General features: G+C 35.4%; 57 protein-coding genes and 4 pseudogenes (1 of these 61 running past the window's edge). 54 read left to right on the forward strand and 7 right to left on the reverse strand.

The window, feature by feature from the left end; all coding sequences use genetic code 11:
• Nucleotides 1–50: 50 nt before the first annotated feature.
• Nucleotides 51–815 (reverse strand): IS110 family RNA-guided transposase, encoded by a 765-nt coding sequence (locus EDD71_RS00005; protein ID WP_207669234.1) that lies wholly within the window; start codon nucleotides 813–815, stop codon nucleotides 51–53.
• A 354-nt stretch (nucleotides 816–1,169) separates the two neighbouring features.
• On the opposite strand from EDD71_RS00005, the pseudogene EDD71_RS00010 reads away from it, so the two are divergent.
• From EDD71_RS00010 to EDD71_RS15985, 8 genes and pseudogenes are all read left to right on the forward strand, one after another.
• Nucleotides 1,170–2,112, forward strand: a pseudogene (locus tag EDD71_RS00010) (IS982 family transposase).
• A gap of 319 nt (nucleotides 2,113–2,431) precedes the next feature.
• Nucleotides 2,432–3,778, forward strand: coding sequence for a DNA cytosine methyltransferase (locus tag EDD71_RS00015; RefSeq protein WP_133626712.1), 1,347 nt, complete (start codon nucleotides 2,432–2,434; stop codon nucleotides 3,776–3,778).
• Nucleotides 3,779–3,799: 21 nt separating this feature from the next.
• Nucleotides 3,800–4,213: a very short patch repair endonuclease gene (locus EDD71_RS00020; protein ID WP_133626713.1), complete on the forward strand. Its 414-nt coding sequence runs from the start codon at nucleotides 3,800–3,802 to the stop codon at nucleotides 4,211–4,213.
• A gap of 306 nt (nucleotides 4,214–4,519) precedes the next feature.
• A pseudogene (locus EDD71_RS00025) lies at nucleotides 4,520–4,840 on the forward strand (class I SAM-dependent methyltransferase); the annotation flags it as partial.
• 493 nt (nucleotides 4,841–5,333) lie between these two features.
• Entirely contained in the window at nucleotides 5,334–5,504 is a 171-nt protein-coding gene (locus EDD71_RS15115; RefSeq protein WP_166636269.1) for a transposase family protein, read from the forward strand.
• A 93-nt stretch (nucleotides 5,505–5,597) separates the two neighbouring features.
• Nucleotides 5,598–5,849, forward strand: coding sequence for an integrase core domain-containing protein (locus tag EDD71_RS00030; RefSeq protein WP_279232985.1), 252 nt, complete (start codon nucleotides 5,598–5,600; stop codon nucleotides 5,847–5,849).
• Between the two features lie 194 nt (nucleotides 5,850–6,043).
• A complete protein-coding gene (locus tag EDD71_RS15465) occupies nucleotides 6,044–6,238 on the forward strand; it encodes a hypothetical protein (protein ID WP_207669235.1) in 195 nt (64 codons plus the stop codon).
• A gap of 38 nt (nucleotides 6,239–6,276) precedes the next feature.
• Nucleotides 6,277–6,747: a DUF2726 domain-containing protein gene (locus EDD71_RS15985; RefSeq protein WP_243116338.1), complete on the forward strand. Its 471-nt coding sequence runs from the start codon at nucleotides 6,277–6,279 to the stop codon at nucleotides 6,745–6,747.
• A 345-nt stretch (nucleotides 6,748–7,092) separates the two neighbouring features.
• On the opposite strand, the gene EDD71_RS00040 is transcribed toward EDD71_RS15985, so the two are convergent.
• Both EDD71_RS00040 and EDD71_RS00045 read right to left on the reverse strand, forming a co-directional pair.
• A complete protein-coding gene (locus tag EDD71_RS00040) occupies nucleotides 7,093–8,184 on the reverse strand; it encodes an NADH:flavin oxidoreductase (RefSeq protein WP_133626716.1) in 1,092 nt (363 codons plus the stop codon).
• A gap of 74 nt (nucleotides 8,185–8,258) precedes the next feature.
• Complete coding sequence (locus EDD71_RS00045; protein WP_166636271.1) at nucleotides 8,259–8,429, reverse strand: hypothetical protein; 171 nt, start codon at nucleotides 8,427–8,429, stop codon at nucleotides 8,259–8,261.
• Nucleotides 8,430–9,293: 864 nt separating this feature from the next.
• On the opposite strand from EDD71_RS00045, the gene EDD71_RS15475 reads away from it, so the two are divergent.
• The 7 genes from EDD71_RS15475 to EDD71_RS15595 all read left to right on the forward strand — a co-directional run bounded on the left by EDD71_RS15475 (nucleotide 9,294) and on the right by EDD71_RS15595 (nucleotide 12,366).
• A complete protein-coding gene (locus tag EDD71_RS15475; protein WP_207669236.1) occupies nucleotides 9,294–9,434 on the forward strand; it encodes a hypothetical protein in 141 nt (46 codons plus the stop codon).
• Nucleotides 9,435–9,445: 11 nt separating this feature from the next.
• A complete protein-coding gene (locus tag EDD71_RS00050) occupies nucleotides 9,446–9,787 on the forward strand; it encodes an MATE family efflux transporter (protein WP_207669237.1) in 342 nt (113 codons plus the stop codon).
• A 14-nt stretch (nucleotides 9,788–9,801) separates the two neighbouring features.
• The gene (locus EDD71_RS00055; RefSeq protein ID WP_133626718.1) at nucleotides 9,802–10,686 is read left to right on the forward strand and encodes a polysaccharide deacetylase family protein; all 885 of its coding nucleotides are present in this window, start codon (nucleotides 9,802–9,804) and stop codon (nucleotides 10,684–10,686) included.
• A gap of 440 nt (nucleotides 10,687–11,126) precedes the next feature.
• Complete coding sequence (locus EDD71_RS16190; protein WP_243116339.1) at nucleotides 11,127–11,435, forward strand: hypothetical protein; 309 nt, start codon at nucleotides 11,127–11,129, stop codon at nucleotides 11,433–11,435.
• A gap of 163 nt (nucleotides 11,436–11,598) precedes the next feature.
• The gene (locus EDD71_RS15850) at nucleotides 11,599–11,727 is read left to right on the forward strand and encodes an ATP-binding protein (RefSeq protein WP_279232974.1); all 129 of its coding nucleotides are present in this window, start codon (nucleotides 11,599–11,601) and stop codon (nucleotides 11,725–11,727) included.
• A 103-nt stretch (nucleotides 11,728–11,830) separates the two neighbouring features.
• The gene (locus tag EDD71_RS15855) at nucleotides 11,831–12,088 is read left to right on the forward strand and encodes an AAA family ATPase (RefSeq protein WP_341472012.1); all 258 of its coding nucleotides are present in this window, start codon (nucleotides 11,831–11,833) and stop codon (nucleotides 12,086–12,088) included.
• Nucleotides 12,058–12,366, forward strand: a complete 309-nt coding sequence (locus tag EDD71_RS15595) for a DUF234 domain-containing protein (RefSeq protein WP_243116340.1) — start codon at nucleotides 12,058–12,060, stop codon at nucleotides 12,364–12,366. Before EDD71_RS15855 ends, EDD71_RS15595 begins: the two co-directional genes overlap by 31 nt.
• A 373-nt stretch (nucleotides 12,367–12,739) precedes the next feature.
• Here EDD71_RS15595 and EDD71_RS00075 read toward each other — a convergent pair whose 3' ends face one another.
• From EDD71_RS00075 to queC, 3 genes and pseudogenes are all read right to left on the reverse strand, one after another.
• Nucleotides 12,740–13,486: a 7-carboxy-7-deazaguanine synthase QueE gene (locus tag EDD71_RS00075; protein ID WP_133626719.1), complete on the reverse strand. Its 747-nt coding sequence runs from the start codon at nucleotides 13,484–13,486 to the stop codon at nucleotides 12,740–12,742.
• Between the two features lies 1 nt (nucleotide 13,487).
• Nucleotides 13,488–13,955 (reverse strand): 6-pyruvoyl trahydropterin synthase family protein, encoded by a 468-nt coding sequence (locus EDD71_RS00080; RefSeq protein ID WP_133626720.1) that lies wholly within the window; start codon nucleotides 13,953–13,955, stop codon nucleotides 13,488–13,490.
• Nucleotides 13,948–14,633: pseudogene (gene queC, locus EDD71_RS00085) on the reverse strand (7-cyano-7-deazaguanine synthase QueC). The gene EDD71_RS00080 and the pseudogene queC overlap by 8 nt, the downstream one beginning before the upstream one ends.
• Before the next feature lie 326 nt (nucleotides 14,634–14,959).
• On the opposite strand from queC, the gene EDD71_RS15860 reads away from it, so the two are divergent.
• Nucleotides 14,960–15,082: a hypothetical protein gene (locus EDD71_RS15860; RefSeq protein WP_279232975.1), complete on the forward strand. Its 123-nt coding sequence runs from the start codon at nucleotides 14,960–14,962 to the stop codon at nucleotides 15,080–15,082.
• Nucleotides 15,082–15,246, forward strand: coding sequence for a hypothetical protein (locus EDD71_RS15480; protein ID WP_207669238.1), 165 nt, complete (start codon nucleotides 15,082–15,084; stop codon nucleotides 15,244–15,246). Before EDD71_RS15860 ends, EDD71_RS15480 begins: the two co-directional genes overlap by 1 nt.
• Before the next feature lie 5 nt (nucleotides 15,247–15,251).
• Here the strand turns inward: EDD71_RS15480 and uvsE are convergent, their stop codons facing one another.
• A complete protein-coding gene (gene uvsE, locus EDD71_RS00095; protein WP_133626721.1) occupies nucleotides 15,252–16,211 on the reverse strand; it encodes a UV DNA damage repair endonuclease UvsE in 960 nt (319 codons plus the stop codon).
• A gap of 444 nt (nucleotides 16,212–16,655) precedes the next feature.
• Here uvsE and EDD71_RS00100 point away from each other — a divergent pair, with 444 nt between their 5' ends.
• The 37 genes and pseudogenes from EDD71_RS00100 to EDD71_RS00280 all read left to right on the forward strand — a co-directional run.
• Nucleotides 16,656–17,786 carry a glycoside hydrolase family 113 gene (locus EDD71_RS00100; RefSeq protein WP_133626722.1) on the forward strand — a complete coding sequence of 377 codons (1,131 nt, stop codon included), beginning with the start codon at nucleotides 16,656–16,658 and terminating at the stop codon, nucleotides 17,784–17,786.
• A 155-nt stretch (nucleotides 17,787–17,941) separates the two neighbouring features.
• Entirely contained in the window at nucleotides 17,942–18,349 is a 408-nt protein-coding gene (merR, locus tag EDD71_RS00105; protein WP_133626723.1) for an Hg(II)-responsive transcriptional regulator, read from the forward strand.
• Between the two features lies 1 nt (nucleotide 18,350).
• Nucleotides 18,351–18,626: a thioredoxin domain-containing protein gene (locus tag EDD71_RS00110; protein ID WP_133626724.1), complete on the forward strand. Its 276-nt coding sequence runs from the start codon at nucleotides 18,351–18,353 to the stop codon at nucleotides 18,624–18,626.
• 15 nt (nucleotides 18,627–18,641) lie between these two features.
• On the forward strand, nucleotides 18,642–18,917 hold the full coding sequence (locus EDD71_RS00115) for an MFS transporter (RefSeq protein ID WP_133626725.1): 276 nt from the start codon (nucleotides 18,642–18,644) through the stop codon (nucleotides 18,915–18,917).
• A gap of 122 nt (nucleotides 18,918–19,039) precedes the next feature.
• Nucleotides 19,040–19,210 carry a transposase gene (locus tag EDD71_RS00120; RefSeq protein ID WP_279232976.1) on the forward strand — a complete coding sequence of 57 codons (171 nt, stop codon included), beginning with the start codon at nucleotides 19,040–19,042 and terminating at the stop codon, nucleotides 19,208–19,210.
• 140 nt (nucleotides 19,211–19,350) lie between these two features.
• Nucleotides 19,351–20,832 carry a methyl-accepting chemotaxis protein gene (locus EDD71_RS00125; protein ID WP_133626726.1) on the forward strand — a complete coding sequence of 494 codons (1,482 nt, stop codon included), beginning with the start codon at nucleotides 19,351–19,353 and terminating at the stop codon, nucleotides 20,830–20,832.
• Between the two features lie 71 nt (nucleotides 20,833–20,903).
• Entirely contained in the window at nucleotides 20,904–22,187 is a 1,284-nt protein-coding gene (locus EDD71_RS00130) for an aconitase X (RefSeq protein ID WP_341471781.1), read from the forward strand.
• 13 nt (nucleotides 22,188–22,200) lie between these two features.
• Entirely contained in the window at nucleotides 22,201–22,644 is a 444-nt protein-coding gene (locus tag EDD71_RS00135; RefSeq protein ID WP_133626728.1) for an aconitase X swivel domain-containing protein, read from the forward strand.
• Nucleotides 22,645–22,654: 10 nt separating this feature from the next.
• Nucleotides 22,655–24,823, forward strand: coding sequence for an oxidoreductase (locus EDD71_RS00140; protein ID WP_133626729.1), 2,169 nt, complete (start codon nucleotides 22,655–22,657; stop codon nucleotides 24,821–24,823).
• A gap of 241 nt (nucleotides 24,824–25,064) precedes the next feature.
• Nucleotides 25,065–25,280, forward strand: a complete 216-nt coding sequence (locus EDD71_RS00145; RefSeq protein ID WP_133626730.1) for a hypothetical protein — start codon at nucleotides 25,065–25,067, stop codon at nucleotides 25,278–25,280.
• A 524-nt stretch (nucleotides 25,281–25,804) separates the two neighbouring features.
• Nucleotides 25,805–28,834 (forward strand): sigma 54-interacting transcriptional regulator, encoded by a 3,030-nt coding sequence (locus EDD71_RS00150; protein ID WP_133626731.1) that lies wholly within the window; start codon nucleotides 25,805–25,807, stop codon nucleotides 28,832–28,834.
• Nucleotides 28,835–28,963: 129 nt separating this feature from the next.
• A complete protein-coding gene (locus EDD71_RS00155) occupies nucleotides 28,964–29,422 on the forward strand; it encodes a PTS sugar transporter subunit IIA (RefSeq protein WP_133626732.1) in 459 nt (152 codons plus the stop codon).
• 57 nt (nucleotides 29,423–29,479) lie between these two features.
• Nucleotides 29,480–29,791, forward strand: coding sequence for a PTS sugar transporter subunit IIB (locus EDD71_RS00160; protein WP_133626733.1), 312 nt, complete (start codon nucleotides 29,480–29,482; stop codon nucleotides 29,789–29,791).
• 237 nt (nucleotides 29,792–30,028) lie between these two features.
• The gene (locus tag EDD71_RS00165) at nucleotides 30,029–31,411 is read left to right on the forward strand and encodes a PTS transporter subunit IIC (RefSeq protein ID WP_133626734.1); all 1,383 of its coding nucleotides are present in this window, start codon (nucleotides 30,029–30,031) and stop codon (nucleotides 31,409–31,411) included.
• A gap of 99 nt (nucleotides 31,412–31,510) precedes the next feature.
• A complete protein-coding gene (locus EDD71_RS00170) occupies nucleotides 31,511–32,470 on the forward strand; it encodes a phosphoglycerate dehydrogenase (RefSeq protein ID WP_133626735.1) in 960 nt (319 codons plus the stop codon).
• 27 nt (nucleotides 32,471–32,497) lie between these two features.
• Nucleotides 32,498–32,785 (forward strand): UxaA family hydrolase, encoded by a 288-nt coding sequence (locus EDD71_RS00175; RefSeq protein WP_133626736.1) that lies wholly within the window; start codon nucleotides 32,498–32,500, stop codon nucleotides 32,783–32,785.
• On the forward strand, nucleotides 32,782–33,963 hold the full coding sequence (locus tag EDD71_RS00180; RefSeq protein WP_133626737.1) for a UxaA family hydrolase: 1,182 nt from the start codon (nucleotides 32,782–32,784) through the stop codon (nucleotides 33,961–33,963). The genes EDD71_RS00175 and EDD71_RS00180 overlap by 4 nt, the downstream gene beginning before the upstream one ends.
• Before the next feature lie 109 nt (nucleotides 33,964–34,072).
• Complete coding sequence (gene dgoD, locus EDD71_RS00185) at nucleotides 34,073–35,218, forward strand: galactonate dehydratase (protein ID WP_133626738.1); 1,146 nt, start codon at nucleotides 34,073–34,075, stop codon at nucleotides 35,216–35,218.
• Between the two features lie 31 nt (nucleotides 35,219–35,249).
• Complete coding sequence (locus EDD71_RS00190) at nucleotides 35,250–35,897, forward strand: bifunctional 4-hydroxy-2-oxoglutarate aldolase/2-dehydro-3-deoxy-phosphogluconate aldolase (RefSeq protein WP_133626739.1); 648 nt, start codon at nucleotides 35,250–35,252, stop codon at nucleotides 35,895–35,897.
• Nucleotides 35,898–35,916: 19 nt separating this feature from the next.
• Nucleotides 35,917–36,168, forward strand: a complete 252-nt coding sequence (locus EDD71_RS00195) for an HPr family phosphocarrier protein (protein ID WP_133626740.1) — start codon at nucleotides 35,917–35,919, stop codon at nucleotides 36,166–36,168.
• A 298-nt stretch (nucleotides 36,169–36,466) separates the two neighbouring features.
• The gene (gene mntA / locus EDD71_RS00200; RefSeq protein ID WP_207669239.1) at nucleotides 36,467–36,841 is read left to right on the forward strand and encodes a type VII toxin-antitoxin system MntA family adenylyltransferase antitoxin; all 375 of its coding nucleotides are present in this window, start codon (nucleotides 36,467–36,469) and stop codon (nucleotides 36,839–36,841) included.
• A gap of 427 nt (nucleotides 36,842–37,268) precedes the next feature.
• The gene (locus EDD71_RS00205) at nucleotides 37,269–38,972 is read left to right on the forward strand and encodes a hypothetical protein (RefSeq protein ID WP_133626742.1); all 1,704 of its coding nucleotides are present in this window, start codon (nucleotides 37,269–37,271) and stop codon (nucleotides 38,970–38,972) included.
• Nucleotides 38,973–39,446: 474 nt separating this feature from the next.
• Nucleotides 39,447–40,382 (forward strand): ABC transporter substrate-binding protein, encoded by a 936-nt coding sequence (locus tag EDD71_RS00210; RefSeq protein ID WP_133626743.1) that lies wholly within the window; start codon nucleotides 39,447–39,449, stop codon nucleotides 40,380–40,382.
• A gap of 78 nt (nucleotides 40,383–40,460) precedes the next feature.
• Entirely contained in the window at nucleotides 40,461–41,492 is a 1,032-nt protein-coding gene (locus tag EDD71_RS00215) for a FecCD family ABC transporter permease (RefSeq protein WP_133626744.1), read from the forward strand.
• Nucleotides 41,492–42,508 (forward strand): FecCD family ABC transporter permease, encoded by a 1,017-nt coding sequence (locus EDD71_RS00220; RefSeq protein ID WP_207669248.1) that lies wholly within the window; start codon nucleotides 41,492–41,494, stop codon nucleotides 42,506–42,508. Before EDD71_RS00215 ends, EDD71_RS00220 begins: the two co-directional genes overlap by 1 nt.
• Before the next feature lie 13 nt (nucleotides 42,509–42,521).
• Nucleotides 42,522–43,346 carry an ABC transporter ATP-binding protein gene (locus EDD71_RS00225; RefSeq protein ID WP_133626746.1) on the forward strand — a complete coding sequence of 275 codons (825 nt, stop codon included), beginning with the start codon at nucleotides 42,522–42,524 and terminating at the stop codon, nucleotides 43,344–43,346.
• A 356-nt stretch (nucleotides 43,347–43,702) separates the two neighbouring features.
• A pseudogene (locus EDD71_RS00230) lies at nucleotides 43,703–43,953 on the forward strand (DUF2397 family protein).
• Between the two features lie 865 nt (nucleotides 43,954–44,818).
• Entirely contained in the window at nucleotides 44,819–45,892 is a 1,074-nt protein-coding gene (alr, locus tag EDD71_RS00235; protein WP_166636272.1) for an alanine racemase, read from the forward strand.
• Entirely contained in the window at nucleotides 45,867–47,231 is a 1,365-nt protein-coding gene (locus EDD71_RS00240; protein ID WP_133626748.1) for a peptidoglycan bridge formation glycyltransferase FemA/FemB family protein, read from the forward strand. Before alr ends, EDD71_RS00240 begins: the two co-directional genes overlap by 26 nt.
• A gap of 136 nt (nucleotides 47,232–47,367) precedes the next feature.
• Entirely contained in the window at nucleotides 47,368–48,321 is a 954-nt protein-coding gene (locus EDD71_RS00245; protein ID WP_207669240.1) for a DedA family protein, read from the forward strand.
• Nucleotides 48,322–49,013: 692 nt separating this feature from the next.
• A complete protein-coding gene (locus tag EDD71_RS00250; RefSeq protein WP_133626749.1) occupies nucleotides 49,014–49,574 on the forward strand; it encodes an RNA polymerase sigma factor in 561 nt (186 codons plus the stop codon).
• On the forward strand, nucleotides 49,561–49,842 hold the full coding sequence (locus tag EDD71_RS00255; protein ID WP_133626750.1) for a hypothetical protein: 282 nt from the start codon (nucleotides 49,561–49,563) through the stop codon (nucleotides 49,840–49,842). Before EDD71_RS00250 ends, EDD71_RS00255 begins: the two co-directional genes overlap by 14 nt.
• Nucleotides 49,839–50,762 carry a zinc ribbon domain-containing protein gene (locus EDD71_RS00260; protein ID WP_133626751.1) on the forward strand — a complete coding sequence of 308 codons (924 nt, stop codon included), beginning with the start codon at nucleotides 49,839–49,841 and terminating at the stop codon, nucleotides 50,760–50,762. The genes EDD71_RS00255 and EDD71_RS00260 overlap by 4 nt, the downstream gene beginning before the upstream one ends.
• A 34-nt stretch (nucleotides 50,763–50,796) precedes the next feature.
• The gene (locus EDD71_RS00265) at nucleotides 50,797–51,450 is read left to right on the forward strand and encodes a DedA family protein (RefSeq protein WP_133626752.1); all 654 of its coding nucleotides are present in this window, start codon (nucleotides 50,797–50,799) and stop codon (nucleotides 51,448–51,450) included.
• Between the two features lie 376 nt (nucleotides 51,451–51,826).
• Nucleotides 51,827–52,078 (forward strand): late competence development ComFB family protein, encoded by a 252-nt coding sequence (locus tag EDD71_RS00270; RefSeq protein WP_341471808.1) that lies wholly within the window; start codon nucleotides 51,827–51,829, stop codon nucleotides 52,076–52,078.
• A gap of 281 nt (nucleotides 52,079–52,359) precedes the next feature.
• The gene (locus EDD71_RS00275) at nucleotides 52,360–54,636 is read left to right on the forward strand and encodes a sensor domain-containing protein (RefSeq protein ID WP_133626754.1); all 2,277 of its coding nucleotides are present in this window, start codon (nucleotides 52,360–52,362) and stop codon (nucleotides 54,634–54,636) included.
• A 471-nt stretch (nucleotides 54,637–55,107) separates the two neighbouring features.
• On the forward strand, nucleotides 55,108–57,671 hold the 5' portion of the coding sequence (locus EDD71_RS00280) for a penicillin-binding transpeptidase domain-containing protein (RefSeq protein WP_133626755.1). 13 nt of this gene lie beyond the right edge of the window; 2,564 of the gene's 2,577 nt are visible here — the first part of the coding sequence; it begins with the start codon at nucleotides 55,108–55,110; its stop codon lies off the right edge, out of view.

Genomic DNA, 57,671 nt, shown 5'->3' on the forward strand with positions numbered 1-57,671 from the left:
TGTATGTTTGGATTAGACACCTATATCATACATGATTTTCACTATGGTTGTTATTTTTTTATTCTATCTGTTGCATTTAATTTTACAATGAACCATCTAACATTAACATCATTAGTTATATCTTCTATTTGTTGAGTTAGGAAATCTATATGTTTTAATTGAATTGAAATTAGCTTTCTTTGATGTTCGCCAATAAGCCCCTTTAAAGACTTCTGGAGTAAGTCCGGGCTTGCCTTTAACTTTTTATTAGCAAGTGAAGATAAAGCTTTTGGATCATTAACCCCATTGATTATAGCCTCAATCATAGCTCTACTTGATACACCTAGAATATCAGAAACAACTGAAGAAAGTTTAATATTAGCACTTTCAAGTACCTTTTGAAGCCTATTGATCTCTCTAGAACGCTCTTCAATCAGACTACGTCTATAACGCACAATTTCTCTTAACTCTCGTTGTTCTCTAGAAGGAATATAACTTCCTTTTAAGAGACCATGTTTAAGTAAATTAGCTATCCATTTAGCATCTTTAACATCGGTCTTACGACCAGGTACGTTTTTAATGTGCTGAGCATTAACTACTAGAGTTGGTATTTGCTCTAACTCAAGCAAGTTGTAAATTGGTTTCCAGTATACCCCTGTGCTTTCCATAGCGACAGCTTCACATTGCTTTTGCTTTATCAAATCAACAAGCATAAGAATGTCTTCTGTCATAGTTCCAAATGATTCAATTTCTTTACCATTTGGAGTCAAAACACAGGCAACAATAATTTTTTTATGGACGTCAAGTCCACAACAATTTTTGTACAATACCTCCATATCGATCTACTCCTTAAAGAAATAGTTGGTAAAGCCTTCTGATATTAATAATCTACTCTGCGTGCTTCCAAAAGAGGAGCGACAATAGTTGGTACATAAAGAAGGCTAAAATCAAGCTAGTTTCGGACTAAGCAGTACCAAACACAATCGACTTTGTACCAACTATTTGAATTCTTCCCAACTATCAGAGTAATATTCAAACTGCTTTATGGAGGTAGTTTTCATTCTAGTTGGTGAAATTTATTTCATGTATAGCTAGTTCATAGCACAGGAAATATTTACAAATAGAAAAAATCCAGCATATTATGTTAACTTATCATTGAAGTATGATAAACAATGATAGGAGGTCAACATATGCTGGATCTTAACAAGAAATATTCTACTACAGAAATTGAAAATCTAAAAGACTTTATTACCGTAGCCTACGTGATAATTGATGAAATTTACCACGTAGTAGCTCCCAATACATGTTAAAGAACGTAGAAATATCAAGGCTTCAAAGATGAGCGATAGTGAAATAATTACCATCAGTGTTGTTGGTGAATTGCTCACTATTGACTCGGAAAAAGCCTAGTTTAACTTCTGTAAAAAGAACTTTAAAGACTTATTTCCAAGGTTTTGTGATAGAAGTAGATTTAATAACTCGAAGAGCTCTTTTCAAAATAATAGAGCTGATTCACAAAAAACTATCACAATTATTGGGGTATTACGATTCTACACTTAGAGTTGTAGATAGTATGCCCATCCCAGTATGTCACTTTGGTAGAGCAACGTTCATAAGACATTTAAAGGTTATGTGAGTTATGGAAGATGTCCGTCTAAGAAAGAAACTTATTACGGATTTAAACTTCATCTGCTTATTACACTAGATGGCTATATAACTGATTTCTGTCTTACTTCAGCTGATATTGATGACAGAGCTGAACTATGGGATTTAGTAGAATCCTATCATTCAATAATTATACTTGGAGATAAGGATTATATAGATAACCATCTTGCTTCTGAATTAAAAGCTGAAAAGGGTGTAACCTTGCTTCCACTAAAGAGGAACAACAGTAAGTCTCAGTATCCAAAACAGTTAAGACGAATTATATTTAAGCTTCGTAGAAGGATTGAAACTACTGGTTCCCAGCTATCTTGTCAACTTAACATTCAAAGAGTTCTGGCAAGGCCAGTCTGGGGTCTTATCACTAGGATTAAGACTAAACTTTTAGGCCATGGACTTTGTCACTACGTAAATAAAGTATTTAATAATGAGTCTAAAGTATCTCAAATAAAAGGATTAATTTTTGGTTAAATAAACCTGTTGACAATTCATAACAGTATCTTAGGAATAGTGTAACTATTTTTATTTCCATAATATTCCTAAGTCTAAAATTTTAAATTAGCACAACGAGTTAATTTATAAATTATATATCGTACATGAGACGTAACAGAACAGGAATATTTGCCTGATTGAAAGCAGGCTTGTATTCCTGTTTTTAATAGCAAACATATGTTCTGAAGATTTTGAATGTATTATAATAACAAGGAGTGAAGCATTAGTACGAACCTAGTCAATGAGTATTACAGTTGATATAATAAAAATGTAAGTTTACATAGGAGTAGATGACAGTATGATTGTAGTTGATTTATTTTCTGGTGCAGGAGGTTTAACTGAGGGATTTGTAAGAGAAGGCTTTGAAATAGTTGCACATGTTGAGAAGGAACGATGGGCATGCGAAACCTTGAAAACAAGGATTTGTTTTCACTATTTAAAATCTAGGAATGATCTTGATTTATATTATGAGTACATAAGAAGATCAAATGATTATAAAAATATTGCCCAAGATAGACAAATTATTTTTGATAAGTATCCTGAATTGAAAGAGAAAGTTGAATCTGAAGTTTTAAATAAAACTTTTGGTGATCCTAAAGAAGATCCAGGAGCAACAGCAAAAGAAGAGATAATCAGGCTTATTGAAAAAAATTTAAAAGGCAGAAAAGTAGATGTAATAATAGGTGGGCCACCCTGTCAGGCATATTCCCTGATTGGAAGAGGCAGAATGGGGCGGGCAGCCAGAGAGGATAAAAGAAACTTTCTTTTTTACTATTACAGAGATGTAGTAGAATATTTTAAACCTGAAGTTTTTATTTTTGAAAATGTTCCGGGAATATTAAGTGCACATAATGGAAGGATATTTGAGGTAATTAGAGAGGAATTTGATACTATTGGTTATAATATATTGTCAGGTGTTGATGAAAAAGACCCGAGAAAAAATATAGTTAATGCAAGTGATTTGGGAGTTTATCAAAATAGAAAAAGGGTTATATTATTTGGAACAAGGAATAATCTAAAGTACCCTGACTTTAAAAAATATGCTGTGAAATTGAATGAAGTACAATCAACAAGAAATGCTATAAGCGATTTGCCATTTTTGCAGCCAGGTGAAGGAAATGATTATTTTTGGGGTGAATATGAGAATAATGATATAAAAAATCTTTCAGAATTTCAAAAGTTAATGAGAGAAGATAGTATAGGAATATTGCATCATATGGCTAGAAGGCATCAGGATAGGGACAGACGAATTTATCAAAGAGCAATTGAAAAAGCTAAAATTGGGGAGCAACTTAAGTATAAGGATATCCCTGAGGAAGATAGCACACATAGGAATAAGGAGGATTTTGAAGATAGATATAAAGTCCACTGGTGGGAGGATGTGCCACATACAATTGTTGCACATATAGGTAAGGATGGACATTACAACATACATCCTGACATAAATCAGCTTAGGTCACTAACGGTAAGAGAAGCTGCAAGAATACAGAGTTTTCCGGATAATTATAAATTTGAGGGGCCAAGGACATGGCAGTATGTTCAGGTAGGAAATGCTGTACCACCGCTTATGTCCCAAGCTATAGCAAAAGCAGTTAAGGAAGAGTGTTTTAATAATCCAAAATACAGAATTAGGAGCGAAGATTAAATTGCCATGGAGGTCATATAGGTGGCAGATGTATTTTCAAAAGAAAAACGCAGTGAAGTTATATCAAAAATAAAATCAACGGATACGAAATTTGAAGTGGAGGTTAGAAAATGGCTGTTTGCGAAAGGGCTAAGGTTTCGAAAAAATGTTGGAGATTTACCAGGCAAGCCGGATATAGTTTTGCCTAAATATAGAACCGCAATATTTATACACGGATGTTTTTGGCATAAGCATGAGAACTGTAAATATGCCTATATACCAAAGACAAGAACCGAGTTTTGGGTTACCAAGATAGCAGGAAATGTTGAAAGGGATTCCAGAAATATTCAAAGCTTGAGGGACAGTGGATGGAAAGTCATAGTGTTGTGGGAATGTGAATTGAAGAAAAATTTTGATCTCCAAATGGAACTACTTTATAAGTCAATATTATCTTAAGTCGATGACTTGGGTTGTAGGTGCCAAGCGCTTGAAATATCAAAGTGCCATAAGAATATTGACTAATTGATGTATGAGTTGAGAAACTTATAAATTCTATATATTTAATAATAATGAAAGATTTTTATTCAAGAGAGGAATATATTAGGAAATATAATTTGGTCAGATAATATTCAAAGCGTTTTAACTCTTGACTTAAGTATGGAAATGAGATTTAGGGATGATAGAAAAGAGCTATATTTAAATATTCTTGGTGTTAAACTAGGAATGACTGTAGTTGATATTGGATGCTGACCTGGAACCCTAACTAGAAAACTGGCAAAATGGCTTGGAGAACAATCAAAAATAATTGGGATAGACAGGGACACAAAATTTATTGATTATGCTAAAAGTAAGGCTATTGAGCAAAAACTCTACAATGCCAACTATTATGAGGGAGATGCATTGAATTTGCCTTTAGAGGATAATTCAGTGGATGTGTGCCTGTCACATACAGTAATTGAGCATGTACCGAACAGGGAGTTTCTATTAGAACAAAAAAGAGTATGTAGACCTGGTGGCAGGGTGCGCGTTATGTACTCAAGACCGGATAAATCTATAAAAATTGAACCAGAGTTATTACCATAAGGCAGATTAAATAAACTGCTTCTAGTAAAATTGGCTTAAAATAAAAATTATAGAAACTTAGTACATTTGGGGATCTGCTCCAACTTCTGGGATGTATAGCTTTGATCCTTCCAAGATAAATGAAAAAAGTAGACAACAAATATCCAAATTCAGGGGAAAAATTAATAACCACCTTGTTTAAGGCTAAAATATATTTATATTTATCTATCTTTTTAGCCCCCTAGAGTATTTGGACAATTAGTCTTAATATGACAGATTAAATTGTCAAAGGGGGAAATTGTATATGTCAGTGACAAAAAGAAAATTCACACCAGAGTTTTATGGATACTACAAGATAACCAGGGATCTTAAAAGAAACTTTAACCTAAAAATCAATATGACAAAGGTGTACAGGCTCTGAAAAGAGTTAAATATACTAAGGCCTCAAAGAGAAATAAAACCAAAGCATCCTGGAAAAATTGCTAAAAACAGAACAGTTACAGCATCAAACCAATTGTGGGAGGCAGATATAAAGTATGGTTATATAGAAGGTGAGGACAGGTTTTTCTATATAATGAGCATCATAGATGTTGCCGATAGGGATATTGTTGCTCATTATATAGGACTCAATTGTACAGGGGAGGATGCTGTAAGATTATTAAAAATAGCATTGCATAAAAGGTAGCTTTATGATGCTGAAATTAAGCCGGTTATACGTTCCGACAACGGACCACAGTATATCAGCCATGCTTTTGTTTCTGCTTGTGAGAAGTTAGGTATAGAGCATGAAAGAATACCTTACAAAACGCCAAATATGAATGCACACATAGAAGCATATCATAGGATACTTGAGGATGAATGCCTAAGTATAAATGTATTTGAGAGCTATACTGAGGCATATAAGGAAGTTAATGATTTTGTAAAAAAATACAGCACAAAGCGGATACACTCGGCAACAAAATATATGCCGGCCAAGGAATATTATGAGTATCTACAGAAAACTAATGAAAAAGTCAATATAAGGATGTAAAGTAAGGTCTGGCGAAGCGTACCCTTGACATTGAGGGCATGCATGATAGCCTTGTCTCAAAAGTGGCAGGATCTGAATTTTAGGCTGCTGCCAGAGCCAAGAATCATGCATGCGGAGGCTCAATGTCAAGGGCAGACCGCGATAAAAATAATAAATTTTTGAAATTCTACGTAAGCCAATGAAAATTTAATACAGTGTCCAATAATAGGGGGTCAATCCGTGGAAATGGAGGAATAAAAATATCAACAAATAATCCAGGGTGTCTTGGAGTCATTCTTAAATTACTCGGGGTAAACTTGAAGAAAGGCAATGTTGAGGAAGCTAAACTTCCCTATGGACTAAGGGATGATTTTTTATCACCAGCGGAATTATCTTTTTATAAAGTTTAGTAGAAGCTCTTGAAGGAAGAGCACAGGTTTTCACTAAGGTGTCTTTATCAGATATATTTTTTGTAAGGAGACCCGATCAAAATATTTCCTATAGAAATAAGATTGATAGAAAGCATGTAGACTTTTTAATTTGCAGTAATGATACTCTCAGACCGTTAGCAGGAGCTGAGCTTGATGATACCAGCCATAATAAACCTGATAGAGTTGAAAGGGATAGATTTGTAAATGAGGTATTCAAATCTGCGGAGCTTAAGCTTATTAGATTTGAGAATAAAAGGACATATACTATTCAGGAAGTAAGAGAAAGAATTGATGAAATCTTTGCAGAGCTTTCTAAGGAAGAAGTAAAGACATATGCAGCGGTAAGCAGTGAAAAGGCCAGTGTTCCAACATGTCCAAAGTGTGGAATACCTATGGTTTTAAGGGAAGAGAAAAAGGGAGACAGGGCAGGAGAAAAGTTTTATGGGTGTTCTAATTTTCATAAGTGTAGAGAAGTGGTTAGATATTAACAACTTTACTTGCTTTTGCTGTCACGGCTGGATACCTAGGAGTGGTTAATAAATTATAAAAAAAAGAAGAGTACCAAGCTTGTAACAAACTGGGAGCATCCATAGATTTGTGTAAATCATATCTATAGATGCTCTTTTTATGTATATATAAATGGTAAACATGGAAATAATAACTACAAACATTTTGAAAGAAGTAATCAATTATGCCCGAACTGAACATACCTTATGTTAACCTTAATTCTGAATTTAAAAAATGCAAGAACATGGAGGAATTAACATTATTCAACAATTTTTGGAGGCTGAGATGGAAGAATAAAATAAATTTACACAAATCTGCCGACGTTCTCATAATGTATTAAAAACTGTACAGTAATTTCCTTCAGGAGTTCTACATTTTGAACATCTAACACATATTGCTGGCCTTCTATCTCCATCTTTCCATCTTTTTATTAAATGAGGCTCTGCAAGCAAAGGTCTTGATAGAGCAAAATAATCAATATTTGTTTCATTTAAGATTTTTTCAATGTTATTAATATTTTTAAATCCACCCACTGTAATTATTGGAACATTAATTTCATTACTAATAATTTTTGCATATTCAAGAAAATAACCTTCTTCTTGTATTTCATGGTCATCAAAAACTTCTCCAACCATTGATTTGGCTTTTCCGTGAATATTACCAGAAATTTCGATAGCATCAATACCGATCTCTTCTAATTTTTTGCAAATAAGTCTGGTTTCCTCAAAGGATAATCCGCCTTCAAAGAATTCACTGGCAGTAAGTTTTACCAATATAGGGAAGTCTTCTCCTACCTTTTCTCTCATTTTATAATATATTTCAAGTAAAAATCGCATTCTATTTTCCAAGCTACCGCCATATTCATCAGTTCTTCTGTTGTAATAGGGGCTAAGAAATTGATTTATTAAATAGGTGTGTGCACCATGTATTTCTACTCCGTCAAAACCAGATTCCTTTACTCTTCTACCGGCATCGGCAAAAGCATTTACTATATAGTTTATTTCTTCTTTAGTCATAGCTTTACCAATAACATTTGTGCTTTTTTCAGCAACCTCACTTGGAGCATAGATAACTCTTTCACCAAGGTTAAAGGTGGTTTTTGTTCCACCATAGGCTATCTGCATGATGATTTTTGAGTCATAGCTGTGAACTAAATTGGTTAATTGTTTATACTCATCAATAAATGAATCGTCATAGATTCCCATCATTCCAGGATTAGGCTGTTCCTCTTTTACAACATTTGCGTATCCTGTTATTATTAAGCCAACCTCGCCCTTAGCCAGGTCCTCATATATTTTATAAAGTTTCTCTGTCATATGTCCGTCTTTTGTTGTCATGTTTTCCCAAGTAGCACTTCTGACAAATCGATTTTTTAGAGCAATGTTTCCTAGTTTAGTTTCTTCAAATAAAGTTTTCATATGTTCAATCCTTTCTAATCCATGTTACTAAATATATTTAAATAATACTATGCATTTTTATTTATCAAGATTGATTATAGTTCTACTTTTAGTTTTTCTTCAAGAATCATATCAATTTTCGCAGATAATTTTTTTAAGGATGCTTCTTTCACGTTTTCATCTAAATTATTAGGTTTACATTCATTTGAAAGTTTATTCAATATTTTTAATCTTAATTTATTGCCTTCAGATTGAATTACTAACATAGCTTTAAATGTATTTATATTCACAAATTCATATTCTTTTCTTTAATGAAAGGCAAAATAATAGTTTGATGTAAAACTAATTATATAAAAACAATAGTTTTTCGTCAAACTACTGTTAGCTTTCCTCTACACTTACATGTACTTTTATAAATCACCCTAATAGATTATATCATACTAAGACATTCTGAAGGAAATTCTCATGTCAATCTAAAAACATCTTATATGTATGTGGAGATAGGTGTCAGCTTGGTGACAAATTGATATTTATATAAAAATAAAATATTTTATACAGAAAGTATTAAAGATTTAATTTCTTTGTAGGAGCGAATAGTATTTGCCCGTTGAGTAAGCACTAATTTCAGGACGGGCGATTGATAATCGCCCCTACAGGAGGAGTAAGATTCCTTGTTACTTTCTATATAGATAAAAAATATTCAAGTGAGAAATAAAATGCCAAGGAAAATATAATTATCTCGAAGGGGCAAAATATTACATTGTTCGTAGATGAAATAATAAGGAATATATATTTTAAAATGATAAACAAAGGTATTTATGTTAAAACACTTAAGAGTATAATAAAAAAATGTTATGAAATTCCAGCATACGCCGTTATGGATAACCATTACCACTTATTAATAAAGACTAATAAATCTACGATAAGAGAAATAATGTTCTACATTAATAATTTCCAGATATACATGTTAATGACAGATTAAATAGAACAGTAACTAAACTACTCTTACGCAATAAAATAATCTAACTTTTCACTTGTAACGAGCCTGGCATTTTTTTGACGATAAAATATAATACGATGGAGTGTTTTTGAAAGCGGAAGAAAAAAGGAATCTTATATTAGGGGGGAACTTGTATAAGGTTGCTTTACTATCCTCCTTGGGTTATTCAGGTTCTGCCCCTGGATTTATGATGCTTAATGGATTTATTGTTTCCTACGGAACAGCTACTTTGGCTGCCTTTGGTATGGTAAATAGAATTAGTCCCTTATAATGCAGCCTTCTATGGGCATAGGAGCGGCCTTAACCTCAATCGTTGAGCAAAACCTTGGAAATAATCAAATAAACAGGGTGAAGGAAGCCTTTAAAAAATCCTTTATGCTTACAATTTATATCTCTGTGGCAGGATGTTTTTTATTACTAAAGTATTCTATGTCCATGAAAATTGGACGTTTGTGGCTTGTAAGACTGCCTAATATAGCCAAGGATATTTGGGATGGAACAGATTATTTGCCTCATGTTTTCCGTGAACGGTTATCTTCTATAACAAGGAATAGTGCCAGGCTTGTGACAAATTTAAATGTTACAAGCCTGGCACTGAGATACATACTATATAGGCAGAAATAGTATGGAGGCCTTTCATGATAAAATATATTGTACAGCCAGGGGATATGATATACTCTATTTCCAGGAGGTTCGGCGTTTCTCTTTGTTCAATGTTTGCAGTAAATCCGGGCTTAATTCCTGAATACTTCATGCCTGGAAGAAAAATAGTCATTACGGTGAATTTATACAGAGATGCTGTCTACAATATTCTTGGAACCACAACCAGGCTAACAGAGGCTCAAATGAGAAATATAGCGGCTGGGCGAAGATACATTGTTGAGCTCGCAAGGAAGAACCCTGGCGAAATATATATTAATGGTCCAACTACAAAAAAGAGGGTAGCCCTGACCTTTGTTGATGGGCCAGATTCATGGATAACGCCAAGGGTACTTGATATACTTAAAACTAATAATGTAAAGGCCAATTTTTTCTTTGTTGGTACTCAAATGGGATACTTTCCGGATGTTGTAAAAAGGGCATATAATGAAGGACACTTGATATTAAACCACGGTTTTAGTCATCCGCATTTTACTGAAATGGACCCTCAAGGCATAAAAAAACAGATTATATCTACTGAGGAAAAGATAGAAAGCATTCTGGGAAGAAGACCTTCGTTTGTAAGGCCGCCCTATGGGGAAGTGGACGAAAATGTCTTATCTACAGTAAGGGCAACAGGCAACAAAATTGTTATTTGGTCCATTGATACTATGGACTGGGTGCCAAAGGTTGATAAACAAACGGTAGTGGAAAATGTGCTGAATAATGTGAGGCTCGGGGAAATCATTTTAATGCACAGCGGACCAGGACAAAGAATAGCTGTAGAGGCCCTGCCGGAAATAATAAGGGGATTAAGGGCAAGAGGTTTTAGCATTGTGGATCTCGGAGTAATGCTTGATGTTAATCCCTATAAGGAGACATAGCAACGGCAGCCATATAAGTTATATGGATAATTAAGTAATAACACATATGGCTGCCTGTAAACGGCAAGTACTTTCCGTAAAATTTCGGAAAATAATTTCTGTGAATAATTTCCAATTAATTCTGTGGGGCTAGTGTGAGGCTAGAGACAGTTAAGCATAAAAATCCCATAAATTCCAATGCGCAGCACACTATAATTTCAACTGAAACACTAAAAGTCGGTCAGATCAACAAAATCTGACTGACTTTTCCAATATGCGTTCAGCATGGGTACAAGCTTGTCGGTGAAAGTCCGACACGGGGGCTGATAGCGTCAACCGTTAGCCTAAGACAAGGGTGTCCACTGTGAGGTGGAATCTGGAGGTTTTCAACTTTGAATAACTCAAATTAATTGCAGAGAAAGCAGACAACTCAATATAGAGGTCGCCTTGCGGAAGTAGAAGTGGAACTTCAAGGTAAGCAAGGGGCGCTGAGCAAGGATTTGGTGTTACCAAAGAGAGAAAGAGAAAATGAGGTAAAGGATGAATCCAGTAGTCTACTCGAAAGAATACTGTCAAGGGGAAATATGCTCATGGCATACAAGAGGGTAGTTGCTAACAAAGGCAGTCATGGGGTCGATGGTATGAAAGTCGATGAACTTCGAACATTTATCATAGACAAATGGCAGTCGGTTAAGCAAAAGCTACTGGAAGGTAGATATGAACCTGGAAATGTCGTTTCCCTTTTCATCAACCCCCGTTCTAACCTTTAGCACCATTGCTAATGAGAGTTTAATTGTTGATATCGCTTAATTAACGAAATTTATTTTAGAACATGAATATCCTTTAGAAATTGTGATATAATTACAATTTACTAACTCGTAAGTTACTAACTCACGAGTTAGTAAATCATGAGTTAGTAAAAGGGGTGTTATTGTGTTCATAGGAAGAGATTTTGAGATTAATACACTTAACAAACTTTATGAAGAGGATAAATTTCAGTATGTAGTTATATATGGCAGAAGAAGAGTTGGAAAAACTACTTTGAATAAAGGAATTTTGTAAAAATAAACCCAATATCTTTTATGTTGCAGAGGAGTATAATGATAAGATAGCCTTTGAAAGCTTTTCTGATAAGATTTTAACCCATTTTGACATAAAGGATTTTATTAGCAGTTTTGAATCCTGGGAAAAGGCATTTATGTATCTTGGTAAACATGCTAAAAATGAAAGGCTCGTTGTTGTAATAGATGAATTTCCCTATATAGTTAATTCTAATAAAAGCATACCTTCACTTCTCCAAAATTTAATTGACCATCATTTGAAGGATACCAAACTTTTTCTTATAATTTGCGGTTCATCGATGAGCTTTATTGAAAGCGTAAAAATAAAAAAATGGAGCTTCCATTTGTTTTTGAGAAGATAGGAAGATGGTGGGGAAATAATCCAGCTAAGAGAAGGGAAGAGGAGATCGATATATTGGCTATAAGTAAACAAAAGGCATTATTTGGAGAATGCAAATGGACCAAGGTTGCTGTCGATATGGGCGTTGTAAATTCTTTAATAGAAAAGAGCAGTATATTAAACTATTCTCAAAAATATTATGCGTTCTTTTCAAGGAGTGGCTTCACAGAGGATGTAATAAAATTTGCAAAGGGGAGCAATAATATATTATTATTTGAGCTTAAGGATTTGATAGGCTAGGGACAGATTGGACTATACTGATGAGAGTTTACCTACTCACTTTATTTAAGGTATAAAATTTAATAAAATAATCTTTATCGTTTGTATATTTAAACAATATTTTAAACATAATGCCAAATAATGTTATAATATATGTGAAAATTATGTAACATTTTGGGTGGATATTGAGGAGATGAAGCTACGCAGTTAAATGTTGAACAAAAGAAGTTAATACAGAAGAGAAGAAGAATGCCAGGCTCGTGACAATTTAATAAGAAGACCCGATCAAAATATTTCCTAATATGGAGATAAAGTATTGTTATATCCGCCATATATTGTATAGCTCCATAGGAGTTAGCTTATTTTTGCACCCTTTGCTGACATCTATTTATACTTATACACCTCTAGCATCTGCCGGCCATATGATTTTATGAAGCTGTAGACTTAACCTTACCCTTAGTTCATAATTTGAAAAATATTGATGTTTTTCTTTTAACACTTCTACAAGTTCTTCAGGCTTTATGAGACCATATGCCGGGGAAAAATTAATGACCACCTTGTTTAAGACTAAAATATCTTTATATTTATCTATTACTTTTATGGCATAGGCTATATCTTCTTGGTTGCTTACTACAAACTTAAGCTCATCTCCTTCATGCAGTTTCTCTAGATTTTCTTCAAAGATATTATATTTAGACATTCCGGAACCGGGACACTTAATATCTAGAGTGTAATATAGTACCTGAAAGCGATCCCCTTTCAAAAAACACTCCAGCTCTTCATTGCTGTACACAGGACAGCTGCCGTTGGTTTCTATTCTTACTTTAAATCCTTTTGAAGCTAAATAAAGTGGCAAATATCTCTTAGGCTTTTGAGGCTCTAACGGTTCTCCACCGGTACATATGATATCCTTGCATCCAAACTGTGATACCCTGTCAACAATCTCATCAGGAGTCATCATTTGATTGTTTTCACTAAACTCATCATAGCTGTAAGTGGTGTCACAATAACTGCACCTTAGGTTGCACCTTGCTACTCTAACAAAGGTTGTAATGGTCCCTGCTGATATTCCTTCTCCGGACACACTGTTGAATATCTCAACTACCGGTATGACTGTGCCTTTAAACTTATCCACTGTCATGTTATTCCTCCCGTACTGCCGTTGCAAAGCTTGTGGGTGTCTCCCAAACTTTAACACTTCGTATTAGTATATCGTGTTTATCAAATTCATGGCTTAAGATTTCCAGGAAATTTCTTGCCATCTCTTCCGCTGTAGGCTTATATGTCACAGTAACAACTTTCCTGCCGTGTTTTCTTAATAATTCTGCTATTTCGTGTTCCAAGGAATCCGGGGATTGGCACCAATACATGAATGCATGATCGAGAGGATCGATTATCTTGTCTTTTACTATGTTTTTTAGATGATTAAAATCTATAACCATACCTTCTTCTGAATTTCCTGGAGAAGTTATTAAATCCTTGGATTTTCTTGTTACCTCAACTTGCATCTTGTAAGTATGCCCATGTATATTTTTACACAATCCTTCATGGCATGCCAGCATATGTGCCATATCCCATGTAAATTCTTTAGTAATTGATACGTTAACCATTATTATTTACCTCATATTTTATCGGATCTTCATATCCTGCCTCATGGAAAGCCCTTAATCTTAATAAACAACTGTCACATACGCCACATGCAAGTTCTTCTCCCCTGTAACATGACCAGGTAAGGCTGTAATCTACCCCAAGCTTCATTCCAAGCTTAATTTCTTCAGATTTTTTCATATGAATAAATGGTGCATGTATTTTTATCTTTTTTCCATGCTCCACTGCAAATACTGTTCCCATATTTATGGCATTTTCCATTGCATTAATAAATTCCTGCCTGCAATCAACATAACCTGAATAGTCAACCTCACTTACTCCGATAAAAATATCCTGGGAACCTATTGCCTCGGCATAAGATGCTGCATACGAAAGGATATCATGTTTCTTGCCGGAACATAGGTTATTGGTATGTCCTTTCTATTTTCATCACCTTCTGGAACGTCTATATTTTTATCAGTTAATGCAGATCCTCCCCAGGCATCCATGTTTGTTTTAACAATAATATGCTGTTTTACTCCCGTTTTTTCTGCTAGTTTTGCCGCACATAAAAGTTCTTTATTATGCCTTTGCCCGTAATCAAAGGATATGGCATAAACTTCATAACCTTCTGATTTTGCTAAATATAAAGCTGCTGATGAATCTAAACCGCCTGATAATAGAACCACTGCTTTTTTCAAATTAATTCATCCTTTCTTTATAATAACTGCCCTTTAGCTGCAAGTAACAGTAAAATGATAAAAATTGTCCGCAGTTCATGGTTGTTAGCTGGACGTTTTATATTGTTATTCTCAATTATTAAATCCAAATTCAAACATTTGCTATATCTGCCATGGAATTATTGCAACAAAAAAAGGGACAAACCTGTCCCTTTGAATATAAATTATTACCTTTGTAGGTAATTTGCCCGTAGTTTTGTTTATAGACAGGATGGTTTCGAACTGTCTTATTCAGTTATCTTGTCCATTATAACATAAGGCAATGCTTTAATCAATGCGTTACATGAATGTATTGGTGTAAGCAAAACATCCTTAGAGCAGACATCTCCTTAAATACCGAAGAGATGGAATCTGTGGAAAATCTCCAGAGAAGGCTGCTGAGGTATATGACAGGAGTAGTAGAAGAGTAATGGAGGTTTATACAACCAAGTCAGGAATACAATTTAATACTGATAATTTCCTTGATGGTTCGGATATTGGCAGGGACGGTGCAGTTTATAATAAAGAAGCGGCTTATGCTTTGAAACACAGTATTTTCCTGGTCAATTGCAGTTTTTACATTTTTAATAATTAAATATGTTAATTTACTTCTATTGTTGCATCTCCAACCTTTTTAATATGGTCATATCCTGATAAATCCTCCATTAGCTTAAAGACAGCTAAATCTTTATTTTTTGCTTCAAGCATAACGTCAAAGTTTCCAACTTTACCTCTAATACCATTTAAGAAGTTAATAAATTCCTGTGAATTTATATATTCATGATGGCTTCTTATTTCTTTTTCACATTTGGGACTTGAAAAATGGATTTTGGGATGAAATTTCTCATCTTTCCATGTGCTAAATATATCATCTATGATATCAATTAACTTATATTTTGAAGGATTACACATATCATGATGGATATCAACCACCATAGGTATTTTTAAATTATTGCATATTGTTAAAACATCCTCAACATTATATATCTTGTCATCATTTTCTAGTATTAATCTTTTTTTAATTCTATCCTCAAGTTGGAAAAATCCATCATAAAATCTTTTAATTGAGTATTCTTTATTTTTGTACATTCCCCCAACATGTATAACCATTTTATACTCATAACCAAGATTCATTAATTCAAACATACTGCAGTGATAGTCTAAATCCTTTATGGAAGCATCCATTACATCTTTTCTAGGACTATTTATCAGAGTAAAATGATCAGGATGGGTACTAACTCTTGAATTTGTCTCTTTGACAACACTACCCAGCTCTTGAAATTCACTTTTAAATATTTCCTTCCAATTCCAGGCCGAAAATTCAGGATGAGTTACCAAAGGAATAAGCTTTGATGTAAATCTATATAATTTTATACCATATGCATTGTTATATCTTAAAATTTTTATTGTGTTTGCAATATTCTGTTTAGCCAGGGATTCGACTTTAACTTCCCAATGTTCTCTATCTATTTTTACAAGGTTTTTTAATGTTATTGTTTTATTGGGTGATAGGTCTTTTAGCTTCATTGATATTGCAACATAACCCAAGTTAATTATCATAAAAGTTTCCTCCTAAAATAACCCGGTATAGCGTTAAAAAATAGGGGTACTTTATATTATTTAACTATATTTTTTACTTCATTAGCCTAACTTATGATATGCTTATGTTAAGGGGCCCTTAAGTTTTTATCATAGGTGTTACGTAAGTGTAAAATAATCCCCACCTATTATATAGATGGGGATTAGCGTATCACTATTCTTGGTTAGAAACTCTGCAGTTGTAAGGTGATGTATCTGACCAAAGCAGCTTACCAAAATCAGCTTCAGATTCTTCCAAGAGAACCTTAAAGAGCTATCTAAGCAGATTTGCTTGGGCAAAGGAGCAATAATATTATTGTAAGCTGCCTGGAATTATGATAGTATAATGTACTTAGGATTTCCATAGAGTATCCTATTTTTACAGATATAGAAAATGCCCCTAAAATAAGCTCATAGGGTGATACAATGAATAAGAAGAGAATTATAGCGGTTGTGATGGCGATAATATTTCTTTCGATATCAACCGTATGGTATTATGCTGAACATAATCCAGAATTTAGAGGAAAAATCAATGAAAAGATTAACGAGATAGAAGGAAAAACGCTGAATAAAAATTTCCAAACAAAAATTAAATCAGGTAATCTTTCTACAGATTATAAGATAGAAGAAGCATTAAATGATATAGAAAAGCTTAGCTTAAATACTGTAAATATACCTGTTGTAATCAATATAAAGAATTTGTCATCCAGCGACATGACAGTTAATCAGGAAAGTCTTGAAAGAGCAAAGCAGCTCATTAAAAAGCTGAGATGGAAAAAAATAAACATAATCATCGAACCATATCCCTGGATAGATAAGGGACAATACTATGAAACTGATTGGATGCCAAATGATATAAATGCATTCTTTTGGAATTGGAAAACCAATGTCCTAAAGGTATTAATAGATGAAATAGCTGTTCCCTATCATGTGGATGCACTGGTTGTTGCATCTAACTTTGTTCATATGGAATATGCTGAAGGGTATTGGTGTGATCTAATTGATTATGTAAGAACCTATTACAAGGGACTTATAACCTACAAAACCTGCTGGTGGTATACTGCAAAATGGGATCCGACAACTGTGCAAGCATATGAGAAAAAACTTAATAATAAGCTTTTTGGAAAGGTAGATTATATATCCATTGCAGCATACTTTGAGCTTACGGATAAAGACACTAACACTGTAGAAAACTTGGAAAAAGCAATCAGAAGTACACAGATTTTTGATAGAAAACAGGATATACTTGCTGAAATTAAAAGCTTCCATGACAAATGGAAAAAGCCTATATTCTTCGGTGAACTTGGATTCCCAAGGACGAACAAGGCTTCGGTACATCCATGGGATCCATATCAGACCGATGTAATGAATGAAAAGGAACAGGCAAACTGTTTTGCTGCTTATAAAAAGACCTTCGAAAATGAACCATGGCTTCTTGGTTTTTCAATATTTGCAATAGGAGAGCATGGCCCCGATAAACGATATTATCCTGGAAGTGAAGCTGCAAAAATAATAAAGAGTTGGTATTTTAATCAATTAAATAAGCCAAAACAATAAAATCAAACCATTCTTTAGCTATGCCTTTATTGTTCATAGACGCTAACTCCTTCGTATGCAATTTTATGTTCAATTGTAGAAATAAAAAATATTTCTAAAAACTCTTGACTCTGTACCTAACTACAGGGGCTATAATTGCTTGTGGAGGTGAACAAGTGGAAGGATTAACAATAGGTCAGGTAGCTAAAGGAGCGAATGTAAATATTGAGACTATTAGATATTACGAAAAAATGGGACTTATTCCCGAACCTCCGAGAACAGAGTCGGGATATAGGCTTTTTTCTTTAGAGGCTATTGAACGGATAAAATTCATTAAGCGGGCCAAGGAATTAGGTTTCACCCTTTCGGAGATAAAGAAACTCCTTGATATATCTGACGGTCAAGAGTTTGATTGCCAAGATGTGCAGAGGTTCGCTTTTCAAAAACTTAAGGAGATTGAATTGAAGATACATGATTTGGAAAAAATAAAAGCTATTTTACAAGACTTATCCCAGAAGTGTCCAGGTCAGGGTCCAATTAGTGAATGTCCTATATTAGAAGAACTTAAGGAAGGAGGAGATTAGGATGGCTAATAAGAGACTTATAGAAGTATTTACTGCAGGGTGTTACATTTGCGAGAACACAGTAAAAGAAATTAAAGCCCTTGCTTGCCCTAATTGTGAAGTTATTGTGTATAACTTGAACAAAAAGTGTGAAACTAATGAGTGTGAAAATAAAGCAAAACAATATGGTATTAAATCAGTTCCCGCAGTTGCTATCAATGGGAAATTAATAGATTGTTACAACAATAGGGGTATTGATTTTGAAGCACTAAAAAGAGCAGGGCTTGGACAGTGCTAATGGGAGATATTGCAGATGGCTAAAGAAATCGATAATCGAAATAAGTTACTTTGGTTGCTTTCTGGGGCGACATTTTTAATATTCTTTCAAGCTTATATGGTCGCTCCTCTTATACCAAAACTTGCCAATGTTTTTGGGCTATCGGCTGAATCTATTGGCTTGATTGTTCCTGCTTATCTGATTCCTTATGGAATAGCGACACTTTTATATGGTCCGCTTTCAGACCGTTTAGGTCGGCAACCTATTATATTTACTTCGTTTTTATCTGGCTTTGCACTTTTTGTATTTTGAATGCCACGGGCTATGCCTGTGGTTCCAAAAGGCTTAAAGCTATGAGTAGAAAAAATAAACCTCCTTTGATAGAATGGAAGTGAGTTTGCCAACCACAACCAAATCAAAGGAGGAAAATCCATATGGATAATGAAAGTTTATCACATACTAAATGGAATTGCAAATATCATATTGTATTTGCACCAAAATATCGAAGGCAAATAATATATGGAAAAATAAAAGCAGATATAGGACAAATATTGAGAAAACTATGTGAAGGCCATACACACCGGTTCACTTTTGCTCAAATGTGAACCGGATAGCACTTTTTCTTTTCAAAAATGTAAAAATTATTCTAATAAGTTCAAATAACTGTCAAGTTTGTCATAAAGAAAGCGATAATTGTAATAGGAAAAACATGGTCATTAAATACCAATAATATGGAGGGAATAGTATGAAGGATATGGAGCTTCTTCATGGTAGAAATAAGCTTCTTATTAAGCTTTTATGGTTCTCCCTTGTCCTTGGAGTATTCGTTGACGTTGCAAACAAGCTTCCAAGGGAGACTATTTTAACGGTTTTGATAACTGGGACAGTTATTTGTTCACTTATAACTTTCCTGATTATTAGAAGAAAAATGGTAGGATATATTATGTACCTAATTTCAATTTCAACCATGATATTTTCATTTATGATAATACAGGCATCTACAGGGTCAACATCCTTTGCCAATATACTTATAATTTATTACAGCATTGCAGTAGTTTCACTTTATCATGATTACAGGCCTATTTTGTTAACTGGGATACTAGGACTCATACTTACTAACTACTCATTTTTTGCCTTTAAAGGCACAATGTTTTCAGGTATTTCTCAAAAGACATTAATATCCTTAAATCTATACTTGATATTATTTACAGCTATCCTTATTTCTCAGAGCCGAATTGGGGAGAGGATGAGAAGAGAGATAGACGATAAGCAGGTGGAAGCCTTAAAGGCTAAGGATAAAATTGAAAACGTCTTAAATGAGGTAAGAAATAGCGTAGAGATTTTGACAAGCTTTAGTTCCAAGCTTAAGGATAATGTAAATGCTGCGGGCCAGATATCAGCGGATATTGCTGCTGCCTACACAGAGATACTAAAGGGAGTGGATTCCCAGACGGCAAGTGTTAATGAAATAAGTGAATCAATAATAGAGGTTGATAAGAGCGTAGATTCACTTCTTAAAAAATCAGGGCAGATGAAGAATGCTTCAAAGGAAATAGCAAACATAGCTGATGTGGGTAAGATGGAAATAGAAGGTTTATCATCGGATATGAACCGTGTGCAGGATATAATTGCAAATACCGTTAGACTCATGGAAGATCTAAACAGCAAGAATGATGAGATAGGAGCAATTTTAAAAGCTATAAACTCCATAGCAGAACAGACGAATTTGCTGGCACTTAATGCATCTATAGAGGCAGCAAGGGCAGGAGAACATGGAAGGGGATTTGCCGTTGTTGCAAATGAGGTACTAAAGCTTGCTGAAAGCTCGAGAAAATCAACTGAGGAGATCGCAAGCATTTTAAAGGACGTCGAGATTAAGACAAAGAACGTTGCAGAACAGGTAACTCTTGGGGAAAGGGCAGTGGATATGAGCATTAAGGCAAGGGAAAGGGTAGAGGATATATTTAAAAAAATATTAATAAACAGCCAGGATGTCCTTGAGCATTCCAATATAGTGGATGAAGGGCTCGAGAAAATCAAAGGGTCATCCTCAAGGGTTGCACAGGAAATACAGTCCATAGCCTCCTTTACAGAGGAAAACACCGCAGCAATGGAGGAGGTCATGGCAAGTATTGATTCCCAGGATGATAGAATGGGGGATATTGTTAATAGTTTTGCTCAGCTTGAGGAAATCACAGGTCAGCTTAATAAATTAGTTGAGGGATAAATTTTAGGGTTAGCCTATTTTGAATAATTGAGTGCTAACCCTTGAAGTATTTATACAGAGGGGGAAAAGTGATGAAATATAAAATGGAGCTTACCCAGGAGGAGAGGGAAATTCTTGAGGGGAAGCATGGTGAAACACTTCAAAAGGTTATGAAGTCAGTGGTTTTATATGGGGAAACCTTTGGGGCCAGGAGGCTTGTAAATTTAGATGGACCAGTTCATCTTGTAACATCCTTTGGGATACCTATATTGGAGCCTGTATTTGATATGATGGATGAGCTAATAAGAAATGGTCTTGAAACGGAAAAGAAATTTACAGTGGACCCAAGACCCTTAGATTATGAAAATGTGAAGGCAAATCTTATACAAAAATTTGTGTTTAAAATCATGTATGGAAAGCAGAAGGAATATGAGGAGCAGCTTAAGGCGGTAGGTCTTAAGGATGACAAAGCCTTCACCTGCGCTTGCTATCTTCCTGAGGTGGGTAATATTCCTAAAAAGGGAGATGTGCTTGCATGGGCTGAATCCTCTGCAGTTGTGTATGCCAACTCTGTATTAGGTGCAAGAACCAATAGAAACTCAGGCATAATAGAGCTTTTGTCAGGGATTATAGGAAAAACTCCCGAGTTTGGGCTTTTAACCGATGAGGGAAGAATGGCAACTTGGTTAATTGAGGTTAAAACAAGCAGACTTCCTAACGCCCAGGTACTTGGAAGCGCAATAGGTATGAAGGTTGTTGAAGATGTACCCTATATAGTTGGACTTGATAGGTTCTTAGGTGAAGGAATATCAGATGATACCTCAGACTACCTGAAGGACATGGGAGCAGCAAGTGCATCAAACGGGGCAGTTGGACTTTATCATGTTGAAAATATAACCCCTGAGGCAGTTGAAAAGGGGAGAGAACTCCTAAAAGAAGGCTATAAAACCTATGTGATAGATGATGCTGAAATAGACAGGATTATAAAATCCTATCCAGTGATGTGGAAAAATGAGAACGCGAAGCCAAGGCTTTGCTTTATAGGATGTCCACATTTATCCTTAAACCAGCTCTATGACTGGACAGATAAGATATCAAGGGAGCTTCAGAAAAAGGGTCAAAGCAAGGTGAAGATTAGAACAATTCTTTCTGCTCCACCGGATGTGATTGAAAAGTTTAAGAAGGACAATAGGGCCTATGAAAGGCTTATGTCAACAGGAACAAAACTCACTTACATATGTCCCCTTATGTATATGAACAACCCTATTTGTTCAAAGCAGCCAGTAATTACAAACTCAAATAAGCTTAGAACATACACAACCTCAAGGTTTTATCTTGATGATGAAATATTAGAAAAGATAGTTAAGGGATATTAATGGGGGTGATGTTATGTCAAAGGAATTCAAGGGAAGAGTTGTCCTTGGAGGAAACCTTAAAGGAGAGGCTGTTGTTACCCATAGCGGACTTAACATACTGGCATCCTTCCAAAGGAGCGCACTTAAAAAGGCAAAGAGGGCTATATGTGCGGACCAGAATAATGAGGAGATATACGGTAAGGACTTAACGGGTAAAATAATATGCCTTCCAAAGACAATAGGGTCAACCACTGGCGGAATGGTTTTAGAGTCAGTCGCAAAGCTTGGAATAGGACCCGCTGCAATGCTCTTTTCAGAGCATATAGACTCCCTTGCAGCTGCTGGAGTTATTCTAACAGATGTCTGGGTTAATAAAAGAATTATTACAATAGATCAGCTTGGAGAGGAATTCTTAGAGTATGTAAAAACTGGACAAACTATCGAAATTAAGGAAGATGGAACTGTGATAGTAGAATAGGGGGATGGCTATGGATTACAAAATGTTATTCGAACCAGGAAATATAGGTAAATGCAAAGTTAAGAACAGAATCATAATGGCACCAATGGGTAATATAAACATGGCAGACCCCATTGGAAGGCCCCTTCAGAAGATGATAGACTACTTTGTTGAAAGGGCAAAGGGAGGAACAGGACTTTTAATTACGGGCCTTGTTCCTGTTTCCTATGGCGTGGATCCAACAGTTTCAGAGGATAATGACACTACATATTTTCCCAGAATAGATGGTTCATCAAGAACAAGGCTTGCTGGGTGGAGGGACTTAACTGCAGGGGTTCACTCCTATGATTCAAAGATTTTCATACAGCTTACAGCAGGTCTTGGAAGGGTTGGTTCTCCAGAACCTGCCCTTAAGGGTAAGATATTAAAGTCAGCATCAATCAACAGGAACTTCTATGTACCCCAACTTCCACACATACCCTTTACTGACATGCAGATAAAAAAGATTGTTAAAAGTTTTGGACAGTCTGCAGTAAATGCAAAGGTAAGCGGTTTCGATGGAGTTCAGCTCCATGGACATGAAGGATATCTTATGGACCAGCTAACTTCCTCACCCTGGAATAGAAGAAAGTTTGGAAGATATAAAAATAAATTTCAGTTTGCAATAGACGTTGTGAGGGAGATAAAGAAAAGATGCGGTGAGGACTTCCCAATAATATACCGTGTAGACCTTACCCAGGGTCTTCAGGAGTCCTATGGAGATGAGATATTTAAGAAGAGATTCAGGGGAATGGAAAGAACGATTGAAGAGGGGCTTGAGTTTTGTAAGGCCCTTGCAGAGGCTGGAGTTGATGCCTTTGACGTTGATAAGGGCTGCTATGACAACTGGTTCTTCCCACACCCACCTGCATACTTCAATGATATACCATACGTTGAGGAGATTGCAGGAAGGTTAAAGGAGTATTTTAAGAAGGAAAATATAGATGCAAAGGTTATAGCTGTTGGTAAGCTTGGAAAACCAGAGGTTGCGGAAGAAGTACTTGAGAAGGACTTTGCAGATTTTGTAATGCTTGGAAGACCACTTCTTGCAGATCCCTATTGGCCAAGAAAGGTATACGAAGGAAGAGAGAGGGAGATTATTCACTGCATAGGAGATCAGGAAGGGTGTATTCAGTCCTTCATATTAGGTGGTCATCCCTGCTGTACAGTTAACCCATATACAGGCTTTGAGGACAGCAAAAAGCTTAAAAAAGCTGAAAAGCCAAAGAAGGTTGCAATAGTTGGTGGAGGACCGGGAGGCTGCGAGGCGGCTAAAACAGCTTTTTTAAGGGGGCATGAGGTTACCCTGTTTGAAAAGGGAGACAGGCTTGGGGGACAGCTCATTCCAGGAAGTAACATGAAGATAAAACATGACCTTGCAAGGTACGTATCAAACCTCAATTACCAGATGGAGCTCCTTCAGAAGCAGGGCCTTGATATAAGGCTTAATACAGAGGTTACAAAGGAGGATTTGAAGGGCAAGTATGACGTTATAATATGTGCAAACGGCCTTAATCCTATAATTCCAAAGATAGATGGAGTAGAAAAGATAAGACACATTGAGGCTAGGGAGCTCTTAAAAAGTGGCATGAAACTTCCAGAGGACGTAAAGAAGGTTACTGTAATTGGGGGAGGGGTTGTAGGCTGTGAACTTGCCTATTCCCTGGCGTATGAGAAGGGGGTTGAGGTAACAGTTATAGAGATGCTTCCAGACCTTATGACAGGAGTAGTACATGCTAATCGTTCAATGCTTCTTTGGATGATGATGGGCAAGGGCTCACCATCAGGAAAGGTTGAAGATGCAATAAAAACTCCAATTAAAGCCTATACTTCCTCAAGGGTGGTAAGGTTTGAGGAAGATAAAGTTTACATACTTGCGAATAGAAAGAGGAAGGATCCATATACTCCATGGACAACCTTAGTGCCTGAAAATATTCATAATCCCTTTGATAAAAAGCTGGACCCAAAGGATGTAGAGGAGATAGTAATTGACACAGACTATGTTGTATTCTCAACAGGTGGAAGAGCCAATGATGGCCTCTATTACGAGCTTTTAAGGGAAAAGGCAGCAAATGAAGTGTATGCCATAGGGGACTCAAGGCAGCCTGGCAGAGCCTTTGAAGCTATTACTGGTGGAAACGATGTGGCAAGGTTTATATAATAGGAGATTAATATTAAAAGCCCTAAGGTGTAAAGTGTCTTAGGGCTTTAATTTAGATGCGAAATATTTGAAGCTATTATAATAATATTGATATGCCAAGTGTATAATGCTAATAATATACCTAATAAGTGAGTGTGCATGGGGTCATCCTGAGCGGCACAGGGAATATCCTACACGCAGATAACCCTGCGGAGTCACTTTGCTGTGTCTTCGCGGGGGTTAATATTTTAGGGGGATAAACATGGTAAGAATTTTGAGCGAAAAAGGCAGAAAAATAGTAATAGATTATCTCGAAAGAAATCATATGGAAAGCACATTTTTAATTGGGAATGTCATCGAGTTTGGCCTTGAAAACAACATGGAGAAAAGAAGATGCGGCGATTATTATGGATACTTAAAAGGGGAGAGGTTAAGGGGAATACTTTCTTTTTATAACGTTGGAAGCTGCATATTATAACGTTGGAAGCTGCATACTCCATTATGAGATTCAAGGGGCAGTGGAAGCTTTGTTCCTCTTCCACCTGAAGAGAGGGGTTATAATAAGCTCAGGGAAAATACTACAAGCTTGCAGCATATCACTCCGTCATTGAAAGACTGAATGAGGACAAAAAAATTTTAGATAATCTTAAGGAGGATAAGGAAGTGATATTAGATATTAAAAACAATAAATTTCCATAGAGGAATTTGTAGACCTTTGTAGAATATTAACTATTAATTAAGAAAAGAAACAATATTCTGCGATATCTTAATATAAAGTAATAGAATAAAACTAAAGTAATCATGTGCTATATATAGACCAAACCAAGTGCTCTTTAAGAGCAATTTCCCGAATTATAATATTTGGTAGACGATACCAGATATTATCAATATATTTATTGAAAAATTTTATAATATTAAGCTATAAAATCTGGTTAATGTTATCTATAAGGATAACGTTAATCTTCTAATAAATCGTAGTTCTAATTATGGGGGGATGCTGCAATGAACGAAATTGAAAAAATTATACAAAACGAAGACAAGAAGAATCCTCTAACAGATGAAAGTATTGCATCGATGTTAAATATAAGCAGGGAACTTGTCACAGAATACAGACTATTAAATGGCATACCAGATTCCCGAGAAAGAAGAAGGCCATATCTTTATGAAGATGCCAAAAGAATTATTACCCTAAACAGAGACATTTCGGACAGAAAACTAACAAAAGAATTAAATGATTTGGGGTATGATGTATCCAGATTTGTAGTTTCTCAAATAAAAAAAGAAATTTTAAATGTGGCAGGCAATGTAGATGCGAAGAGCAATGCTGAATCGGTTAAAAAAGTAGATTTGGTTGAAAATGTAGAAAAAATTCAAAACACTAAAAAAGTATTAAATTTGGAAATAGTTAAAAATTTAGAAAGTAATATGGAAAGTAGTACGGACAATGATGGCCAGTTGAGTGATGACCAACTGCTGTCCTTTAAGGAGATTGTAGGATTCAATGGAAGCCTTAGGATGCAGATCAGCCAGGCGATGGCTGCGGTATTATATCCGCCACATGGACTTCATACGCTGATACTTGGACCATCCGGGGTTGGAAAAAGCCAGCTTGCAGAGGCCATGTATAAGTTTGCACTGGAGTCTGGCAGACTTACGAAGGATAACCCATTTATAGTTTTTAACTGTGCTGACTATGCTGATAACCCGCAACTTCTTTTGGCACAGCTGTTTGGGTACAATAAGGGATCCTTTACGGGTGCGGATACTCCAAAGGCTGGACTTGTAGAAAAGGCAAATGGAGGAATATTGTTTCTTGATGAAGTACACAGGCTGCCAAGCGAGGGTCAGGAAATATTGTTTTATCTTTTGGACAAAGGGAAATATAGAAGGCTTGGGGAAACAGAAAATACAAGAGAATCCAAGATAATGCTTATAGCTGCAACAAGTGAAAACCCTGAATCATCCCTGCTGCTTACATTTAGAAGAAGAATTCCCATGGTCATAGAGCTGCCATCAATTAATGACAGGCCCTTTTCCGAAAGGTATTCCATAATAAATTACTTCTTTGCGGAGGAGTCTTTTAGAATAAATAGACCTATAAAGATAAAGGTTGATGTAATTAGGTCATTAATGCTTTATGATTGCCCCGGAAACATCGGTCAGCTAAGAAGTGATATTCAGGTTTCATGTGCAAGGGGATTTTTAAATACTCTTGGCAGCAAGGATGAAATTATAAAAATAGATCTATCCTGCCTTCCAAATCATGTTAGAACAGGAATCCTAAAGCTTAGTGAAAGGAACCATGAAATAGATAAATATGTTTATAAGGATATACTGGTGTACCCCGATAAAAAAAGCAGACTCCTTTCGGGGGGAGATAGATACGTACTTCCAAACGAGATTTACCAGTTTATAGAAGATAGGTTTAAGGAGCTTAAAAGCCAGGGGATTTCAATGGATGATATAAATAAAATAGTTGGAAGTCAGGTAGAAACGGAGCTTAAACGATTTGCAGAGAATACAAAGAAAAATTCTGCCGTTTCAAAACAGGAGGTTAAAGAAATAGTGGGTGAAAAGATTGTTAGCGCCGTTGAAGATGCAATTAAAATCGCAAATAGCTACTATAAAGATATTAGCTCGAATTTCTTTTATTCTCTTGCAATACATTTAAGTGCTGCATACGAGAGACTAAAATGTGGAAAATCTATAATTAACCCTCGGCTAGAGAGCATAAAAAAAGAATATGCCGATGAATATAAAGTGGCAAGGGAAATGGTTGATAAAATAAATGAAAAACTTGAAATTAAGCTGACGGATGATGAGGTTGGATTTGTTGCGATGTATTTGAAAACATTTTTAACCAATGAGGATAAAAACAAAAAAAGAGTGGCTGTTATAGTATTAACACATGGCCATGTGGCCAAGGGCATGGCGGAGGTTGCCAATAAGCTCCTTGGTGTTAATATAGCACATGGTATAGAGATGGAGCTTGATGAAAAGCCTGAGGATGCACTTCAGAGAACTATTGAAGTAGTAAAAAAGGTGGATGAAGGCAGGGGTTGTTTGATTCTAATAGACATGGGATCTCTTATAACCTTTGGAGAAATAATCACAAAAAGTACAGGCATACCAACGCGCACAATAGGAAGAGTTGATACTGTAATGGTTCTCGAGGCCGTAAGGGCTGCCATAATACCCGATGTTTCCCTTGATGATATTGCAAATGCCCTGGATGTAAGTAAGTCCTATATTGGACACGTTGAGGGGGTTAAGGATTCCTATAACCTTCCAAAGGCAATTGTTGCGATATGTATAACTGGGGAAGGTACCGCCATTAAAATACAAAAATATATTAATGATAAGATTCGCGGTATTAATGATACAATAAAAATTATTCCAATTGGTATGGCTCAGGAATATGAAATAGATGAACAGATAGCCGAAATAAGAAGCAAAAATAACATCGTTGCATTTGTAGGAACCATAGACCCTGAGGTGGAGGGAGTTCCATTTATTTCGACTGAAGAGATAATGAGTGGAGGAGGCCTCGAAAGGCTTAAAAAAATTATAGGAATGGAAAAGAGAACTAAGAATAGCCTTGAAGAAGTTATATCTGAGGATTTGATACTGTATAACCTTGAAGCTGATAACAAAAATGATGCTATTGACAAGATTATTGAGCTGCTTGAACTTAAGGGATGCGTAAACAAGGATTTCATGCTGAGTGTTTATAAAAGAGAATCAATAGGTCCAACCTGGATAAAGGGAGGAATAGCCATACCGCATGGAAGTACAAAACATGTCATAAAGCCTGCCATAGCAATTGCGAAGTTGAAAAAACCTATACAATGGGAGGAAGAATTACAAACTGATTTAATATTTTTAATTGCATTAAAAGAAGATTCAAAGAATTATATTCATAATTTATATAAAATTTTTAAAAATGAAAATTCGATTAATGCCTTGAGAACAGCAGAAAGTACAGAGGAAATTAAGAAAATACTTTTATCAAATACCATACCAACCATATAGTTGGTATGGTATTTGCATTATATATTGTAGAAAGCATCAAGTGGATGCATTAAGAAATACAAAACTAGCCAAGGAGTTGGCACAATAATTGAGTTATAATAGTGCGAAACATCAAGGGGAGTGAAGACAATGAAAATATTAGACTTAGTAAAGAAGGATTTAGTTGTTACAAAATTGGAGGTAGAGAGCAGGGGTGATTTGTTCAAAGTATTATATGAAAAGTTATATAGTGCTGGTTTTGTAAAGGAAAGTTTTCTTGATGGTATTGAGAACCGTGAGGCAAAATTTCCTACAGGGTTGCAGCTCAGCAAATATGGTGCAGCAATACCACATACAGATCCAGAGCATGTAATTGAGCCAGCAGTAGTTGTTGCAACACTGTCACAACCGGTAATCTTTAAGAGCATGGAGAATCCAACAAATGATGTTAAGGTGAATATAGTTTTTATGCTTGCAATAAAAGAACCTCATATGCAGCTTGAAATGCTTAAGCAGATGTCAAGGATATTACAAAATGATTCATTACTTGAGCAAATGCTTCAGGCAAATGAAGGCGACGAAATAATAGAAATAATTAAAACTGCATAGATCAGTAATTAAGTTACTGATTTAATAAAAGATAATTATAAAGGGGAGGAAATAAAAATGAAAAAACAAAAAGAATTCAAGACTGCTCGTGTAATGGTTGTATGTGCCGATGGGGTCGCTACTTCTACTATGGTACTTGTTGCTTTAAGAGATGCTTTTGAGGATGCGGGAATTAGTGCAGAGTTTGTTCAGGGAAGGGTAATTGACGCTCCAAGCATGGCTAAAAACGGAAAATTTGATTTCATAATATCAACAGCAGGAACAGATCTTGATCTTGATACAGATATTCCAGTGTTCAGTGGAGTTCCAATACTAACTGGAATTGGCAAAGAACAGATGTTTGAAAAGATTATGGAGCTTATTGGTTAAATAACTTTAGTAATGGATTATCAAAGGATAAAAAGATGACATAAGTCCTTACACGGTGATTAGTAAAGCTGCCACACCTTCTAATATACCAGGGTAAGGACTATGCCTGCACACTTATAGTTTAAACTCAAACAATAAAATAATCAACTAATATAAAGTATAGATTTAGTCATATTAAAGCTATAATTTTCATGATGATAAAAAATATTATACACCAAAATTTAAGGGGGAATATTAATGTTTCAACAATTTATGAATACCTTTGGGGCCGCAATTCTTCTTCCTGTCATAATATTAATATTTGAATTGTGTCTCGGAATAAAGCCTACAAAAGCTTTAAAATCAGCACTTTATATTGGTATTGGTCTTAATGGTCTTGTAAAGGTTCTTAATCCATACTTCATGGGACTTATCGGAAAGCCGGTTTCCGATATGATTACTTCCACAGGCATTAACTTACCATATGTTGATACAGGCTGGGCTCTTTTAGCAGCAGTTGGCTATTCAACAATCATTGGTGTACTTGTAATACCGGTGGGAATAGTTGTTAACCTAATAATGCTTTTCCTCAAATGGACAGATACTCTTGATTTGGATCTTTGGAATTTCTGGCATTGGGCCTTCGTAGGTAGTATGGTTTATTATTCAACAGGAAGTTTGCTATATGGAGTTTTAGCTGCAGTAGCAATGGAAATGTTCCTTCTAATAGTTGCAGATATAACAGCACCTGTAATGCAAAAACACTTTGGTTTACCGGGAATTTCTTTCCCACATGCAAGTGGCCAAGGTTTGGTATTTATATTGGCTCCTCTAAAGTGGTTTTATGACAAGGTTGGATTATCAAACCTTCATGTAAGCTCAAAGGATATAAGAAGAAGATTTGGAATTTTAGGAGATGCTTCTGTTCTTGGTTTTATAATTTCCTTCTTCATAGGCCTTATTGCTTGGCACAATCAATTAAATAAAATGGAAACTTGGGCAGGATTATTAACAATAGGTATAGGTACAGGTACATTTATATACCTCTATCCTAAGGCAACAGCATGTCTATTAGAAGGATTTACAACCCTCAGTGACAAGGTAAGAACATTACTTACCAAGTCAGGAATTAAGAGACAAATTAATTTTGGTATGGATTCAGCTCTTACAGTAGGACATCCCGATGTAATTACAGTAGGATTATTAACCATGATTGTTACTGTTCCACTAGTATTCATTCTACCAGGAAACAAGTTTTTAATGCTTGCAGACTTGGGAGTAACACCTTTCTTCCTTGCTTCAGTAACAGTTGCAGTATTAGGAGGAAATATAATTACTTCCTTTATTACAACTACTATAGGAATAGTTATAGACCTTTATTTCTCAACAGCAATTGCACCTGCCTTTGCTCAGACAGTAAAAGCAATAGGAGTTAAACTACCAGATACAGGAAAGGCGGTTGTTGGTGCAGATATAAGGCCAGTACATGGTCTGTTCTACTTCCTGGGTAAATCATCTGTAGGAATTGCGGTTGTCTTTGCAGTTATAATCGTAGTTTTACTTGTATTCAAGAAGCACAGTAAATCATTTTATAAAGCCTTTGGATATGGAGAAGAGACTGGAAATAATCTATCCATGTAGAGATAAATGAAATCATAAGAAGCCATATTGAAAGTTTGTGGTTTCTTATATTAGATAAACACTAAGATTAATGAGATTTATTAAAAGGAGTTGTTTTAAATGGCAAAATGGAAAGTAGCAGCTACAGCAGTAACCTTTGGAAAGCTTAATAAGGAGCCAGTGGAGCGTCTTAAAGAATTTGGATGTGAGGTTACCCTCAATCCCTATGGAAGGCCATTGACCGAAGATGAAATGATAGAATATGCCAAAGATGCAGATGCAATAATTCTTGGTAATGACAAGGTTACCGCAAAGGTAATAGAAAACTGTAGGAATCTTAAAATAATTGCAAAGCACGGAGTAGGAATAGACGGAGTAGACCTTAAAGCTGCAGAAAAGGCAGGTTTAATTGTTACAAATGCACCTGCTTCAAACAATGAGGAAGTTGCAGATTTAGCCATTGGATATATATTAATGCTTGCTCGTGGACTTTATCAGGCAAACGCTGATACCAAGGCAGGCAGATGGATAAAGCCAATCGGAATTAGCCTCTATAAAAAGACTATAGGAATAGTTGGGCTTGGAGCTATAGGTGTTGCAGTGGCAAGGAGAGCTAAGGGGTTCGATATGGAAATTTTGGGATATGACATCAAGGAAAACCCTGCGGCGCTAGAGATCGGAGTAAAGTATGTAAGTCTTGAAGAACTCTTATCAAAGGCAGATTTCGTAAGCTTGCACCTTCCATTAACAAGTGGAACTGAAAATATTATTAACGCAGAAAGACTTAACCTAATGAAGAAGGGTGCGATACTTGTAAACACAGCAAGAAGACAGCTGGTTGACTATGATGAACTCTATAAGCTTCTTTCAGATGGAACCTTAAGAGGATATGCTACCGATGTATTTGACTTTGAACCACCTGCACATATACCATTATTTGATCTTCCAAACGTTATAGTAACACCACACATTGGAGGAACAACGCTGGAATCAAATAGGCGCATGGGGGATATTGCGGTAGATAATGTAATTGCCGTATTAAGTGGACAAACTCCTCCAAACCTTGTTAGATCAAAGTAGTTTAATATTAAAATGAGGAGAATTCTTATGACTGAATTTAAAAAAGCTATCCTTTTAAATAGGAAGGATAATGTTGCAACGGCAATATTGCCCATCAAAAAAGGTGACAATGTGGTGATTATTTATAATAATGAAGTAGTTGCCGAAGTGATTTCGCAGGACGATATTGATATGTATCATAAAATTGCAATAACCCCTATTAAAGTGGGAGATCTGATTTACAAGTATGGAGAAGTCATAGGAAGGGCCACCGACTATATAAATACTGGTCAGCATGTTCATGTAAATAATATTGAAAGTGTGATGACAAAATGAAAATCAGTGCTTATAAAAGGCCGGATGGCAAATATGGAATAAGAAATAAGATTTTGATTTTACCTACAGTAGGGTGTGCAAACGAAACAGCAAGACTTATAGCACAACAGGTGAACGGTGCTGTAAGCATAGTTAATCGAAAAGGGTGTGGACAGATTGGATCCGGTGTCGAAATAATGAGAAGAACCCTTATAGGATTATCAGCAAATCCCAATGTCTATGGAACTGTAATTGTAGGACTCGGGTGTGAAACCACCCAGCCCTACAAGCTGCGAGAGGAGATAGAAAAGGTAAGTAACAAGCCCATAGAAATTATTACTATCCAGGATGAGGGCGGCACACTAAAGGCTATAGAAAAGGGCGTAAAACTCGCAAGGAAAATGGCTGAGGATATGTCAAGACTTCAGAGGGAAGAGGCTGATATATCAAATATTATTCTTGCAACCAACTGTGGCGGTTCTGATGCAACCTCTGGACTTTCTGCAAACCCAGCTTTGGGATACTGTAGCGATGTTTTAATAAGGGAAGGGGGGACGGTAATTTTAGGAGAAACCACCGAACTTATTGGAACAGAACACATACTTGCAGCCAGGGCAAAGGATGAAAAGGTAAAAAATAATATATTAAGCATAGTTAAAGGACTTGAAAATGAGTTTATAAGATTAGGGATTGATGTAAGGGGTGCAAATCCTACACCTGGGAACATGAAGGGTGGGCTCAGCACCCTTGAGGAAAAGGCTCTTGGTGGAATAAGTAAGGGTGGTACAAGTACCATCAATCAGGTAGTTCGTTATGGCGAACCCCCTAAAGAAAAGGGGCTTGTAATAATGGACACCCCAGGCTATGACATTGAATCCGTTACAGGCATGGTTGCAGGAGGAGCCCAGATTTGCGTATTTACAACTGGTAGGGGTACGCCCATAGGCAATCCTATTATCCCTGTAATAAAAATAACGGGCAATAAGCAAACCTATGAAAATATGATTGATAATATGGACCTTGACATTTCAGGAGTTATCAGAGGTGAAAAAAGCATCAGCGAGTGTGGCGAAATGATTTTTCAGGAGCTTGTCGATGTATGTAATGGTAAATATACGAAGGCAGAATCCTATGGATTTGGTGAGCTTTCCATATATGGGAATATGGAAGTTTGGTGCTCTTGTCCTTTAGAAGATTAATATAATCCATGGTAGTTGTTGAACTAACCAGGATTATATCAATAATTTTTCAACTAAGTATAAGTGATGTAAATGAAGTATTACTGTCATTCAGAGGAGGGAACAGCAAATGAAGGTTACATCATTAGAACTATATAAGGTAAAACCAAGATGGATATTTCTTAAAATGAATACCGATGAAGGAATCTGCGGATGGGGAGAATTGATATCCGGCACAAAAACTGAAACAGTAGTAGCGGGTGCAAGGGAGGTTGGAGAATACCTCATTGGTAATGACCCTATGCAGATAGAGGATATATGGCAGGTTCTTTATCGTTCCTTCTTTAGAGGAGGTCCAATACACATGACTATATTATCTGGAATCGAAATGGCGCTTTGGGATATTAAGGGTAAGTACTACAACATGCCTGTTTATGAGTTCCTTGGAGGCAGAGCAAGGGATAATATAAAGGTATATTCCTGGATAGGTGGAGACAGGCCTGCGGATGTTGCTAACGAGGCACTTAAGAGGAAAGAAATGGGCTTTAAGGCTGTTAAAATGAATGCAACCGAGGAGCTTCACTATATAGATTCATATAAGAAGATAGACGCTGTACTTGAGAGGGTAGATTCGATAAGAAAAGCGGTAGGATATGACCTTGAGATAGGCATAGACTTCCATGGAAGAGTTCATAAGGCGATGGCTAAGGTTCTAGCTAAGGAGCTTGAAAAATACAGACCAATGTTTATTGAGGAACCTGTACTTCCTGAAAATAACGATGCTCTCGTGGAAATCGCAGCACACACATCAATTCCAATAGCAACAGGTGAAAGACTTTATACAAGATGGGGGTTCAAGGATATATTTAAGAGTGGGGTTGTTGATATAATTCAGCCTGACTTGGCTCTAACAGGGGGTATTCTTGAGGGAAAGAAGATAGCTGGTATGGCGGAGGCCTTTGACGTAGCTGTAGCTCCACATGCACCATATGGTCCGATTGCTCTTGCAGCAACGCTTCAACTTGATGTTTGTACACCAAATGTGTTTATACAGGAACAAAGTCTTGGAATTCATTACAACCAGGGATTTGATTTGCTTGACTTTGTTAAAAATAAGGAAATATTCAGTTATAATGATGGTTTCGTTCAGGTACCTACAGGCCCTGGGCTTGGTATTGATATAGACGAGGAATTTGTTAAGAAAATAGATATGGAAGGTTTACACTGGACAAATCCCAAGTGGAGAAACTACGACGGAACAGTTGCCGAATGGTAAAAATAAATTTATTTCATGGAGGCGTATTTAGATGAGCGATGTACAAGTATTAAATGGAATAAAGGAACATGGTGTTTGTGCCATAGTAAGGGGAACCTCTGCAGATTCACTTTGCAAAATAGCAGATTCACTCCTTGAGGGTGGAGTAAAGACGATTGAGGTTACCTTCAATACACCAGGTGCCGCACAAATGATAGAAGAGCTTGTAAAGAAATATGGAAAGGAGATGCTGATTGGTGCTGGAACAGTTCTGGATTCAGAAACTGCAAGGACTGCCATACTTTCAGGAGCATCTTTCATATTATCACCAACACTTAATATAGAGATGATAAGAATGTGCCAAAGATACAGCGTTCTTCCTGTTCCAGGTGTTTCAACCCCTACAGAGGCCTTAACAGCCTGGGAAAATGGTGCGAGAATAGTTAAGGTTTTCCCAGCGGGAGTATTTGGGCCAAACTATATAAAGCAGTTAAAGGGACCTCTGCCACAGATAGATATGATGGCGGTAGGAGCAATAAATTTAGAGAACTTTGCTGATTTCATTAAAGCCGGAGCATCTTCAGCAGGTATAGGTGGAGAGCTTGTAAACAAAAAGCTTGTTGACGAGGGGAATTTTGCTGAAATTTCCAGAAGAGCAAGGGCATTTGTAAACGCATTTAAAGAAATCAAAGGCGTTTAATTTAGCAGAAAGACAATATATGTATTCACAAAGTATAACTGTTGAGAATAAAACTAAGCTTAATGCAAGACCTGCTTCACAATTTGTACAGGCAGCTGGAAAATTTAATTCTCAAATAACAATAGAGAAAAACTGCAAAAATGGAAATCTGAAATCAATACTTTTTATTGCTAACCGTCCCTCTTTTTCGCATAGGGGACTCAAGTCAAGGCAGCCTGGCAGAGCCTTTGAAGCTATTACTGGTGGAAACGATGTGGCAAGGTTTATATAATAGGGGATTAATATTAAAAGCCCTAAGGTGTTTTGCACTTTAGGGCTTTACATTATGACATAGAACCACTTGTTTTTGCATTAGCATTAACGGACCTATGAATAAATAGAAAATCTATATATCTAATTAATACATAAATCACAATTGAAACAGATAATAGTTCTTCAATTTTCACCACATATTTTAGTGCAGCTATGCTTTGATTTGTTTTTATTAGGAACCCATTGGTGAGATTTTCACAGGAGAAAATCCAAGCAGGGCAGATAGACATAAATAAGAATTTTGATTTCTCATGCTTTTGGGAAAAACTAATGGAATTAAATTGCTTTACATATTTGGTTCATATGCCAAGGGAGAAAATACCCAAGGAAGTGATGTAGACATAGCAGTTTTACTTGAACACAACTATAATCCATTAGATAAAATAAATATTCTTGGGGACCTTATCGATATATTGAAACGAGATGATATTGATCTTGTTATATTAAATTCTTCAAACTCAGTTTTGAGTTATCGGGTTATAAAGTACGAAAAAGTTGTTTATCAGGAAAGTGAAGAAACAAAGGTACTTTTTAAATGTAAAGTTCTTAAGAAATACATGGACATGGAGTATTTTAGAAGAAACCAGATGTATTATATTAGAGAATGGTTTAAGAGTGAAGTGGAGGAATAATGCTAAACAGATAGCAAATATGGCTTCGTTCAGAAATATTTCGTACACGATAATATGAAAGTAGATGAAGACATTAAAATTGGTATTCTACAAAATCGACTAAGTGATTTTTTTAGGTATATTGACTATATTAATAAGTGGTTAGATAAAAATTGTCAGAAAATAGGAATGGACATACTCTTTTAGGTATGGCTATTTTCATTGTTGTTATTTCTTCAAAGTGATCGATATCAATGTCTAAAATATAGCAGAGGTAGAGAGACGATTTCTTAAGGTCAGATTTAAAATGAGGTAATTGAGGGAGCATGTTAGCATAATGCTCTGCTGAGGGGCAAGCCTTAAACTGGATTTTACGGAGGATATTGGAACACATGTACAAGCTCTGATATAATATATGTGAAATACTTATAGAATAGGAGAGCACATTATGTATCCAATTTTGTATTTCTTTCTATTTCTAAAGCCAAGCCTTAAAAGGGATGATATAGGTGAACAGGTACTTAGGGCTATAATTGGGCTTATACTTACATTCATTGTTTACTATCTAATTGTACCCGACAGAACCCTTTCATTTCTCATTTCAGCCCTGTGGCTTCCAGCAGTTATCCAATTGATATTTTCAATTGGTAGCTTCATATCAGGGAAAGAGCCCATAAGGGAAGCAGGATTTAATATTCTCGCAGCCCTTCTTCTCTTTGTTTTGTGCATTGGCTACAACCTTTACCCATATATAACAGGAGAAGCAAAAAAACTTGCAAAGATGGTTGAAGTTACGGAGAGCATTGAAAAGGTATCAAAAATTGATGCTCAGCATGTAATTGTTATTTCTCCTGAAACAGCATACTATGAAATGCAGAAGATGCTTGGAACCCTTCCAAACCCAAGCATTTACAGGATAGGGGAGCTTGGAGTAACCATGACCAAGGATGGTGCTATATATGTTGCTCCAATTGAAATTGACGGTTTTTTCCCGGCCCTTAGCAATGGAGAAATACCTGGAGTTATTTACGTCTCAGCTGAAAAACCATCTGAGGCAAAGGTAATAAGCGTTCCCACAAGGGTAGCAGATTCTTTGCTATTCAGTAAGGACCTTAATAGATACCTTCGTTCCTATAAGAAGAGTGCAATACTCTTCCAGGCCAATGTTGAGCTTGACGATGAGGGCAACCCATACTATGTTGGAAGCTACGGACATTATAAATATGGAAGGAAGGGACCTGTTATAGACGGAGTGCTTCTTGTATCCTTCAAGGATGGAAAGGTTACAGACTACACGAAGGAAAAGGTTCCAGAGTGGGTTGACGAGATATATCCTTCCGATGTTTCAGAGATCTACAATAGTTACTCTGGAACACTGCAGGATGGACTTTTAAATAAGCTTACAACAAAAAAAGGAGTTCATATCCCAACCAAGTGGAGCTCGCAAACAAGCGTTGCGGGGCTTCAAGTGAACTCGGATGAGGTTACCGGGGTAATAGATGCGGATGGAAGGCTTAAGTGGTTTACAGACCACACAAATACTTCCAATGCATCAACAACCATGACAGGCTATACCCTCATGGACATGAGAACGGGGAAGGTTGTTTACTATAAGACTCCAGGATATATAAACGGAAAGGGTGCCATGAATGCCGTTGATAAATCCCTTGGGGCTAATAAGGCAAACTGGACACCTGTTCAGCCCTTATTTTATAACCTCTTTGGAAGCGAAGCATGGGTTGTTCCAGTTGTCAATAAGTCCGATGGAGCACTTGTTAAAATAGCAATAGTTGCTGCTAAAAATGGCTATGTAGTAATTGAGGATACCAAGGAGTTTGCAATCGAATCCTTTAAAAACGCCATAGCCTACGGAAAGATAAGCGAAGTCAGCGACAAAAACGCTAACAGTGTAAAGGCCGAGGAAAAGACAATCACAGGCAAGGTTGCAAGAATAAACTCAGTGACTGAAGGGGGAAGCACGGTTTTCTACGTTAAACTTGTTGGACAGGATACCATCTTCATGGTAAATAGGAATTCAGGAATTGACATTGTGCTTACCCGTGATGGAGATGATGTTGAAATTAAGTATCTTGATATTAAGGACAATGGTATAGTATCAACCACAGGCTTTAAAAATAACAGCGTGAAATAAAAGACGCAGGCTCCTTGTAAAGTAAAGGCGACGGATAAGAATAATGAATATGAGTTTTGGTGCAAGCCACCGGAAAGAGGATAATTCATTTCCCCTTTCTTTGGTGGTTTGCACCTTTTTTCATAACTACCGTTAAGGAAAAAGTAACATGACATGGAATTTTAGCTATTCTTTAACTGGATTCGCACAGTTTCTCCCATAAATTCTTTTCTGCACCCTGCTCCAGTTAATTGCATCATTTATTGCATTTTTAGTTCTTCTAAAGATATTTTACTTAATAATAAACAAAGAGAAAATACTGTGGATAGACACTGGAAAAAAGTTTTTGGGTTTCTCTGCTACTCGATAATATGGTGTTGACTTGTTTAAGCAAAATGTTTATAATGATTTTTAGGTATATTTGAGAATAATTTTCATATTCACATTGTCAACTTGATATACTGTTTATTACGTAATCTTGAGGAGGAAGTTGTTATGAAAAAATTTTTAGCTTTAGTAATATTGCTTCTATTCTCTACAATCATTTTTATAGGTTGTGCAAAGGAGAGCAAAGAAACCAATGCAAAAGATAGTAAAAAAGTAGTAAGTACTATAAAAGGGGACGTAGAGATTCCATCAAACCCTAAACGTATAGTTGATATTTCAGGCTCCAGTGAGGAATTGATAATTTTAGGACATACCCCAGTAGCCACTGCAAACACAGACCCATATAAACCAACAGAGTTTGCATCCTACATAAAAGATAAATTAGGTAATTCCAAGATTGTAGGTTTTTATATGTCAGACACCATGAATATTGAAGCCATATTACAAGCTGATCCGGATTTAATAATAATGAGCCAAAGACAAGAAAAGATTTATGATCAATTAAAGGAAATTGCACCAGTTGTTATGATAAAGGACTATGCTAATGATTGGAGAACTAAAATGCTTGATATAGCAAAATTATTTAATCAGGAAAGTTATGCACAAAAGTGGCTGGATGAATATGATAAAAAAGCTCAAACAATTGCAAAGGAAATTGTTGAGAAGAATGGAAAGCAAACCTATTTAACGGTGTTAGCAAGTGCTGGACAGTTCTACATTTTTAGCGATGCAGGTATTGGTGCAATACTTTACAACGATATGAAATTAGACAAGCCAGCTAAAATGCCCGCACAGGAAGGAATAAGTTTACCTGTTGTTACTTTAGAGGGATTATCTCAAATTGATGCTGATCATTTAATTGTTATTGCAACTGAAGAGGATAAGAAAAATTTAGAAAATAGCTCTGTTTGGAAAAATATTAGAGCTGTTAAAGAAGGCAATGTAACTATGCTTGAAAGCACTCCATACTTTGGACAAGGATATTCACCGATTGGAAGAGAATTGTTGTTAGATTTGATAAAAGAAAAGATAATAAAGAAATAATTTTTTTAAGGGTGGCAAAAAGGGGGAATACCTTTGTCATCCTCTTATTGTTTTAAGTGTTAGGAGTGAAAAATAACGATGAACGATATAAGAGCCATGGACAATAAAAAAGGTATGACAAGAAAAGGTATAACTTCTCTCGTTATAATTGTTTCACTGATTATATTAGTTACAGGTATAGCCTTATCAATTTCATTGGGAGCAAAACAAATAAGTCTATCAACGGTATTTGGCAGTATTTTTTATGAAAAAGAAGGCATAAACTCACAAATTGTAAGAGACATAAGAATACCAAGGGCAATCGCAGCAGCTCAAGTAGGGGCCTTATTAGCTGTGTCTGGTGCCATTATTCAGGGGATTACAAGGAATCCCATAGCAGAGCCATCTATTTTAGGAATAACACAGGGGGCTACTTTTACAATAGCTGTGGCATTAGCCACTCAAAAGGGAATAGGTAGTGCAGGGTTAATGATATTTGCATTTGTTGGAGCCAGTATAAGTGGATTTTTGGTTTACTTTATTAGTTCAAGGTCTATAAAGGGTGTAGATCCAGTTAAACTAGCTTTAGCAGGAATAGCTTTAGGAACTTTACTGATATCATTGGCAACAGCCATAGCAATGTATTATAACTTGTCGCAACAACTAAGCTTCTGGATTTCAGGGGGATTAACTACTGCAAAGTGGTCGGGAGTTAAATTGCTGTTTATCGCAGGAACTATAGGAATGATTGCTTCTATTGCAATATCACCACAAATTACAATACTGAGTTTAGGTGAAGAAATAGCTGTCAGCTTGGGACTTAAAACGAATTTAATAAGATTTTTAGGCATTATAATTGTAATTTTATTAAGTGGCAGTGCTGTATCAGTAGCAGGAAATATTTCTTTTGTAGGGTTGATTGTGCCGCAAATAGTAAGGGGGTTAGTTGGAACGGATTATAGATATATTATTCCATGTTCAGTGGTAGCAGGAGCTGCACTATTGGTTTATAGTGATATCATTGCCAGAATGATAAATCAACCATATGAAACTCCAATCGGTTCACTAACTGCATTATTAGGAGTTCCAATTTTTATTTATCTTGTTAGAAGGGAGAATAGAGGCCTTTGATTAGCTTAAATAAAGGAGAGAAAAGATTTTTTTGGATTGCAGGCTTATTGTTAGTATTAATTGTTTTAGTTTTTATAATAAGTTTAAATTTGGGATCCTTTGCTATGGAACCGATTGATGTAATTAAGACTTTATTTGGACAAGGGACTAGAAAACAAGAGATTGTTCTTTTTAAGATGAGGCTTCCGAGAATAATAATAGCTATACTCGTGGCAACAGCCTTAGCCGTATCAGGAACAGTCCTTCAAGGTATAACTAAAAATGATTTGGCTGATCCCGGGATATTGGGTATAAGTTCTGGGGCTGCATTAGCTGTGGTTATGTACATATATTTAATGAATGGAAATGTTTATGATGGTGTCAATAATATGACTATTTTTACCATGCCAATAGTGGCTTTTACAGGAGCGGCTTTTGGTGCTTTTTTAATATATGTTCTTGCCTGGAAGAAAGGTATTAACGCTAATAGATTAATCTTAATAGGGATAGGAATAAACGCAGCATTTAATGCTTTACTCATAGTTTTTCAACTCAAGTTTACTACTCAGGAATTCAACCGTGTTATGGTTTGGACTTTAGGAAGCTTATGGGGAACTGATTGGAAGTATGTTATAACGATTTTTCCATGGATAACAATTTTGGCTATTACAACTTTCTATAAATCTCGATATTTGGATGTTTTAAATTTAGGGGATGAACTAGCTATAGGTTTAGGGGTCCAAGTAGAAAAAGAAAGAAGAACTATGCTTATTTTAACGGTAGCTTTAGCAGGAATTGCTACAGCGGTTTCAGGAACGATATCCTTTTTAGGGCTTGTATCGCCACACATAGCAAGAAATTTAGTTGGTGCAAAACACAAATTGTTAATACCAACATCAGCATTGGTTGGAACACTGCTTTTATTAATAGCTGATACCATAGCAAGAAATTTATTAATTCCTGGAGAAATGCCTGTAGGCATAATTATTTCAGTTATTGGGGTTCCATATTTTATTTATTTAATGATGAAACATTAGTGGGGAGGTCAATATGAACATTATAACAACTCAAAATTTATCTATAGCCTATGGAAACGTTGAGATTGTCAAAGACTTGAATTTGAAGATACCTAAAGGAAAGATTACTACGATAATAGGAGCAAACGGATGTGGGAAATCTACTATTTTGAAAGCAATTGCAAGAATCCTACAACCTAAAAGCGGCAAAATTTGCTTAAATGGAGATGACATACTAAGAAAGAACTCAAGGGAAATAGCAAAAATCATGGCATTTTTACCTCAAAATCCTCAGGCACCTAAAGGTTTAAGTGTTGAGGAGTTGGTCGCTTATGGAAGGTTTCCTCATCAAAATGGGTTTGGAAAGTTGAGGAAGGAAGATAGGAAGGTAATCGATTGGGCTCTGGAAGTTATAGGAATGAAACAATACAGAGACAGGCCTGTTGACACATTATCAGGCGGACAAAGGCAAAGAGTTTGGATAGCAATGGCGCTGGCACAGGAAACAGAATTGCTCCTATTGGATGAGCCTACAACCTATTTGGATCTTTCACATCAACTGGAGATACTTCAATTGCTTGAAGATTTAAATCGAAAACAGGGAAGAACGATCGTAATGGTAATTCATGAGTTGAATAACGCAGCAAGATTTGCAGATTATATGGTAGGTATAAAAAAAGGTAAAATAGTATGTGATGGTAAACCGGAAGAAGTAATGACAAAGGAAAATCTAAAAAACATATTTAGTATAGATGCAGAAATAGTAAAAGACCCTAGAAACAATAAACCAGTATGCGTTACTTATGATTTAATTAATACATGTTCTATGAATGTGATCTATTCAGATTCAATTATGTAGATTAAATTATTGTGTATAAATATAAATTACATGTGTTTTTATAAAGCTTGTAAATAAAATATTTTGAAGGATTACAGAAACATCTCATGCTGCGATACTACCTCAGCTGCTTTTTTGCTTGGATAGGTAATAAACGCTAGCATGCAAATAGGGACAGGTAAGAACTTTTGACACTATGAAAGTTCTTACCTGTCCCTTATTTTTTCTTTTATTTTAGTATAATATTGTAAAATTTTTACGATATTTTGAATAAATAGAGAAAATTGGTGAAAACTGTGCAAGTAACCAGTAAGTTAACCAAATAGATAAATGAAACGAGGTACCTGACATCAGATAATGCCTGGAAGCACAGGACCATACTCAGGTTCTTCTACCTCCAGTATGAAAAGATGAGGTACTGGATGTACAATGAAGAGTTTTTAAAGAGCTCAAAAAACACGAGGAGTTTTCAGAGTACACCATGGAACAGATGAAACAGGATTTAGATAACCTCATTGAGTGGAAAAACCTTATCCCCATACATGATATATCAAAGGTTGCAAATGTTGAAGAATTTAAAAACAAGCAGTTTCGGTATCGACTCTCTGTACAGGTGACAGGCTCATGAGTAATGAGTTTTGAATTATTTTTGAAAAAGTCAAGAATCATTAATTATGTGATTCGCATAAAGAAAACCAAGGGAAGAATTCAAGGGAGCTGCTTGCCATGCTTTTCAAAGATGTAATAACAGAGAGTATATATTTGGAAAAGTGCAATAAATTTATTTTCAGTTGCTATAATAGTTTACGCAAATTTTTACTCGAAGATAAATGGCTATCCATTAGGTTATTTGATACCTGTATTATGGTTGATATATTATGGTTTACTATTAGATACTAAATAAAAGTAAAAATACATCAACAAAATATATGCCGCCCAGGGAATATTATGAATATCTACAGAGAACTAGTGAAAAAGTCAATACAAGGCTGTAAAGTAATGTCTAGCAAAGCGTATCATTGATATTGGGTCACATATGATAGCATTTTAGATGGTAGCTCTGAAAAGTCGGCTGCCGCCAGGTCTATAAATCATGTATGCAGATGCGCAATGCCAAGAACAGCTCGTGATAAAAGTAGAAAATCTATGATATTCTATGATAATTCACAAAAACTGAAGACAGTGTCCAAAGATTTTGCACGATACACAGAATAAAAACATAATGTATTTTCAATATCCATAAAACACATATCAAGTAAATCTTTCACAAGAGATATTTGGATATATCGCAGTATTATCACGATTTCTTAATACAATATCTTTCTAAAATTTTCTCTGAATCGGGAACTTATTTACTATTTTAAGGGTATATATTATGTAGTAGCCAATTTATATGATACAGATCGAATGTATCTAGATTTTAAGAACATTTATTTGATGTGGTTGGATAAAAGATAAATGTCAGGAGCCAAATGAGAAGTGGAGGACCATTCATGAGGAATTTTTGGTGCGAGATAAACTTAACGGATATAGAATACAATATAAATTACATTAGGAGTAAAACTAATAAAAAAATTATGGCAGTAGTGAAGGCAAATGCATATGGGCTTGGTATTGAAGAGATTACTTGCTTTTTAAACAATATAGTCGATGCTTTTGCTGTTGCAACGGTAGATGAAGCACTAAAAGTAAAAAGTGATAAAGATATATTAATATTAAATCCTGTATTTACAGATGATGACCTTGATAAAACACAGAACAACTTCATATTTACAGTTGACAATATGGATTCTATAGAGAAACTTGGTGCAAGGGATGAAAAATATAGGGTACACATATATGTGGATACTGGTATGAATAGATTTGGAATTAATCCGGAAAAGCTTGAGGAGTTTATAAAAAAAATCGATGAGAACTATAAAAACATTGAAATAGAAGGGATATACTCCCATCTTCATAATACTGAGAACTACCAATATACGAAAAGACAAATAGAAATTTTCAAACAAACAGCTATAAGATATAGAGAAAGAGTTAAGTTTATTCACCTGTTAAATTCTGCGGGTTTCACAAGATATAACGACCTTATTGATATAGATAACATGCTGAGGATAGGAAACATAATATATGGTTATAGCGGCTATGGAGATGCATTTAAAAAATCATTTAACTTTTTTGCAAAACCACTTAGGGTATATCATGTAGATAAGAATGAGTACATCGGCTACGGTAATAGATTTAGAACTAAAAAGAAAATGAAGATTGGAATATTAGATGTAGGAAATATAGATGGCTTCGGATTTTCCAAAAAGATAAAGCGTAATATTTTCTATGAGTTTGCTAAGATAATATATAACCGTACAAGAAATAGCAGTGAAATATTTTATCGGGATAAGAATGTCAAAATTATAGCTCAACCGAGCATGTGCCATACCATTATAAATATGGAAGGAATAGGAGATGATTGCACATTTAAAATAAATCTTTCACCAATTTTAGCTGACAGCAGCATACCAAAAAAATATAGAAAAGGAGATTCTTATGTATACGTTCAAGACAACAGATAAAGAGATTGTAAATGACTTTAATAGGAGGAATCCTAAAGGCCATATATTTCAAACCTCCTACTGGGCAGACCTTAAGAAGGAATGGGAGGCAAAGTATTTAGCTGGATATAAGGATAATGGAGAAATTGTATTAACGGCAGTTATACTTCTTAGGAAAATACCATATATAAATAAGTATATTGGATACATCCCGAGGGGATTTACCTGTGATTATACAAATAGGGAACTTATAGAGGAATTCACTGCCTATCTTAAAACCTATTCAAAGGAAAATAGAATTTCATTCATTACTCTGGATCCAGATATACATTTAAGGGAAAATGAAGTTGAAGTTGGAGAAGAATACAGGAATATGTTTTTAAATCTTGGATATATAAGCAATATCTCAAAAAACTTTGAAAACATTCAACCAAGCTTTGTATTCAGATTAAAATTTGATATGACAAAAGAAAGGGAAGAAAGAAAAAAAGAAACTTTTAATAATTTTACTAGCAAAACAAGGTATAACATTAAGGTCGCATGTGATAGGGGGCTATCCGTTGAAGTATATGATAAGAATAACATTACAGAGGAAATAATTGATAAATTTTATGACATAATGATTATAACAGGCAAAAGGGATAACTTTATAATAAGGCCACGTCAGTATTTTAAGGACATGATATGTAGGCTTGGCCCCCATTGTAGGCTCTATATGGTTAGGTATAATTATGAAATTGATTATAAAAGGCTGCAGATGAAACTGAAATCTCAGATGGAAAATCGAGAGCGATTGATGAAAAAAAAGTCGGACATAGAAGAAACATTGAATCGTGAAGGGGAAGCTGCAGAGAATTTAAAACTAAGAAAAAAACTTGATGACATAGAAAAAAGGCTTGATGATGCTGAAAGGCAAATTGAAAATTTTAAGGAAAAGATAGATAGCATTTCAGAATACAAGGATAAAAAGGATATGTATCTGTCAGGAGCAATATACTTAAATTACGCAGGCAAGGGGTGGTATCTATATGGAGCATCCCATAACATTCTAAGGGATACTATGCCAAATTTCTTAATGCAGTGGAGTATGATTCAGGACAGCATAGATTTAAATTGCTATATGTATGATTTCAGAGGAGTATCTGGGGATTTGAGCCCTGAAAATCCCCTCTATGGACTTTATAAATTTAAAAAGGGATTTAATGGAGATTTTGTTGAATTTATCGGTGAACTGGATCTGGTATCAGATAGGCTTGTGCATAAAATGTTCAGGTTTGTACTGCCAAGGTTCAGGAGAATAAGGGGCAAATTAAGAAACAATAATAGGGAGTCAATCCGGGTTGCACCTAAATTTTTTTAGTATATTCTTTAAAGAATTAAAACCTTTTTTGTTTTAGAACGTGTAATGGGTTAAAGGATAAATAGTATGTAGCCCATCAAAACATGGCAACATATGAATTGAGCTGGTAAAAGGGCTTACTAATGAGGAGGTTAAAATGAGCTTTTTAGCAGAACTATTTAATCATTATGGATATATAGTTTTATTCGCTGCACTGAAACTTGAACTTATCGCTTTTCCCACACCTGGAGAAGCCTTGATGACATATTGTGGATTTCTTGTTTTTCAAGGTAGGCTGAACTGGGGAATAAGTATTATTGCGGCCGCACTTGGGGTCATTTCTGGCATATCGATTTCATATTTTATTGGTCATATTTTAGGTACCTCTTTTTTTAAGAAGTATGGTTCATATATTCATATGGGTCCTGACAAATTGAATAAGACATCAAGATGGTTTGAAAGGTATGGAAATGGCCTATTGGTTACAGCATACTTTATTCCTGGAATCAGACATATCACGGGATATTTTTCTGGCATTACCAAGATGCCTTTTAAAAGGTTTGCTTTGAACGCTTATGTTGGAGCCTTTATATGGACAGGTACTTTTATATCTTTAGGCAGGATTTTGGGCTCAAATTGGGAAATTTTCCACGGATACATTAGAAGATATATGATTATTGGTGGCATAGTTCTGGCAGTAGGTTTAATGTGTATCTATCTCTGTAAGAATTATAAAGCTCAGATCACAGAGTTTATAATTAAATCTTTAGAAAACTCAATTAAAATATTTCATTCTCTTGGAAAGATAAAGGTGGCAATAGTTGAGGTTGCCGTAGTCTTTGTTGGCCTATCTATTATTGTGGTTGGACTAATTCAGGACTTTTTGGCCAATGAATTTAGCCAATTTGATACTATTGTAACTTATTTAGTGAGCTTGATCCTTTCAGAAAACTGGTTCTCTTTTATGAAGCTTTTTGAGTTTTCAACTGCCCCAGAAGTGTTGATAGTATTGATGTTATTGACACTTACATGGATTATGCTCAGAGGAAGGAATCGATTCCTCGAAACGAGATTCCTTATCATTACAGTTTTAGGTGGGGAGCTGCTGTAGGAAGTATTAAGGATTATTTTCCATCGCGTGGGTCCATTAGGTTTATCCTTAATTGGAAACAATAAATATACATTTCCAAGTGAACAAACTTACTAGTAGTAGTTGCATATGGCTTCACAGCTTTTATGGTGCTTCGACATGCAGAGAAAAGTTGGCTTGGGACTATAGTGACTTTTATAACTTTAGTAATTTGTATTGCTACCGGCTTAAGCGTTATATTCTTTCAAATCCAGTATCCAAGCGATGTTATTGCGGGTTATGTTTTTGGAGGAGTATGGCTAAGTCTAAATATTGTGCTTTTGGAAGTTTTTTGTGTTTTACCTAAAATTGGGTAAATGATAAATTTATTGCAATTAATTATGCTTAAAAGCCAATGTTTTCAGATGTATGAATGAAAAGCTTAAACTTTTCGCTATTTGCTTTTAGTGGAAAGGACTCTGCGCATAAAGAAACTTGAAATGCGTTAGAGTCTTTTTTGATTTGTATACAAATCACCTTAAAGTAGATGATTGTATGGAACTAACACTTAAAGCTAAAATTATAAAAGTAGTAGAAAAATCTGTTGTTTTTTGCAACCTAATGAAATTTTTATCGTGTAATATGTGAGACAATGGTTTAAATCGGTCTTTATGGAGGGGGTAATATTGAAGAAGTTAAAGCAAGACGATTGTCCTAGCTGAAGGTGGTGACTTATGGAGGATAAAGAACTTATCAGGAAATGCCAAACTGGAGATAAAGAGGCTTTCTATGAGCTTATAAGCAGATATCATCCCTTTGTATATAAATTCCTTGTTAAAATTACTGAAGATGAAGGGATTGCGGAGGACTTAACACAGGAAACTTTTTTAAAAATAATAAAGAACATAGACAAATATGATTTAGATGGTAAAGCAAAATTCTCAACATATGTGATTACAGTATCTAAAAATTGTTATATCGATTATATAAGAAGGGAAAAGAAATGGATGCAGGCTATACCTATAGATGAAAACTCTAATATTGAAGATATTAGTACAAATGTCGAGGATTTGGTTTTAGATAAAATGTATAATCAGGATATTATAGAGGAAATAGAAAATTTAACAGATGAGCAAAAATTGGTTATAAAGATGAAGTATATCGAAGGTCTAACGCTTAAGGAAATTGGCGATAAACTGAATCTTGAAACTAAAACGGTAAAGAGCAGGATACACAACGGGATTGTAAGGTTAAGAAAAATATTATGGAAAGGTGATGGATATGAAAAAGATTGATAAAAGGGCGACAGCTATTTTATTAGCAGCATTAGACAGGGAGATTGATATAAAGTGTCTAGAGCTTAAAGAAAAACGAAGGGAAGCAAAATTAAAGAAGATATTCTTTTCGAGCTGCCTATTTATCCTGTTTTCTTTCATAATACAAGTATTGTTTAGGGCTTTTAATTTGAGCTTTTTATTTACCTTTTTGGCTTATCAGGGATTGGCATTATCTCTTTTAACACCTTTAGTGCTGAATTTAAACAGAGGGGGAGTATCTAAATGAGAATGCTGGAGAGGTTCATCAATAAATTGAATTTTAAGAAAGCAGCCATCACCTATATAGCTATTTCAGGGGTACTTTTGATATTATGCCTGTCTATTATAGCATATGTGTCGAGGGACAAGATCTATATGGCGATTGACTATAAAAGGATTTCTGATACTCTTGAAAAAGAGGGCGTAACTGACAGGTTAAAATCTCAACTAAAGAAACTGGCGTCGGACTCAAATGATATAAATAATGTAGTTGTTTTAGACAAGGACAATAATATTGTTTTTAAAGTCAACAGCAGTCTTATAGGAGATAAGAAAAAGATGCAGTTGATACCATATGATATGGGCAGGGGATACCTTCAGGACAGTACCAATGAAGATATTCTTTATAAGGTTGTAAAGCAGGAAAATATTATTCTGAATAAAGACTATATACAAAACAATAAAAAGGTAAGACTGGACATCGATGAAGAATTTTCTTATGAAAGGGATTTCTCATCTAAAGAGATATATTTGCTTAACTATTTAATTGACAGGGGTACACGAAACAAGATACTTATTATTAGGACTGCAAATCCAATACCCTATGCGGAAAGGCTGCTTGAAGTTACAGGTGCTTTGTTGGGACTAATTTTGACAATATACTGGATTGGTTTAGCTCTTTGGGTATATAAGGATGCCAGCATAAAGAACTTGAATGCTTCTTTATGGGGATTGCTTATTTTAATCACTAATTTGGTCGGGTTAATTGTCTATCTGATCTATAAACAGAATAATCTGATCTGTTACAAATGTGGGGCTTTGCAGAGTAAGTTCAACGCTTTTTGTAGTAATTGCGGAATCAGGATTAATGAGTCATGTAATCACTGTAGGGCTGTTATTGGTAAAGGAGATAACTATTGCAGCAGATGCGGTAGTAAGGTTAAGTGATTAGAATATTTTATACTTTGGGAGGAAAATATAAATGGATATTATAAAAAATAGCGTAGATATTTTGCTTCATTTGGATAATTATTTGAGCATGGTTATTCAGAACTATGGATTTGGGATCTACTTGATATTATTCGTAATAATTTTTTCAGAGACAGGTCTGGTTGTAACTCCGTTTCTTCCGGGGGACTCTCTACTATTTGCAGCAGGTGCTTTTGCGGCATTGGGGGCCCTTGATATAAAGCTATTGCTGCTAACTATAGGTATGGCAGCAGTGCTTGGAGACACAGTTAATTATACAATAGGAAAATCTATTGGCCGAAAGATATATGAAAAGGAAAATGTGAAATTTATAAGGAAGGAGCATCTGTTAACAACTCGTGAATTCTATGAAAAACACGGTGCAGCAACCATGGTCATAGCAAGGTTTATACCTATTATTCGCACCTTTGCTCCGTTTGTCGCAGGAATAGGGGAAATGCGGTATGTGAAATTCATTTCTTATAATATAATCGGTGGACTGTCGTGGGTTGCTTTGTTTACATTGGGTGGATACTATTTTGGGAACCTTCCTGCTGTTAAGCATAATTTTACTTTCGTTATATTTGCTATAATATTTATTTCAATCACCCCAGCAGTTTTTGGTTTGTTTAAGCGAAAATTAAAATTGGAGGAAGATAAAAGATGACATCAACTTTACAGGTTTCACGCTGTACGCTATAAGTATGCCTTTGATTAATATATTTTAAAAAGAGATGGGATAAAACACTATAGTATCGAAGTATTGAGACGGTAAAATATTTTTAGACAAAAGTAAAGAAAGGTTGTCTAGAAAATACCATATGGAGTATTTAAAATGATGTTTTCATAATGAGTTGATATGTTTTTAATAAAATGCTATATAATTTATATATGATTAAGTAAAGGGGGATTTTATGTTTGAAAAGTATGCACAATTTCAATGATATTGAGGAAATATATTAAAATAAAAAGCGATATTAAAATAAGGTATTACTGGTCGTTTAGAAGCGTTAAAGGAAGGGATATAAATGCTTAAAAATTATATGGAGTTAATAGTTGATAATTTATTACCAACAATTTTGAATGAATATAAAGACATATGCAGATGTCCAAGGTGTATAGAGGATATAAAAGCCATAACCTTAAATCAATTAAAACCTTTGTATGTTGTAACTGAAAAAGGAAATATTTATGCGAAATTAAACGAGTTACAAATGCAATTTAAGGCAGATTTAACAAAAGAAATAATTCAAGCAATTAATATAGTGTCAAATAATCCAAGGCATAGTTTATAAAAATTTAAAATCTTTTTTCCAAAATCCCACAGTAAGTACAGGACAGCTCCTGCTTTGCTGAGGGATTTAGTTTTTTTGTGGATGGACTAATATGTTTATGGTAAAGGGCTTTATTTTATTAACAGAAATAATGAACAAGAAAAAATTGTTAAAAGATAGAATAAAAATATACAGCAATATTATCAATGTAAAAAGTCGAATGTTGTTGGATTTTATCTAATGATGTTATAATAAAGCTAAACAAGTTAAGTTTTTATTCGCAAACCAGAGAGGAGAAATTTATGGTAAACGATAATCGGAAGTTGCCCAACAAAAATAGGAGTTTTGTTGAAAAATCAAAGAAAACAATTACATATCTAAAAACAAAAGAAGAATTCTTGAGTAGAATTTTTGAAAACGAGCAGATGTTTATAGTTGTCTGGACATTGGATGGTAAAGTTGCTTGGTTTAACAGGTATACCCTGGATGTAATTGATATAGCGATTGAGGAAAAAATAGAGAGTATAGATGTAAGTACAATAATTCCTTTAGAGATAACAAGCCGTATAAAAGAACATTTGGATTATAGTGAAGATAGAGGTATTCGTTACAAATGTGAAAATCCGATGGTATTGAAAGACGGCAGACAAATTTATATAATGTGGTATAACAGTATTATTTATGATGAAGGAAGTAAATATGTCGTATCCACTGGTATAGACATCACAGATCTAAAGAATGCCGAAAGAAAACTTGAAGAAGCAAACAGCAACCTTCTTGCATTAAACGAGGAATTGATGGCTCAACAGGAAGAGCTATATAAAATGAATGAAGAACTTATAGCTCAAGAAGAGGAGTTGAGACAGAACTTAATTGAAATACAAAGGCAGCAGGATGAATTAGAGGAAAGCAGAGAGCGCTATAGACTGGTAGTAGAAGGAGCAAGCGATGGACTATGGGACTGGGACTTGATAACGGATACTGCATATATATCAGAGAAATGGAAGGATATCATTGGTCTTGATAAAGAATTAGTAAACAACTACTATGAAACTTGGACTAAATACATTCATCCCAGAGATGTTAAAACAGTTATCAATAATCTACATATGCATCTTGAGAAGAAGACGCCGTTTTACCTGTGTGAATACAGGGTAAAAACGAAGGAGGGCAGATGCGTATGGATTTTAAGCAGAGGGAAGGCACTATGGAATGAAGAGGGCAGAGCTATAAGAATAGCAGGGTCTAACACGGATATTTCTGAACGAAAGCAAATGGAAAGCAAGTTGAAATATATGGCATACTATGATCCTTTAACCGACCTGCCGCGTAGAGATGTTCTTATGGATAGGATCAAAGCTGCCGTGGCAGATGCAAAAGTTAATGGAAATAAACTGGCAGTACTTTTTGTCGACCTGGATAATTTCAAAACTATCAACGATTCCTTAGGGCATCATACTGGTGACAAGCTATTGAAGAAGATTGCCAAGAAGCTTACAATGTGTCTGCGTGAATCAGATATGGTATCCAGAGTTGGCGGTGATGAGTTTGTTATTTTATTGCCTGACATAATTAGTGTTGACGATACGGATAAGGTCGCAAGCGGAATATTGGAACTGTTCAACCAACCAATAAAGATCAATAGTCATGAGTTGGATGTAACTGGCAGCATAGGCATCGCCATATATCCTGACCATGGAAAAAGTGAGAGGGCTATACTCAAAAATGCAGATATAGCTATGTACAAGGCTAAAGAAAGGGGAAAAAATAGTTTTCAATATTTTGATAAAACCATGAAGAGTGAGGCGGAATTTGCCAAAACTATAAAAAGAGATTTGAGTTTGGCTTTGGAAAAAAATCAGTTCTTTCTACTCTATCAACCCCTTGTTGATGTAAAGACCGGTAAAGTGGTGGGCATGGAGGCACTATTGAGGTGGCAGCATCCTAAAAAAGGAGTAATTAGTCCTTTTCATTTTATTCCTATTGCAGAAGAGACACGACAGATAATATCCATAGGTGAATGGGTGTTAAGGACAGCTTGCAGGCAAAGGAAAGAATGGCTTAATATGGGATATTTTGATTTCAGCATTTCGGTGAATGTTTCAGTTCATCAGTTGCAGTGGCCTGATTTCGCGAAGGTAGTGTGTGATATACTAAACGAAATTGAGCTTGAATCGAGATATCTGGAACTTGAGATTACTGAAACCGTTCTGCTAGAATCAGTGGATGCGGTGGTTAAAAATCTTTGTCACTTGAAAGAAGCTGGAGTTAAAATAATAATAGATGATTTCGGAATAGAAAATAGTTCTTTCAGATACATGCAAAAATTTAAAGCTGATGGTATAAAAATTGATAGATCGTTTGTGCGTGATATCAATCTAGATGTAAATAAAGCCATTATTGATGCGATTATCTTATTGGGACATAGGATGAAAATTGGCGTAACCGCTGAAGGTGTAGAAACAAGGGAGCAGCTTGATTGTCTTATAGAGTGTGGGTGCGACGAAGTTCAAGGTTATTATTTCAGCAAACCGTTGTTTCCAGATGAAGCTATTCAAATGATTCAGAAAGGACTCTAATGTATAAGGTTATATTATTCATCATCCCTCATTTATGCTTGTACTAAAGGGTGGATTAAGCTGAGAAGCTGTTATGAATGAAATATTTCTTCTAACTCAATCTGTCCTATATTGTAGCTTGATTCGTTTCAGAATCGAAGGGTAGAGCATTTTTAACTTGCAAGTCATGGTGAAAATAGGATAGAAAGCCCTATTAGCACCATGGCTTTTTGTATTTTGATTAAGAGTATATAGGAGAAGGGTTATAAAATTTTATGGAAATTTTTTATATATGCTTTTATTTTTTTGTTTAAAATTCCTTAGAAAAATCTTAACAATTGAATGTTATGATAAAATAATGTAGAATTTAAGCTGTGCTGATATTAAATTTGTTTTAAAAATTATTGCAAAATGAAAACAAATTATTAAATTTTGCAGTTGATGCGATATTGTTCTAGAATAAAATTTTAAACTTTGTATAGGGTGATTTGTATGAAAAAGAAATTTGATAGATTTACTGCCTTTCTTGTTATTGTAATTATGATATTTGGAACAATTATATCACGACTTGTATATATCCAGTTGATAAATGGAGATGACTATAGGGAAATGGCAGAATCCATGGGGGAAAAGCCTCAGGTAGAAATAGCTCCCCGTGGAGAAATACTTGATAGAAACGGTAAAAGGCTTGCTATAAATACGCTTAATTACGTAATTACCTATACCTATGAGGGAAACAACAAGGATAGCAGCGAGATAAATAATAGTTTGGTTAATGCCCTGGAGATAATCTATAAAAATGGAGATCAGGATAAAATTATAATGGATTCTTTCCCTATTAATTACGATGCATCCAAACAACAATTCAGTTATAATTTTTCTGCGAAAAATAAATATGAGCTTGTAAAGCAGATAGAGAATTTTAAAAAGAATAATAAGATTGAGACGGCATTTAATAAGGTACTTAATTATAAAACGTTGGAAGATTTTGATAAAAACTTGAAAAACAGCGCTGCAGGCACATCACAGGATGAGGCGATTAAGGGGTTTGAGGAGAAGTATCTTACTACATTTAACGAAAGTGATGATGCTAAAGAGGTATTTTATAAGCTTGCAGAAAAATATAATTTTATTTCCCGCGATTCTTCAGGAAATGTGGTTTATAATTATAAAACATTATCGGAGAATCTGGACAAGCTAATTAAGGCTGTTGCGTTAAGATATAGTTTAAAAAGCGCTGAATACAGGCAGTATGATGATATAGAGATAGCTAGAAATGTCAAGAAAGAAACTGCATGGAGCATTCAGATAAAGAGTGATGAGCTTAAGGGGATAACGAGTCAGGTTGTTCCTGTAAGATATTATCCCTATGGAGAAGTTGGTTCTGCTTTCCTTGGTTATATGGGAAAAATAAGCAATGCCCAGAAATATGAAAGTTTAGGATATGATATAAGCAAGGAGCTTGTAGGTGTAAGTGGACTTGAATATGTTCTTGAGAACAGGGAAAACAACAATTATGATATACAGCTCAGGGGAGAACCCGGTGTAAGGTATGTGAAGGTTGACAAGTTTGGAAAAGTTATTGAAGAAACGGCAAGGATTGAAGCAATTCCCGGCGATACCGTTGAAACAACTATAAATATTGATATGCAGGCTGCAGCTGAAAAGGCACTTGATGAAGCGATGGCAAAGATAAGGAATGGAAGCTTTGGAGACAAGTTCAGAGCTCAGAGGGGAGCAGCTGTAGCAATGGATATTCATACCGGTGAGATACTTGCGCTTGCAAGCAGGCCTGGTTTTGATCCTAATTATTTTGCCCTAACAGGATCTCCACAGGATCCTGAAATAATAAAAAAATATCAGCTTAACAATCCAGAGGAATTATACAATGACAAGTACGATACTATTCCGAGGCCGATGTTTAACTATGCGACACAGGGGGCTGTAATGCCAGGTTCCACTTTTAAACCGTTTAGTGCTATAGCAGGGCTTGAAGAGGGGGTAATTACTAAAAACACAACCGTGTATGATGATGGTATATGGGACAACATACCAGGAGTTAAAATAAGAAACTGGAATTATAATGCTGGTGGAATGGGTGTAATAAACGTTACTGAAGCATTAAAGCGCTCATCTAACTATTTCTTTGCTGAAGTAGGCAACAGGCTTGGATTTGAAAAATTTTCAGAATGGGCTAGGAAATTTGGACTAACCAGGGATGAAAATGGAAAGAGGCCAAGTACTGGTATTGAAATTACTGAAAACCCTGGAAGTGTAGGAACTCCTGAAGAATCGAAAAGAAGGGCAGCACAGAGCGCCATGAGGAGTATAGTAGAAAAACTCAAAGAGCAGAAGTATGGCGGATATACAATAGATTATGGAACCGTTTACTACAATGAAATATTCGATATGCTTGTAGATGGCAACTATGATGAAAAGGTATTAGATGAACTGGGTTTTACAAATAAGAATGCAAAAAATTTCATTAAAGGGAAAGTAAATTATGTTCAAAATTACTCCATTAATAAGATAGACGTTCTTAACATGGCCATAGGGCAGGGATATGTATCTTTAACTCCTGTGCAAATGGCACAATATCTGTCAACTATATTAAACGGAGGTACAAGATACAGGGCACATTTGGTTAAGAGAGTATTAAACCCCGATGGAACTGTAAAGAAAGAAATTGAGCCGGAAGTGCTGGGTAAAATAGATTTAAAGCCTGAAAACATTGAAACTGTTATGGAAGGGATGGGGAAGGTTACCCAGGAGCTTGGAGGAACAGCAAGATCTACATTTAGTAATTATCCAATAAAAACAGGAGGAAAAACAGGTACGGCCCAGCCGGGTGTGGGAGAGATAATGAACTACAGGGATAATTATGCATGGTTTATAAGCTTTGCTCCATTTGACAAGCCGGAGATAGTAGTAGCAACAGTTATATATGACGGTGGGCATGGCGGCTATGCTGCTGGGGTAGCAAGGGAGATTTACGATGTATATTTCAAAGACAGGCCCGAGATGCAGGATTTTCTGGCTAAGAAAGCACAGTCAGA

The organism is Fonticella tunisiensis (assembly GCF_004364155.1).
Taxonomy (GTDB): Bacteria; Bacillota; Clostridia; order Clostridiales; family Caloramatoraceae; genus Fonticella; species Fonticella tunisiensis.

What these genes read in the sequence shown, in the direction of transcription:
- EDD71_RS15860 (WP_279232975.1), top strand. Translation starts at nt 14,960, where the DNA reads ATGTATTGGTGTAAGCAAAACATCCTTAGAGCAGACATCTCCTTAAAT.
- EDD71_RS00250 (WP_133626749.1), top strand. Translation starts at nt 49,014, where the DNA reads ATGGAGGATAAAGAACTTATCAGGAAATGCCAAACTGGAGATAAAGAG.
- EDD71_RS00170 (WP_133626735.1), top strand. Translation starts at nt 31,511, where the DNA reads ATGGCAAAATGGAAAGTAGCAGCTACAGCAGTAACCTTTGGAAAGCTT.
- EDD71_RS00110 (WP_133626724.1), top strand. Translation starts at nt 18,351, where the DNA reads ATGGCTAATAAGAGACTTATAGAAGTATTTACTGCAGGGTGTTACATT.
- dgoD (WP_133626738.1), top strand. Translation starts at nt 34,073, where the DNA reads ATGAAGGTTACATCATTAGAACTATATAAGGTAAAACCAAGATGGATA.
- EDD71_RS00050 (WP_207669237.1), top strand. Translation starts at nt 9,446, where the DNA reads ATGGGCATAGGAGCGGCCTTAACCTCAATCGTTGAGCAAAACCTTGGA.
- EDD71_RS00045 (WP_166636271.1), bottom strand. Translation starts at nt 8,429, where the DNA reads ATGTTAGTAATTCAATCTGAAGGCAATAAATTAAGATTAAAAATATTG.
- EDD71_RS15595 (WP_243116340.1), top strand. Translation starts at nt 12,058, where the DNA reads ATGGAGCTTCCATTTGTTTTTGAGAAGATAGGAAGATGGTGGGGAAAT.
- EDD71_RS15480 (WP_207669238.1), top strand. Translation starts at nt 15,082, where the DNA reads ATGGAGGTTTATACAACCAAGTCAGGAATACAATTTAATACTGATAAT.
- EDD71_RS00005 (WP_207669234.1), bottom strand. Translation starts at nt 815, where the DNA reads ATGGAGGTATTGTACAAAAATTGTTGTGGACTTGACGTCCATAAAAAA.
- EDD71_RS00245 (WP_207669240.1), top strand. Translation starts at nt 47,368, where the DNA reads ATGAGCTTTTTAGCAGAACTATTTAATCATTATGGATATATAGTTTTA.
- EDD71_RS00255 (WP_133626750.1), top strand. Translation starts at nt 49,561, where the DNA reads ATGAAAAAGATTGATAAAAGGGCGACAGCTATTTTATTAGCAGCATTA.
- EDD71_RS00140 (WP_133626729.1), top strand. Translation starts at nt 22,655, where the DNA reads ATGGATTACAAAATGTTATTCGAACCAGGAAATATAGGTAAATGCAAA.
- EDD71_RS00240 (WP_133626748.1), top strand. Translation starts at nt 45,867, where the DNA reads ATGTATACGTTCAAGACAACAGATAAAGAGATTGTAAATGACTTTAAT.
- EDD71_RS00215 (WP_133626744.1), top strand. Translation starts at nt 40,461, where the DNA reads ATGAACGATATAAGAGCCATGGACAATAAAAAAGGTATGACAAGAAAA.
- uvsE (WP_133626721.1), bottom strand. Translation starts at nt 16,211, where the DNA reads ATGATAATTAACTTGGGTTATGTTGCAATATCAATGAAGCTAAAAGAC.
- EDD71_RS00155 (WP_133626732.1), top strand. Translation starts at nt 28,964, where the DNA reads ATGAAAATATTAGACTTAGTAAAGAAGGATTTAGTTGTTACAAAATTG.
- EDD71_RS00075 (WP_133626719.1), bottom strand. Translation starts at nt 13,486, where the DNA reads ATGACAGTGGATAAGTTTAAAGGCACAGTCATACCGGTAGTTGAGATA.
- EDD71_RS00210 (WP_133626743.1), top strand. Translation starts at nt 39,447, where the DNA reads ATGAAAAAATTTTTAGCTTTAGTAATATTGCTTCTATTCTCTACAATC.
- EDD71_RS00125 (WP_133626726.1), top strand. Translation starts at nt 19,351, where the DNA reads ATGAAGGATATGGAGCTTCTTCATGGTAGAAATAAGCTTCTTATTAAG.
- EDD71_RS00205 (WP_133626742.1), top strand. Translation starts at nt 37,269, where the DNA reads ATGTATCCAATTTTGTATTTCTTTCTATTTCTAAAGCCAAGCCTTAAA.
- EDD71_RS00040 (WP_133626716.1), bottom strand. Translation starts at nt 8,184, where the DNA reads ATGAAAACTTTATTTGAAGAAACTAAACTAGGAAACATTGCTCTAAAA.
- EDD71_RS00165 (WP_133626734.1), top strand. Translation starts at nt 30,029, where the DNA reads ATGTTTCAACAATTTATGAATACCTTTGGGGCCGCAATTCTTCTTCCT.
- EDD71_RS00150 (WP_133626731.1), top strand. Translation starts at nt 25,805, where the DNA reads ATGAACGAAATTGAAAAAATTATACAAAACGAAGACAAGAAGAATCCT.
- EDD71_RS00195 (WP_133626740.1), top strand. Translation starts at nt 35,917, where the DNA reads ATGTATTCACAAAGTATAACTGTTGAGAATAAAACTAAGCTTAATGCA.
- EDD71_RS00100 (WP_133626722.1), top strand. Translation starts at nt 16,656, where the DNA reads ATGAATAAGAAGAGAATTATAGCGGTTGTGATGGCGATAATATTTCTT.
- EDD71_RS00265 (WP_133626752.1), top strand. Translation starts at nt 50,797, where the DNA reads ATGGATATTATAAAAAATAGCGTAGATATTTTGCTTCATTTGGATAAT.
- EDD71_RS00190 (WP_133626739.1), top strand. Translation starts at nt 35,250, where the DNA reads ATGAGCGATGTACAAGTATTAAATGGAATAAAGGAACATGGTGTTTGT.
- EDD71_RS00135 (WP_133626728.1), top strand. Translation starts at nt 22,201, where the DNA reads ATGTCAAAGGAATTCAAGGGAAGAGTTGTCCTTGGAGGAAACCTTAAA.
- EDD71_RS00225 (WP_133626746.1), top strand. Translation starts at nt 42,522, where the DNA reads ATGAACATTATAACAACTCAAAATTTATCTATAGCCTATGGAAACGTT.
- EDD71_RS00080 (WP_133626720.1), bottom strand. Translation starts at nt 13,955, where the DNA reads ATGGTTAACGTATCAATTACTAAAGAATTTACATGGGATATGGCACAT.
- EDD71_RS00175 (WP_133626736.1), top strand. Translation starts at nt 32,498, where the DNA reads ATGACTGAATTTAAAAAAGCTATCCTTTTAAATAGGAAGGATAATGTT.
- EDD71_RS00130 (WP_341471781.1), top strand. Translation starts at nt 20,904, where the DNA reads ATGAAATATAAAATGGAGCTTACCCAGGAGGAGAGGGAAATTCTTGAG.
- EDD71_RS00015 (WP_133626712.1), top strand. Translation starts at nt 2,432, where the DNA reads ATGATTGTAGTTGATTTATTTTCTGGTGCAGGAGGTTTAACTGAGGGA.
- EDD71_RS00120 (WP_279232976.1), top strand. Translation starts at nt 19,040, where the DNA reads ATGGATAATGAAAGTTTATCACATACTAAATGGAATTGCAAATATCAT.
- EDD71_RS00270 (WP_341471808.1), top strand. Translation starts at nt 51,827, where the DNA reads ATGGAGTTAATAGTTGATAATTTATTACCAACAATTTTGAATGAATAT.
- EDD71_RS00275 (WP_133626754.1), top strand. Translation starts at nt 52,360, where the DNA reads ATGGTAAACGATAATCGGAAGTTGCCCAACAAAAATAGGAGTTTTGTT.
- EDD71_RS00055 (WP_133626718.1), top strand. Translation starts at nt 9,802, where the DNA reads ATGATAAAATATATTGTACAGCCAGGGGATATGATATACTCTATTTCC.
- EDD71_RS00260 (WP_133626751.1), top strand. Translation starts at nt 49,839, where the DNA reads ATGAGAATGCTGGAGAGGTTCATCAATAAATTGAATTTTAAGAAAGCA.
- EDD71_RS00160 (WP_133626733.1), top strand. Translation starts at nt 29,480, where the DNA reads ATGAAAAAACAAAAAGAATTCAAGACTGCTCGTGTAATGGTTGTATGT.
- EDD71_RS00145 (WP_133626730.1), top strand. Translation starts at nt 25,065, where the DNA reads ATGGTAAGAATTTTGAGCGAAAAAGGCAGAAAAATAGTAATAGATTAT.
- EDD71_RS00115 (WP_133626725.1), top strand. Translation starts at nt 18,642, where the DNA reads ATGGCTAAAGAAATCGATAATCGAAATAAGTTACTTTGGTTGCTTTCT.
- EDD71_RS00180 (WP_133626737.1), top strand. Translation starts at nt 32,782, where the DNA reads ATGAAAATCAGTGCTTATAAAAGGCCGGATGGCAAATATGGAATAAGA.
- alr (WP_166636272.1), top strand. Translation starts at nt 44,819, where the DNA reads ATGAGGAATTTTTGGTGCGAGATAAACTTAACGGATATAGAATACAAT.